This is a genomic window from Agromyces sp. NPDC004153 (assembly GCF_053603635.1).
In genome coordinates, this window is the sequence record NZ_JBSGFY010000002.1 from 1,074,890 (window position 1) to 1,129,935 (window position 55,046).

Here is a 55,046-nt window from a genome sequence, read left to right on the forward strand (position 1 = left end):
CTACCTCGAGGCGAGCCAGATCCCCTTCACGGCCACCGGCGACGAGGGCGCGCGGCGCAAGGAGCTCATCGCCCGGCACGTGCGGGCGGTGCGCAGCCACATCGACGCGCTCGCCAAGAAGACCTACTGGGAGGGCCTCGACGCGAGCCCCGAGTTCGTGATCGCATTCATCCCGAGCGAATCGCTGCTGTCATCCGCGCTCGAGGCCGATCCCGCACTGCTGGACTACGCGTTCGGCAAGCGCGTGGCGCTCGCCTCTCCTGTGAACCTCTGGGCCGTGCTCAAGACCGTGGCGTTCACCTGGCAACAGCAGGCCGTGTCCGACGAGGCCAAGAAGCTCTTCGATCTCGGCAACACCCTCTACCAGCGCATCGGCACGCTCGCCGGCCATGCCGAGGGCCTCCGCAAGGCGATCGAGCGCACGGTCGACAGCTACAACAAGTTCGCCAACTCGCTCGAGTCGCGCGTGCTGGTGACCGCTCGCCAATTCCCCGGCATCGACGAGACCAAGGTGTCGCTCCTCGCAGCGCCCGCTGCGGTGCACGAGCAGCCCCGCCGGCTCACCGCGCCCGAGGTCACCGAGGCGGTCGTCGTCGACGAGTTCGACGCACGCTCGTCCGACGGCCGGTCCCTCCTCGAGCTCGACCCCGAGATCCGGCGCCGGCTCGAGGTCGGCGACGGCGCGACCGACTAACCGTCGGCGTCGCGCCGCGCCGCCGACTCAGCTCCGACCAGCCGTTGCCGCCTGACGCCACCTTCGGCGGGTCAGTCCTCGATGACGCTGATGACGTTCGCGGCCGGGTCGCGGAACCACGCGATGTTCGGGCCCGGGTTGTCCTCCGAGCTGCGAGAGATCCCCCGCTCGTCGGTCCCGAAGTCCAGGTCACCCGAGTAGATCTTCGTCACGACCCCGGCCGCGTTCAGCTCGTCGACCGCGCGGTCGATGTCCTCGACCACGAGGTTCAGGATCGTGAACGTCGCCGGTTCGTGGTCGTCCTTCTGGTAGACGAACACCACCTGGCCCGACGGCAGGGTCACGTTCAACGAGCCCATCGGCGCGTCCTCGACCGACAACCCGAGCTTCGTCCCGTAGAACTCGCGCGCGGCGCCGAGGTCGTCGACGCTGAATCCCGGGAATGCATCCTTGATGCTGACCACGAAACGTCCTCCCCTTCGTATCCGTACCCGCCACGCTTCCACACGGGGGCCGCGGCGTCGAGGGTCCGCCCGCGTTCATATCTCGATGGTGCTCGGCACGTTCCCGCCGGATCGCGGAACCAGGCGATGCCCCAGGCGTCGGGGATCAGCCCGGTTCGGGATCGACGCGCTCCGTCGCCTCGGCGCGAGGATGACGTTCGTCTGCCGGCGGATCGAAGCCGGCCGCGGCTCCCGGCCCGGTCACGGCGGTTTCATCGGGATGACCGTCGAGCGGATGCGCGAGCTCGTCCTGCCCGAGTCTCGCCGAGGCGAGCGTGATCACCGCGAGGAGCGGCGGCACCAGGCCCGCGATGAGGAAGGCGGGCGCCAGCCCGAGCCATTCGCCGAGCGGACCGGCCACCGCCATCGAGATCGGCATGAGCGCCAGCGACACGAAGAAGTCGAGGCTCGACACGCGGCCGAGCATCGCCGGCGGCACGCGCCGCTGCAGGAGCGTGCCCCACACCACCGAGGCGCCGTCGAAGAGGAAGCCGACGATGAACGTCGCGACCACCATGACCCACAGCCACGGGGTCACGCCGATGAGCGCGAGCGGGATGCATCCGAAGCCCCACGCGATGATCATGAGCGTCAGGTAGCGCCGCGGCAGCGGGAACGACGCGACGAGCAGCGATCCGACGGCGCCGCCGATGCCGAAGGAGGCGAGCACGAGCGCGAACTCGCCGGCCCCGCCGCCCGCCTGGTCGCGGACCGCGAACGGGATGAGCACCTCGATGGGCCCGATCACCACGAGCACGAGCAGGATCGAGAACGCGAGCGTCGCGAAGAGCCACCGCGTGCGCAGCAGGTACCCGAAGCCGTCGCGGAAGTCCGTGAACATCTGTCGCAGCGGGTGCGCATCGACGTCGTCGAGCTCGCGGCGCACTGCCGTGGTGCGCATGATGGCGAGCCCCACGATGGCGACGAGCTGCAGCACCGCGACCGTCAGGAACGCCAACCACGGCGCCTGCACCGCGATGAGCGCGCTCGCGACCGCCGGACCCGCGGCGTTCTGCGCCACCGGGCGCAGCACGCCCTCGACCCCGTTCGCGGCGAGCAGCTGGTCGGCCGGCAGCAGGGCGGGCAGCCAGGCGGAGTACGCCGGGTAGAAGAAGCCGTCGGCGACGCCGAGCACGAACGACAGCACCGCCAGCTGCCACACCTCGATGACGCCCGACACGGCGAGGAGTCCGGCCACGGTGAAGACGACCGCGCGCGCGACCTCGACGACGAGCAGGATGCGCCGTTGCGGCACGCGGTCGGCCACGACCCCGCCGACCAGCACGGCGAGCACGAGGCCAAGGCTCGCCCCGACCGCGACGATCGAGAGGTCGACGGGCGAGCCGCCGAGCTCGATTACCTGCCACGCGGCCGCCACGATCCACGCCCCGGCCGAGAGTAGCGACGCGGCGAGCGCGACGACGAGCAGCCGGTACTGGCCCGAGGCGAACGGGCGCAGGGCGCGCGGCAGCTTCGTCGCGTCGGTCATTCCGCCATTCTGGCGGGTCCCGCCCACATCCGCCCGCGGAATCGGGTCAGCGGTCGGCTTCGTCGAGCCACTTCTCCACGAGGTGGTCGGCCACGACGCGGCGGATGGTGCCCGACTTGCCGCGCAGCACGATCGACTCGGTGCGGATGATCGGGCCCTTCTTGCGCACGCCGTCGACGAGCTCGCCGTCGGTCACGCCCGTGGCGACGAAGAACGTGTTGTCGCTGCGCACGAGGTCGTCGAGCTCGTAGACCTGGTCGCAGTCGAGACCCGCCGCCTCGCCGCGGGCGCGCTCGGCGTCGTCCTTCGGCGCGAGCCGGCCCTGCATGAATCCGCCGAGCGCCTTGATCGCGCACGCGGTGGTGATGCCCTCGGGGCTGCCGCCGATGCCGACGCACATGTCGATGCGCGACTCGTAGCGGGCCGCGTTGATGCCGCCGGCCACGTCGCCGTCGCTGATGAGGCGCGTGCCGGCGCCGGCCGCGCGGATGTCGGCGATGAGCTGCTCGTGCCGCGGGCGGTTGAGCACCGCGACCCGGAGCTCGCCGACCTCCTTGCCCTTGGCGGCCGCGAGCGCGCGGAGGTTCTCGCCGATCGGCTTGCGGATGTCGACGACGCCGATGCCCGCGGCATCCGTGACGATCTTGTCCATGTAGAAGACGGATGACGCGTCGAGCATCGTGCCGCGGTCGGCGACCGCGATCACCGACAGCGCGTTCTGGCGGCCCGCCGCCGTGAGCGAGGTGCCGTCGATCGGGTCGACGGCGATGTCGCAGGCCGGACCGCGGCCGTTGCCGACTCGCTCGCCGTTGAAGAGCATGGGCGCCTCGTCCTTCTCGCCCTCGCCGATGACCACGACGCCGTCGAAGTTGACCGTGCCGAGGAACGCCCGCATGGCGTCGACCGCCGCGCCGTCGGCCGCGAGCTTGTCGCCGCGCCCGATCCACGGGTACGAGCGGATGGCGGCGGCCTCGGTGGCCCGCACCAGCTCGAGCGCGATGTTGCGGTCGGGGTGCAGGTAGAGGCTGCTTTCGGTGTCGGTGCTCACGATCGGGGTCCTTCCCGGGGTCGTCGGTCGGAGGTCGCGGCCGGAATGGCATCCGCGAACCGGTGCCGAGCCTGCTTCGAGCTTAACGATTCCACCCGTGGGAAAACGTATTCCCGACCGCGGATGACGTGAAAGTTCGTGCGTTCTTAACGGTCGTGCCGATCGGGTCCAACGGTCGCGCGCGACGACGCTGAACGGTCGGGCCCGACCGCCCTCAACGACCGGCGCCGGCGACCGCGCCGTCGTCCCCGACGAGCAGCTCCGACCACTGCGGCGCGCGCCCCGGCCCGACGTGCCACGACGCGACTCGGATGCCGCGGGCCTCGCGCCGTGCCGCCTCGAGCACGCCGTCGGCCCCCGGCCGGCACGCCGTGACCGCGCTGAGGAACAGCCACGCGGGGCTCGGGCAGAGGTCGTCGATCGCGAGCCGCGTGGTCGCCGAGCGACCGGATGCCGCGAGCCGCTCCGCCTCGCCGGCGGACTGCGGCGCGTACGACGCGACCATGTCAGCGCCGAGCGCCCGCACGGCGGCGGCCGTCAGCAGTCCCTCGGGTGCTCCCCCGATGCCGGTCACCACGTCGAGGTCCGTGCCGGGCTGTGCGGCGCGCAGCGACCGCTCGATGTCGCCGTGCTCGAACGGCACTACGGTCGCCCCCGCCGCACGGGCGCTCGCGGCGACGTCGGCGTTCCGGGGCCGGTCCTGCACCGCGACGCGCACGTCGGCCGGCGCCACGCCGCGCACCTCGGCGAGGCGCGCGACCAGCCGGTCGATGGGCAGCCCCGCGGCATCCGGCAGCCACGTGACCTGCTTCGCGAGGTAGTGCGCCGGGCCGAGGTCGGCGAAGCCGCCGCGACCGGTGACGGCGAGCACGGCCATCGCCCCGTCGCGACCGGATGCCGCGAGCCGCGTGCCGTCGACCGGGTCCACCGCGAGGTCGAGGGCGAGACCGCCAGTGCCGAACCGCTCGCCCGGCGCGAGCATCGGCGCCGCGTCCTTCTCGCCCTCACCGGCGACGACGCGACCGTCGACGGCGAGGGTCGCGAGCGCGGCCCGCAGCGCATCCACCGCGGTGCCGTCCACGGCCATGCCGTCTCCCGAGCCGACGAGGGGCACGACGGATGCCGCGGCCGCCGCCGTCGCATCCCGCAGCCCACGCGCCACCGCGTCGTCGAGGTCGGCGATGGACTCGGCGCGTGGGGAGGTCATCCGTCCATCCTGCACGGCGCCGACCGACCCTGCCGCCCGTCACGGGCGACCTGAGCACTCCTCGCCACCTCGCTAGACTCGTCCCCGAACCCAACGTCACCTTCGAAGGAGCACCATGCCCATCGCAACCCCGGAGCAGTACGCCGAGATGCTCGACACCGCCAAGGCGAAGGGCTTCGCCTTCCCGGCGTTCAACGTCTCCTCCTCGCAGACGCTCAACGCGGTGCTGCAGGGTCTGGCCGAGTCGGGCTCCGACGGCATCATCCAGGTGACCACGGGCGGCGCCGACTACTTCGCCGGCCACACCGTGAAGGCCCGCTCCGCCGGCGCGCTGGCGTTCGCGCGGTTCGCGCACGAGGTCGCCAAGTCCTACCCGATCACGGTCGCGCTGCACACCGACCACTGCCCGAAGAACGCGCTCGACGACTTCGTGTTCCCGCTCATCGCCGCCTCCGAGGAGGAGGTCAAGGCCGGCCGCAACCCGATCTTCCAGTCCCACATGTGGGACGGCTCGGCGGTCCCGCTCGACGAGAACCTCGAGATCGCCAAGGAGATCCTCCCCCGCATGAAGGCCATCAACGCCGTGCTCGAGGTCGAGATCGGCGTGGTCGGCGGCGAGGAGGACGGCGTCAGCCACGAGATCAACGAGCACCTCTACACGACGCTCGACGACGCGATCAAGACGGTCGAGGCGCTCGGCCTCGGCGAGAACGGCCGCTACATGGCCGCGCTCACGTTCGGCAACGTGCACGGCGTGTACGCCCCCGGCAACGTGAAGCTCCGCCCCGAGCTCCTCAAGGAGATCCAGGACGGCCTCGCCGCGAAGTACAGCACCGGGCCGAAGCCGCTCGACCTCGTCTTCCACGGCGGATCGGGCTCGACCGACGAGGAGATCGCCGAGGCCGTGCGCAACGGCGTCGTGAAGATGAACATCGACACCGACACGCAGTACGCGTTCACGCGCTCGATCGCCGGCTACATGTTCGACAACTACGACGGCGTGCTGAAGGTCGACGGCTCGGTCGGCAACAAGAAGCTCTACGACCCGCGCGCCTGGGGCAAGGTCGCCGAGTCGGCGATGGCCGTCCGCGTCGGCGAGTCGACCCGCCAGCTCGGCTCGGCCGGCCAGTCGATCAGCGCGTAGGCACACGGATGTCGCAGGACGAGGCCGCTCGCACGCCCGACGCCCCCGGTCAGGGTGGCGCCGCCGACGAGCGGCCTCGTCCGCGCTACGGCGAGTATGCACCCGATGGGTGGACGTGGCAGCCGCCCGCCGACGAGTCGGCGCCACCCGTGCAGCCGGCCCCTCCGGCGCAGCCCACCGCGCCCCCGCCTCCGCCGGCTCCGGTCGCGCTGCCCGGCGAGCGCCCGCCCAGCGCCGTCGATCGCGTCGTGACCATCGCACTGCTCGCACTCGGCGCGTTCGGCGCGATCAACACCGCGGCGAGCCTGCAGGTGCTCCCGCAGCAGGTCTCCCTCGTCTACGAGCAGCAGGGCGTCGGCGACTTCACGCCGCCCGAGTGGCTGCCCACGCTCACCATGGTCGGCACGGTGCTGCAGCTCGCGCTCTACGCGGCGACGCTCGGCTGGTCCATCCTGCGCCTGCGCGCCCGCAGGACGGCGTTCTGGGTGCCGATCCTCGGCGGCGTGCTGTCGCTCGTGCTCATGATGGTGCTCGTGTCGATCGTGTTCCTCAACGATCCGACGTTCGTGGCCTACATCGAGCGCATGGGGGGCACCACCGCGCCGTAGCGCCGCTGCGCGGCCCGCATCGCGCGCCGGGACCTCGCCGGCGGCATCCGTCATGCCGCGCCGTCGCGCTCAGGCGTCGGCGTTCGCGCGCGAGCGCCCACCGAGGGCACGGGCGTCGCGGTTGCCGCTGAGGTCGCGGCGCAGCTCCTTCGGCAGCGAGAACATGAGGTCCTCCTCGGCCGTCTTCACCTCGGCGACGTCGGCGTAGCCGGCGTCCTCCAGTTCGAGGAGCACCTCCTTCACGAGCCCCTCGGGCACGGATGCCCCGCTCGTCACGCCGACCGTCGACACGCCGTCGAGCCACTCCTGCTTGATCTCGGTCGAGTAGTCCACCCGGTATGCGGCCTTCGCGCCGTTCTCGAGGGCCACCTCGACGAGGCGGACGCTGTTCGACGAGTTCGCCGAGCCGACCACGATCACGAGCTCGGCCTCCTGCGCGACCTTCTTGATCGCGACCTGGCGGTTCTGCGTGGCGTAGCAGATGTCGTCGGAGGGCGGGTCCTGCAAGGCCGGGAAGCGCTCGCGCAGTCGCCGCACGGTCTCCATGGTCTCGTCGACCGACAGGGTGGTCTGCGACAGCCAGACGACCTTCTCGGGGTCGCGCACCTCGATGTTCGGCACGTCGTCGGGGCTGTTCACGAGCGTGACGTGGTCGGGCGCCTCACCAGCGGTGCCCTCGACCTCCTCGTGCCCCTCGTGGCCGATGAGCAGGATCTCGTAGTCGTCGCGCGCGAAGCGCACGGCCTCGCGGTGCACCTTCGTGACGAGCGGGCAGGTCGCGTCGATCGCGTGCAGGCCGCGGTCGGCCGCCGAGTTCACGACGGCGGGCGAGACCCCGTGCGCGCTGAACACCACGTGGGCGCCCTCGGGCACCTCGTCGACCTCGTCGACGAAGATCGCGCCCTGCTTCTCGAGCTCGGTCACCACGTGGATGTTGTGCACGATCTGCTTGCGCACGTAGACGGGCGCGCCGTAGTGCTCGAGCGCCTTCTCGACGGCGATCACGGCGCGGTCGACGCCCGCGCAGTAGCCCCGCGGCGCCGCGAGCAGCACCCGCTTGGGTCGGGGGGCGGGGATATCCTTGAGCCGGCCGCGAACGCCCGGCATCCTGGGCATCCCGAGGCCGATTCGCGGGGCATCCGTCGTGCTCGTCACGGTGTCCATCCTACGCGGGCGATGCTGGGCGGGCGGCGGGAGGCCCCTATGACCGACGCACAGGCGACGCGCGAGCATCCGTGGCCCGTCGCGCTGCTCTCGGCGAAGCTCAAGGAGTACCTCGACCGGCTCGGCACCGTGTGGGTCGAGGGCGAGATCACGCAGTGGGGCGTCTCGGGCGGCAACGTCTACGGCAAGCTGAAGGACCTCGAGACCGACGCCACGATCTCGTTCACCATGTGGTCGTCGGTGCGCGCGCGCCTGTCCGAGCAGTTCAAGCAGGGCGACCACGCGGTGCTGCTCGCGAAGCCGAGCTGGTGGGTCAAGGGCGGCACGCTCTCGATGCAGGTCTACGACATGAAGCACGTCGGCCTCGGCGACCTGCTCGAGCGCCTCGAGCGCCTGCGCCGGCAGCTCGCCGCCGAGGGCCTGTTCGACGCCGACCGCAAGAAGCGCCTCCCCTTCCTGCCGGCGGTCGTCGGCCTCGTCACGGCGCGCGACAGCGACGCCGAGCAGGACGTGCTGCGCAACGCCCGCCTGCGTTGGCCCGCGGTCGAGTTCCGCACGGCGTACGCGTCGGTGCAGGGAGACCGCACCGCGCCCGAGGTCGTCGCGGCGATCCGGCGCCTCGACGCTGATCCCGCGGTCGAGGTCATCATCGTCGCGCGCGGCGGCGGCGACTTCCAGAACCTGCTGGGGTTCAGCGACGAGCGGGTGGTGCGGGCGGCGGCCGCGGCATCCACCCCCATCGTGTCGGCCATCGGCCACGAGGCCGACCGGCCGCTGCTCGACGACGTCGCCGACCTCCGAGCCTCCACGCCGACGGATGCCGCGAAGCGCGTCGTGCCCGACGTCGCCGAGGAGCTCCTGCGGGTCGAGCAGGCCCGCGCCCGCCTCGGCATGCGGCTCTCCGCGCTGCTGTCGCGCGAGATCGACCGGATCGGCCACCTCCGCGCCCGCCCGGCCCTCGCCGACGCCGGCTGGATCGTCGACCGACGCGCCGAGGACCTCACGCGCTGGGTCGCGCGCGGCACCGAGCTCGTCGAGCGCTGCATCGAGAAGCAGACGGCCCGAGTCGGCGAGCTCCGGGGCCACCTGCGCGCACTGTCGCCGCAGGCGACGCTCGACCGCGGCTACGCCATCGTGCAGGGACCCGACGGACACGTGCTGCGGGCGCCGGCCGGCGCGCCCGAGGGCGCGACCCTCACCCTCACGCTCGCCGAGGGCGTGCTCGGCGCGGTCTCCACCGGACCGGCGCCGCACGACCTCCGCGAGCCCGCGCCGTCCACCGGCGGTGCAGGGCGCCCCACGGGCGCGGACGGCGGCGACGGCGGGGTCGGCGCCGCCGAATAGAATGGGTGGCATGCCCCCCACCACCGATGTCGCCGAGTTGAGCTATGAGCAGGCGCGCGACGAACTCGTGCAGGTCGTCGCCGAGCTCGAGCAGGGCTCCGCGACCCTCGAGCAGTCGCTCGCGCTCTGGGAGCGCGGCGAGGCGCTCGCGGCGCGGTGCGAGGAGTGGCTCATCGGCGCGCGTGCGCGCCTCGACGCGGCGCGCGCCGGAGCCGGGCGCGGCACGCCCGCGGCATCCGACGACCCCGGCGCCCGCTGATGGCGCAGCGACCGCCGCGCGAGGTGGCCGAGCTCGGCCGCCCCGAGACCCCTGACGAGACAGCCGCCCGCAAGGCCGAGAACTCGCGACTGCACCGACAGCGGCAGACGGTGCTCAACCTCGTGCTCGCGCTCGGCGCGAGCCTGCTGGTCGTGCTCGTGATCGTGCTGATCGTGCCGCGCTCCGACACGGCCCTCGAGCGCGACGTCGACGTCGCCCCCATCGCCGAGCAGGCGCAGGTCGCGATCGACGACCCGCTCGCGGTGCCCGAGCTGCCCGAGGGGTGGCGCGCGAACGCCGCCGAGCTGCGCACGTCGCAGGTCGACGAGGTCACCGCCTGGTACGTGGGCTACCTCACGCCGAGCGACGAGTACATCGGCATGTACCAGGGCTTCGAGGCCAACCCCACGTGGGTGGCGGGCCTGCTCGCCCGCACGCTCGCCACCGGCACCACCACCATCGACGGCGTCGAGTGGACCGTGTACGACAACCGCGACACGGGCGACGACGTGGGCAACGCCGAGTACGGACTCGCCACCGAGGCGGGCGACAGCACGTTCGTCCTGCTCGGCACCGGCACGCCCGAGGAATTCGAGGCACTGGCGACCGCCCTCACCCCCACCATCGACGCACTGCGCTGATCCGAAGCCGAGCCCGACCCGCCCCGAGAGGAGCCGCTGTGAGCGAGCAGCCGACCGAACGCCGAACCGAGTCCCCCGCCGAGGCCTGGCGCGAGCTGCGAGCCGGCAACCAGCGGTTCATCGCGGGTGAGCCGCGGCATCCGCGTCAAGACGTCGATCGCCGGCGCGAGCTCGCCCAGGTGCAGCGGCCGCTGGTGGCGATCTTCGGATGCTCCGACTCGCGCCTTTCCGCCGAGATCATCTTCGACATCGGGCTCGGCGACGCCTTCGTGGTGCGCAACGCGGGGCAGGTCGTCTCGGACTCGGCGCTCGGCTCGCTCGAGTACGCCGTCGGCGTGCTGGGCGTGCCCCTCATCCTGGTGCTCGGCCACGACCACTGCGGCGCGGTGCGTGCGGCGATCGAGTCGCAGGGCGCCGACGCCGCGCCGCTGCCGCCGCACATCGCGTCGCTCGTCGGCAAGATCGTCCCCGCGGTGCGACGCGTCGCCGGGGTCGAGCCGGGCGCGTCGATCGAGGTCGACCACATCGACGCGGCGTTCGTCGGTCGCGAGCACCTGCGCGACACCGTCGCCGAGATGCTCGAGCGATCCGAGGTGATCGGCGACGCGGTGGCAGCGGGTACGCTGGCTGTCGTGGGCGCGAACTACCGGCTCGTCGAGGGCCGCGCCGAGACCGACGTCGTCCTCGGCCGCATCTGACGCCGCCCAGCCGCGCGAGCGGCTTCCGGCCGGGGCATCCGGCACGCAACCGAAGGGGAACACACCGTGGTGGACAACGCCGCCGAGTACCGCATCGAGCACGACACCATGGGCGAGGTGAGGGTGCCGGCCTCGGCGCTCTATCGGGCGCAGACGCAGCGCGCCGTCGAGAACTTCCCCATCTCGGGCTCGGGCCTCGAGGTCCAGCAGGTCCAGGCCCTCGCCCGCATCAAGAAGGCCGCTGCGCAGGCGAACGCCCGCCTCGGCGTGCTCGACCCGGCGATCGCCCGCGCGATCGAGGACGCCGCCGACGAGGTCATCTCCGGCCGCCACGACGTCGTCGCGCACTTCCCGGTCGACGTCTACCAGACCGGCTCCGGCACCTCCTCGAACATGAACATGAACGAGGTGCTCGCCACGATCGCGACCGAGAAGCTCGGCTCGCCGGTGCACCCGAACGACCACGTGAACGCGTCGCAGTCGTCGAACGACGTCTTCCCGACGTCGGTGCACATCGCCGTGACCGCGGCCCTCATCGACGACCTCGTCCCCGCGCTCGACCACCTCGCGGTCGCGCTCGAGGCGAAGGCCGAGCTGTGGGCCGACGTCGTCAAGGCCGGCCGCACGCACCTCATGGACGCGACGCCCGTCACCCTCGGCCAGGAGTTCGGCGGCTATGCCCGCCAGGTGCGCCTCGGCATCGAGCGCGTGCGCACGGCCCTCCCCCGGGTCGCCGAGGTCCCGCTCGGCGGCACCGCGGTCGGCACCGGCATCAACACGCCAGCGGGCTTCCCGCAGCTCGTCATCGAGCTGCTCCAGCAGGAGACCGAGCTGCCGATCACCGAGGCGGTCGACCACTTCGAGGCGCAGGCCAACCGCGACGGCCTCGTCGACGCATCCGGCGCCCTGCGCACCATCGCCGTCAGCCTCACGAAGATCTGCAACGACCTGCGCTGGATGGGCTCGGGCCCGAACACCGGCCTCGGCGAGCTGAGCATCCCCGATCTGCAGCCCGGCTCGTCGATCATGCCCGGCAAGGTGAACCCCGTCATCCCCGAGGCGGTGCTCATGGTCTGCTCGCGGGTCATCGGCAACGACGCCACGATCGCGTGGGCCGGGGCATCCGGCTCGTTCGAGCTCAACGTGCAGATCCCCGTCATGGGCACCGCGCTGCTCGAGTCGATCCGCCTGCTCGCGAACTCGACGCGCGCGCTCGCCGACAAGACCGTCGACGGCCTCGAGGCGAACCTCGAGCGCACCAACGCGCTCGCCGGCATGTCGCCGTCGATTGTCACGCCGCTCAACAAGCACATCGGCTACGAGAACGCCGCGAAGATCGCGAAGCACTCGGTCAAGAACGGCATCACCGTGCGCGACGCCGTCGTCGACCTCGGCTTCGTCGAGCGCGGCGAGCTCACCGAGGAGCAGCTCGACGCGGCCCTCGACCTGCTGTCGATGACGCGGCCGCCGAAGGCGTAGCGCAGCACGAGACTCATGAGGAGGTCGGATCCACGGATCCGGCCTCCTCTCGCGTCGGTGCCTCCTCACGCCCGGGCGTAGCGTGGGAGCCATGGATCACGGAGGAACCCCGGTCACGTCGGTCGCCGAGCTCGAGGAGCTCGTCGGGCAGCCGCTGCCCACGGCGCGGAACAAGGTGCGCGGCCGGCTGCACGAGCTCGACCGCGCCTGGCTCGCCGCCTCCCCGCTGTGCTTCATCGCGACCGCCGACGCGGAGGGCAACGCCGACGTCTCACCGAAGGGCGATCCGCCCGGGTTCGCGCTCGTGCTCGACGACGCGACGATCGCGCTGCCCGAGCGGCCGGGCAACCGCCGCGCCGACGGCTTCCACAACGTCCTCGCGAACCCGCACGTCGGGCTCGACTTCGTGATCCCGGGCCGCGGCGACACGCTGCGGGTCAACGGCCGTGCCCGGCTCCTGCGCGACGTGCCGTACGCCGAGCGGATGCGCGTCCGCACCCACGTGCCGACGCTCGTGCTCGAGGTCGCGATCGACGAGGTGTTCTTCCACTGCTCGAAGGCGTTCCTGCGCTCGAAGACGTGGGATCCGACCACCTGGGCCCCCGATGCCGCACCCCGTCGCCCCGTCATCGCCCGCACGCTCGAACGCCCCGACGACTCGCTCGAGGTCCTCGAGGAGTACTACGGGCCGTCGTACGGGGAGCGGATCTACGGCTGACTCCTCCGCTCGCGGGGCGGCCCCCACCGCCCCGCGAGCTTCAGGAGAAGTCAGGTGAGCTCGGCCCCGTCGAGCATCTCCGAGACGAGCGCGGCGATCGCCGAGCGCTCCGAGCGGGTGAGCGTGACGTGGGCGAACAGCGGATGCCCCTTCAGCGTCTCGATGACGCTCGCGACGCCGTCGTGGCGGCCGACGCGCAGGTTGTCGCGCTGGGCGACGTCGTGGGTGAGCACGACCCGCGAGTTCTGGCCGATGCGGCTCAGGACCGTGAGGAGCACGTTGCGCTCGAGCGACTGGGCCTCGTCGACGATCACGAACGCGTCGTGCAGCGAGCGGCCGCGGATGTGCGTGAGCGGCAGCACTTCGAGGATGCCCCGGTCGACGACCTCGTCGAGCGCGTTGTCGGAGACCACCGAGCCGAGCGTGTCGAACACGGCCTGGCCCCAAGGGTTCATCTTCTCGCCCTGGTCGCCCGGCAGGTAGCCGAGCTCCTGCCCGCCGACCGCGTACAGCGGGCGGAACACCATGATCTTCTTGTGCTGCTGCCGCTCGAGCACCATCTCGAGGCCGGCGCACAGCGCGAGCGCCGACTTGCCGGTGCCGGCGCGGCCGCCGAGCGAGAGGATGCCGATCTCGGGGTCGAGCAGCAGGTCGATCGCGAGCCGCTGCTCGGCCGAGCGACCGTGCACGCCGAAGATGTCGCGGTCGCCGCGTACGAGGCGCACCTCGTGGTCGCCGACGACGCGGCCGAGGGCCGACCCGCGCTCCGAGTGGATCACGAGGCCCGTGTTGACGGGCAGCGCCTCGACCTCGGTCGTCTCGAGCCGCTCGTGCTCGTAGAGCTTCGCCATGTCGTTCGAGCCGAGCGAGAGCTCGGCCATGCCGGTCCAGCCGGAGTCGGGGGCGAGCTCGGCGCGGTACTCCTGGGCGTCGAGGCCGATTGACGCGGCCTTCACGCGCAGCGGCAGGTCCTTCGAGACCACCGTGACGGCGACGCCGTCGTTCGCGAGGTTGGCGGCGCAGGCGAGGATGCGCGAGTCGTTGTCGCCGAGCTGCAGTCCGCTCGGCAGCACCGAGGGGCTCGAGTGGTTGAGCTCCACGCGCAGCGAGCCGCCCTCCCCGACCGGGATCGGGAAGTCGAGCCGCTCGTGCTCGACGCGCAGCTCGTCGAGGATGCGCAGCGACTGGCGCGCGAAGTACCCGATCTCGGGGTCGTTGCGCTTCGCCTCGAGCTCCGTGATGACGACGACAGGAAGGACCACCGCGTGCTCGGCGAAGCGGAACAGCGCCCGGGGATCCGACAGGAGCACCGAGGTGTCGAGCACGTACGTCCGCACGGATTGCGCGGCACCCGTGGGTGCCGCGCCTTCGGGCCGCGATGCGCGACCGGTGTTCCGACCGACGGACTTGGAGGTATCGAGTGAGGCCACAATCGCTCCCGCCCCGAGCTTCCGCTCGGCTTTCGCGCCGGCCGGCGAATCCCTCCACGAGCGCTTCACGAAGCCGACTCGATCAGGCACCTTGCCCGATGGGTTGAGCGTACGTCGGCGCACCGACACCGATGGTTCCGACACGCGAAACGTTCACACCGTGTTCACAAAGCGTCGACCGGATCGCATCCGCGACCCTGCCGCTCGAATCCCGTTCGTGCGCTGGAATCCCGATGGAACGGGATTCCACGGCGTGAGCGGGATTCCGCCGTGCCACGCCACTTCGTGACGAACGAGAGCACGGATGCCGCGGCATCCGACGGCGCGAGCGAGCGGGCGGATGCCGCGGCATCCGCTGGGCTCGGTGGCGACGCTCAGTACGACGCGGCCGTGCCGTACGACACGAACGCCGCACGCAGCATGTCGAGGGTCTCCTCGGTGGTCGCCGCGTGCATGCTGAGGCGCACCTGCCCGTTGCGGGTCGTGGCGGTCACGCCGTGGTTGTGCAGCGACGCCGTGAGGTAGGTGACCTGGCCGGCGGGGGGCTCGAGCACCACGATGCCCGCGCGCTCCTGCTCGTCGCGCGAGCTGACGACGGCGAGCGCGAACTCGTCGGCGAGCTCGATGACGCGGCTCACCCAGCCGGTGATGGCCGCGTTGATCGCGGGTACGCCCGCGGCGGCGATGTCCTCGAGCGCGGCCGCGAACCGCGCCTCGGCGATGGGATCGGGGTTGGACACGCGGTAGGCGCGCGCGTCGGGCGCGGGCGGCGGAACGTGCCCCCAGGGCTCGTCCTCCTCGGTGCCCGTGAAGCCCGAGAACACGGGCGTGAGGCGCTCGAGCGCGCGCTCCGACAGCGCCATGATGCCCGTGCCCCAGCCTGCGCGGCACCACTTCTGGCCGCCCGTCAGCACGACGTCGGCCGCGGCCCACGGCGCGTCGACGACGCCGAAGCCCTGGATCGCGTCGACGACGAGCAGCCGGTCGCCGATGACCTGGCGGATCCCCTCGATGTCGCAGAGGTAACCCGTGCGCGAGTCGACCAGGCTGACCGCGACGGCCGCGACGTTGGTCTCGAGCTGCTCGCGGATCTGCCCGGGCGTGACCTTGCCGTGGTCGGTCTCGAGCCACACGGGCTGCACCGAGTGCAGCGCTTCCTGCGCACGCACGGCGGCGATCGGCAGGCTCGGGAACTCTCCCGGCGACAGCAGCACGCTGCCGGTGAGCCCGAACATCGCGTGCATGATGCCCTGCGACGTGTTCGGCTGGAACACGACCTGGTCGGCCGGGAACCCGGTCAGGGCGGATGCCGCGGCGCGCACCCGGGCGTCCTGCTCGGCGAACACGTCGACGCTGCCGTGGCGCGCGCGCTCGAGCACCTGGGTGAGCGCGAACGCCTCCTCGGCGGCCGGGGTCGCGAGCGGACCGAACCGGCCGTAGTCGAGGTAGCCGGGCTCCTCGGTGAAGCCCGCGATGAATGCGTCGATCGTCACGTACGCCCCCTTCTCCGAGCCTCATCATGGCAGAACGGGAGCCCGGGAAAGAACGGGGTCAGCCGCCGAATCTGCGGTGGCGCTTCTCGTAGTCGCGCAGCGCGCGCAGGAAGTCGACCTGGCGCAGGTCGGGGCCGAGGGCTTCGACGAAGTAGAACTCGCTGTGCGCGGCCTGCCACAGCATGAAGTCGCTGAGCCGCTGCTCGCCCGACGTGCGGATGACGAGGTCGGGATCGGGCTGCCCGCCGGTGTAGAGGTGCTCGCCGATCAGGTCGGGCGTGAGGCGCTCGGCCAGGTCTTCGAGGCTGCGGCCCTCGGCGTGGTGGGAGGCCACGATCGAGCGCATCGCGTCGGTGATCTCCTTGCGCCCGCCGTACCCGACGGCCAGGTTCACGTGCAGGCCGCGCTTGTCGGCGGTGCGGTGCTCGGCCGCGTCGAGCGCGGCGACGAGCGGCTCGGGCAGGCCGGCATCCGACCCGACGTGCTGCACCCGCCAGTCGCGGTAGTGCGAGAGCTCCTCGGCGAGCTCGGCGATGATCTCGAACAGGTCGGAGAGCTCGGCGCTCGGCCGGTTGCCGAGGTTGTCGCTCGAGAGCAGGTAGAGCGTCACGACCCTGATGCCGAGGTCGTCGCACCACTCGAGGAACTCGCGCATCTTCGCGGCGCCCGCCCGATGCCCGTGCGCCGCGGAGTCGTAGCCGAGCTGCTTCGCCCAGCGCCGATTGCCGTCGATGATCATCGCGACGTGCTGCGGAAGGGCCGCGGGATCGAGGCCGCGGCGGAGCCGGTTCTGGTAGAGGCGGTAGAGGATGCCGCGACCGAGGGGCTGATCGCTCGTCTGCACGGCACTACGCTACCCCGCCGCGACTGCCGGGCTCACAGCGGATCGTGATCGGGGACGCCCTACGCTGTCTCCATGACCCCGAAGCGCCACCGCGATGCCGGCACCCTCGCGGACGACCTCAACGGCCCGGTCGCGCCCGACGACACGGCGGATGTCGCGATCAGTCGCGAGGCGCACGGGCCCGACCTGCCCAACATCCCGCTCCTCGACGACTCCATCACCTACACCGCGGAGGTCAAGCCGAAGTGGCGCGGCTGGATCCACGCCGGCACCTTCCCGGTGACGATCGCGGCGGGCATCGTGCTCATCGTGCTCGCCGAGGGACCGTGGGCGAAGTGGGCGAGCGCGGTGTTCATGCTCACGTCGATGCTGCTGTTCGGCAACTCGGCGCTCTACCACCGCTTCAACTGGAAGCCGCGCACCAAGGTCGTGCTGAAGCGCATCGACCACGCCAACATCTTCCTGCTCATCGCGGGAACGTACACGCCGCTCGCGCTCCTCGCACTGCCGCCCGACAAGGGCTTCGTGCTGCTCGCCATCGTGTGGGGCGGAGCGCTGCTCGGCATCGGCTTCCGGGTGTTCTGGATCACCGCGCCGCGCTGGCTCTACGTGCCGATCTACCTGCTGCTCGGCTGGGCCGCGGTCATGTACCTCGGCGACCTGCTCGCGGCGAGCGTCGCGATGATGGTGCTCGTCATCGTGGGCGGCGTGCTCTACACGATCGGCGCCGTCGTCTACGGGCTGAAGAAGCCCAACCCCTGGCCCGGCACGTTCGGGTTCCACGAGATCTTCCACACCTGCACGGTGCTGGCGTTCATGTGCCACTGGACGGCCACGCTGCTCATCGCCATCGCACCCGCGTACCACGCGGCCTGACGGGCCGCGGCACGTTCCGGCCCGGCCCTCGGCCCGGTGACCCGGGGCTGCCGAGCTAGCGTGTGGGCGGCTCGTCGTCGTCGGAACCCGCCGGGCGCCCGTCGCGCGGGCGGCGGCCCGTGGCATCCGTGCCGTCGACGTCGTCGAGGTCGTCGAGCGGGTCGCGCTCGAGCCCGCTCTCGAGGAACTCCCGCTCGAGGCGCTCGGCCTCGAGCTGCTCGCGCACCTCGGCACGGTAGTTCACGCGACGGATGCGACGCACCATGTCGAGCACGAGCAGCACGACGACCACCATGATGACGAACGTGAGCACGAAGCCCCAGACGCCGGGGGTGACGGTGTTCGGGTCGAACTCCTCATCGGGCTGCTCCGTCGCGGCGCGGACGAGGGCGGGCAGGACGGCAGCGATCACGAGCGTGCTCCGACGATGGAACAGGCGGGCACGGCGAGCATCGGACTCACTTTCACCGAGGATCTCGGCTTCGCGGGGCGGGGTTAGGCTTGATCCAAGCCTAGACGATCGAGGGTGGAAGGAGCCGGGCGGTGGCCGAGCAGCAGACCGACGCGCTCGCCGCGCGCTACGGCCGCAACCCGCGCAACCGCACCCGCGATCGGTGGCTCATCGTCGGCGCGGCCATCGCGTTCGCGGTGGTGCTCGTCGCGTGGGTGGTCTGGGCAGGGCTCGACGGCCAGAAGCCGACGGTGCAGGCCACCGACACGGGCCACCGGCTGCTCAACGACGAGCGCGCCGTCGAGGTCAGCTGGACCCTCTCGGTGCCCCCGGGCAACGCGACGGCGTGCGTCGTGCAGGCGCTCGACGAGGACTTCACGGTCGTCGGCTGGCGGGTCGTCGAGATCCCGGCATCCGACCGGCACCTGCGCACGTTCACCGAGCGCGTCCGGGTCGCCCGGGAGGCGAACACGGGTTTGATTTCGAGCTGCTGGCTCACCTAATATGGGGCATTCGCCCCGGCAGACGTCGGGGCGTCACGTCTATTTCAGGAGTGCACCATGGCGCAGGACGCCACCGTCACCTGGCTCACGCAGGAGGCCTTCGACCGACTCGCCGGCGAGCTCGAGCAGCTCTCGACGCACGGCCGCGAGGAGATCGCCAAGCGCATCGAGGCCGCGCGTGAGGAGGGTGACCTCAAGGAGAACGGCGGGTACCACGCCGCGAAGGACGAGCAGGGCAAGCAGGAGGCCCGCATCCGCCAGCTGACGCAGCTGCTCCGCACCGCGCAGGTCGGCGAGGCGCCCGAGTCGTCGGGCGTCGTCGAGCCCGGCACGGTCATCACCGCGGTCATCGCGGGCGACGAGGAGCGGTTCCTCATCGGCAGCCGCGAGATCGCCGGCGACTCCGAGCTCGACGTCTTCAGCGAGTCGTCGCCGCTCGGCGCGGCGATCCTCGGCCTGAAGGTCGGCGACTCGACGAGCTACACCGCGCCCAACGGTCGCGAGATCTCGGTGCAGGTCACCGGCGTCGAGACCTGGGGCGGCCAGTAGGCTCCCCTCACACGGAACGTCCGACGGCCCCTGCGCAGTGCGCGGGGGCCGTCGTCGTCGGCCAGGCGCGATCGGATGCCGCGGCGCGACGCGGCGGCATCCGTGCGCCGTCGTTCTGCTGTCGCGCCCGTGCTCAGTCGACCTCGACGCGCGGCTCGTAGCCGGCCCGGCGCAGCACGTCGACGACCGCGGCTCGGTGCTCGGGACCACGGGTCTCGACCGACAGGCGCAGCTCGACCTCGGTGATCTGCATGCCCGATCCGTGCCGCGTGTGCAGCACCTCGACGACGTTGGCGTTCGCCTCGGCGAGGAGTGCCGCGACCCGGGCGAGCTGGCCGGGGCGGTCGGGCAGCCCGACGCTGATGGTGAGGTACCGGTCGGATGCCGCGAGCCCGTGCGCGACCACGCGCTGCATGAGCAGCGGATCGATGTTCCCGCCCGAGAGCACCGCGACCACGGGCCCGTCGGACTGCACGGCGCCCGTCATCATCGCGGCCACGGCGACCGCACCCGCCGGCTCGACCACGAGCTTGGCGCGCTCGAGCAGCACGAGCAGGGCGCGGGCGATGTCGTCTTCGGTGACGGTCACGACCTCGTCGATCGTGTCGCGGATGATCGCGAAGTTCAGCTCGCCCGGGCGGTAGACGGCGATGCCGTCGGCGATGGTCGGCACGACCGGCACCTGGCGCGGCTCCCCCGCCGCGAGCGAGGCGATGTAGGGCGCCGCGTTCTCGGCCTGCACGCCGACGATGCGCAGCGGACGGCCCTCCTTCGCGGCCTGCTGCTTCGCCGCGCTGGCGATGCCGGCCGCGAGGCCGCCGCCGCCGATGGGCACGACGATGGTCGTGGCGGCGGGCGCCTGCTCGAGGATCTCGAGGCCGAGCGTGCCCTGGCCCGCGATGACGTCGGGGTGGTCGAAGGGCGGGATCATGACGGCGCCCGACTCGGCGGCGAACGCCTCGGCCGCCTCGATGGTCTCGCCGATGGAGTCGCCGACGAGCATGACGTCGGCGCCGTAGGCACGGGTCGCGTCGAGCTTCGGCAGCGCGACGCCGACGGGCATGAAGATCGTCGCGCGGATGCCGAGCTCGCGGGCCGCGTACGCGACGCCCTGGGCGTGGTTGCCGGCCGACGCCGCCACGACGCCGCGCTCGCGCTCGGCGTCGCTCAGGGCCGCGATGCGGTTGGAGGCGCCGCGGAGCTTGTAGGAGCCCGTGCGCTGCAGGTTCTCGCACTTGAGGTGCACGGGCACGCCGAGCCGCTCGGCGAGGAACTGCGAGGACTCCATGGGCGTGCGCCGGGCGACGCGCGACACGACCTCGCGCGCGCGCTCGAACTCGGCGAGACCCGGACCCGGGATGGTCGTGATCACTCGTTCATTCTCCTCGCTGGTAGCCGGGTCGTTGCGGCACGGTGCGCCAGAGCGGCGAACGCGCCTCGGTCGCGGGAGGGCCGGGCTCTCCCTTCCAACTGCCGCCGGCGATGTAGATGATCATCACGTTGACGACCGCGGCGACGGGCACGGCGAACAGCGCACCGGGGATGCCGGCGAGGAGCGACCCGGTGGCCACCGCGACGACGACCCCGAGCGGATGCACCTTGACGGCCGTGCCCATGATGAGCGGCTGCAGGATGTGCCCCTCGACCTGCTGCACGAGCAGCACGACGCCGAGCATGATGAGCGCGATGACCCAGCCGTTGTAGATGAGCGCGACGAAGACCGCGAGCGCACCGGTGACGACCGCGCCGACGATCGGGATGAACGAGCCCAGGAAGACGAGGATCGCGATCGGCACGGCCAGCGGCACACCGAGCAGGAACGCGCCGAGGCCGATGCCGATGGCGTCGATCGTGGCGACGAGGATCTGCACCTTGACGAAGTTCTGCAGCGTCGCCCAGCCCGCCTGGCCGGCCCCGTCGACGGCCGCTCGGGCGCGCTTCGGGAAGACGCCGACGATCCAGCGCCAGATGTGCTTGCCGTCGATCAGGATGAAGAGGGTCGCGAAGAGCGCCAGCAGCATGCCCGCGAGGAAGTGCCCGAGCGTCGAGCCGAGCGAGAGCGCGCCGGTCACGAGGACGCTGCTGTCCTGCTGGATCGACTCGAAGATCTGCCCCGCCCAGTCGTTGAGCTGCTGCTCGGTGATGTGGAACGGGCCCTCGAGGAGCCACGCGCGGAACTCGTCCCACGCGGTGATGCTCTGCGCGACGAGCTCGTCGCGATCGCGCGCGATGAACGAGATCCCGACGGCGAGCAGTCCGCCGACGACGATCAGCGTGGAGAGCATCGCGACCGTGACCGCGAGCCACTTCGGCCACCGGTGGCGCTGGAGGAACTGGGAGAAGGGCACCAGCAGGGCGCCGAGCAGCACCGCGACGAGCAGCGGGATGACGATGAGGCGCAGCTGGATGATGAGGAAGATCACGACCGCGAGCACGCCGCCGATGAGCAGGAGCCGCCACGACCAGGCCGCGGCGATGCGCATGCCGAACGGGATGGAGTCGGTGGCGTCCCGGTGCGGCGGCGCGGGCGGCGACGCGCGCTCGGCGGCTCGCCGTCGCTTGACGAACCTGCCCCGCCCCTGGTCGCTCGACCCCGTCATCGCTCCAGTCTAGGCGGGCCGCATTCCGGGCAGGGCATGCGCCGGACGCTGTCGGTGGCCCCCGATAGGGTCGGAGGATCATGGTCGACACCGTCAGTCCCGCCCTCGCGCGGCGCATCGCCCTGGCTGCCCAGGGCTTCGGACGCCCGGCCGCCGCCGAGCCGGGCCTGCGCCAGGTCGCCGGCCTCGTCGACCGGCTCGGCGTGCTGCAGATCGACTCGGTCAACGTGTTCGAGCGCAGCCACTACCTGCCGGCGTTCAGCCGCCTCGGCGCCTACGACCGAGGCCTGCTCGACCGGCTCACCACGGGCCGCCGCGGGCGCATGGTCGAGGCCTGGGCCCACCAGGCCGCCTTCATCCCGCGCGAGCTGTGGCCGCTGTTCGAGTTCCGCCGCGAGGAGTACCGGCAGAAGGGCAGCGAGTGGAACGGATGGCTCGTCGAGAACCGCACGCTCGCCGACTGGCTCCGCGGCGAGCTCGCGGCCAACGGCCCCATGCGGGCGAGCGAGATCGAGCACGACGCCAACGAGCGGCGCGGCCCGTGGTGGGGCTGGTCCGACGTCAAGCGCACGCTCGAGTGGATGTTCCGCGTCGGCGAGGTGGTGTGCGTCGAGCGCGTGCGGTTCGAGCGCGTGTACGCGCTCCCCGAGCAGGCGCTCGCCGCTGAGCTGCTCGAGTCGGCGCCGCCCGAGGCCGACGCCGTGCGCGAGCTCGTGCGCCGTGCGTCGATCGCACTCGGCATCGCGACCGAGGCCGACCTCGCCGACTACTGGCGCATGCTGCGCGCGCCCGTGCGCGTCGCCGTGGGCGAGCTCGTCGAGGCCGGCGAGCTGATGCCCGTCGAGGTCCCCGGGTGGACCACGGGCAGCCGCGCCACGCCCGCGTGGGTGCATCGCGACGCCCGCCGGCCGCGCCGTATGGAGGCGGCCGCCGTGCTCTCGCCGTTCGACCCGGTGGTGTGGTTCCGGCCGCGCACCGAGCGGTTGTTCGACTTCCACTACCGCATCGAGATCTACACGCCCGAGCCCGAGCGCAAGTTCGGCTACTACTCGCTGCCGGTGCTCATCGATGACGACGTGGTCGGCCGCGTCGACCTCAAGAGCGATCGCAAGGCCAAGGTGCTGCGCGTGCAGTCCGCCTGGATCGAGCACGGAGCCCCCGCCGAGACGGCGGCGCGGCTGCTGCCCGTGTTGTGGCAGGCGGCCGCATGGCAGGGCCTCGACGAGGTGCAGGTCGTGGGCCGCGGCGACCTCGCGCCGGCGCTCATGGCCGAGCTCGCAGCGGCATAGGGCCTAGAACGCGCCGCCCATCTGCTCGAGCCGCTTGACGCGCTCGGCGATGGGCGGGTGCGTGGCGAACAGGCGGTCGATGACACCGGGCTTCAGCGGGTCCGCGATCCACAGGTGGGCCATCGACGAGTTCTGGCGCTGCATCGGCCGACCGTAGGCCTCGAGCTTCTCGAGGGCGCGCGCCAGGGCATCGGGGTGACGCGTGGTCATCGCGCCCGTGGCATCCGCCAGGTACTCGCGCTGCCGCGAGACGGCCAGCTGCACGAGGCTCGCGACGAGCGGGGCGATGATCAACGCGATGAGGCCGAAGACGAGCAGGATCGGGTTCTGGTTGTTGCCGCGCCCGAAGAACGTCAGGCGCACGAGCATGTCGGAGATGAAGCCGACCGCCACGACGAGGCCGAACACGATCATCGAGAGGCGGATGTCGTAGTTGCGCACGTGCCCGAGCTCGTGCGCCATGACGCCCTCGAGCTCGGCGTCGTCCATGAGCTCGAGCAGCCCGGTGGTCGCCGCGACGACGGCGTGCTCGGGATCGCGGCCGGTGGCGAACGCGTTGGGTGCCGGGTCGGAGATGACGAACACGCGCGGCATGGGCGTGCCGGTCGTGATGGAGAGGTTCTCGACCGTGCGCCAGAGTCGCGGGTGGTCGGCCTTGCTGCGCAGCTCGACAGCGCCCGACATGGCGAGCGCCTGCCGGTCGGCCGTGAAGTACTGGAACAGCGCGTACGCCGTGGCGATGACCAGCGTGACGATCACGATCGTGAGGTCGTTGTAGACCCACGCGGCCAGCCAGCCCAGCCCGCCGATGATGGCGAGGAAGAACAGGATGATGAAGACGGTGTTGCGCTTGTTCTTGGCGATCGCCCGGTACAACGACGGCCCTTAGAACTGCACGCGCGGGGGCTCGGCGATGGCCGCCGGCTCCGTGACCTCGAAGAACTCGCGCTCGTGGAAGCCCAGGCCGCGCACGAACAGCGTGTTCGGGAAGACCTTGATCTTGGTGTTGAGCTCGCGCACGCCGCCGTTGTAGAAGCGCCGCGAGGCCTGGATCTTGTCTTCCGTGTCGACCAGCTCGGCCTGCAGCTGCAGGAAGTTCTGGCTCGCCTGCAGCTGCGGGTACGCCTCGGCGACCGCGAAGATCGACTTCAGCGCCTGCTGCATGTGGTTCTCGGCGGCACCCGCCTCGGCCGGCCCTTGCGCCTGCAGCGTCTCGGCGCGCGCCTTGGTGACGTTCTCGAAGACCGCCTTCTCGTGCGCCGCGTAGCCCTTGACCGCCTCGATGAGGTTGGGGATCAGGTCGGCTCGCCGCTTGAGCTGCACCGTGATGTCGCTCCACGCCTCGTCGACGCGCACGTTCAGCGTCACGAGGGAGTTGTAGGTGGCCCACAGGTAGATGCCGATGATGAGGAGGAGTACGACGACGATGATGACGGGAATGAGCCATTCCATGGCACGGACTCCTAGCGCTGCGGCGACTTTCGGGGTGTGGAAATCATCCTACCGATCGGTCAGGCGGCGGCAGTGAGCTTCCCATGAGACTCGAAGGGAAGCGGCGGCCGGCTCCGGGCGTAGGCTCAGCCTGTGGAGCAGCGTGAAGCGCCACGCCGACGCGGGCGGCCGCGCGGCGCCAACCCCGACGACACGAAGGCGCGCATCCTCGCGGCCGCGGCGGCCGAGTTCGGCGAGCGCGGCTACGAGGCGGCGTCGATCCGCTCCATCGCCCGCCGCGCGCACGTCGACCCGCGGCTCGTGCACCACTACTTCGACGACAAGTCCGCGCTCGTGGCCGAGGTCGTCGCCGTGCCGCTGCGTCCCGATCGCATCGTGCAGGGCGCGCTCGACGGACCCATCGACGAGCTCGGGGCACGCCTCCTGCGCGCGGTGCTCGCGGCCTGGGGCAACCCGAACGTGCGTCCGGCGGCGACCGCCGCGATGCGCTCGGTCATCGGCCAGGGTCCGGTCGCGCGGATGCTGCGCGAGTTCCTCCGCCGCGAGATCATGCTGCGGCTGGCCGCCCGGCTCGGCGACGCCGCGGACGCCGAGCTGCGCGCGGAGCTCGCCGCATCGCAGGTCGTCGGCATCATCATGGTGCGCCACATCCTGGCCTTCGAGCCCGTCGCCTCGATGAGCGACGAGGAGATCGTCTCGCGCGTCGCGCCGGCCATCCAGTTCCACCTCACGGGCGACCCTCGGATGCTTGACAGCACCCCGGCACCGGCGAAGAATTCGGCGCATGATGAATAATGCGGATGCCGCGACCGGCGGGGCCGCGATCGTCGTGCACGACCTGCATGTGAAGCGAGCGAAGACGCCCGTGCTGCAGGGCCTCTCCCTCGCGGTGCCGCGCGGGCTCATCGTGGGCCTCCTCGGGCCGAGCGGCAGCGGCAAGACCACGCTCATGCGCTCGATCGTGGGCGTCCAGGTCGTGCAGTCGGGCACGATCGAGGTGCTCGGTCTCGCCGCCGGCTCACGAGGACTCCGGCGGCGGGTCGCGTACTACACGCAGCAGGCGAGCGTGTACGACGACCTCACGGTGCGCCAGAACCTCTCGTACTTCCGCAAGGTGCTCGGCGCTCCGGCATCCGACATCGATCGCGTCATCGAGCGCACCGACCTCGGCTCGGTCGCCGGCCGGCTCGCCGGCTCGCTCTCGGGCGGGCAGCGCGGCCGGGTCTCGCTTGCTGCCGCCCTGCTCGGCGATCCCGAGGTGCTCGTGCTCGACGAGCCCACGGTGGGGCTCGACCCGGTGCTGCGCGTCGAGCTGTGGCAGCTCTTCCACGAGCTCGCCGCCGAGGGCGCCACCCTCCTGGTCTCGAGCCACGTGATGGACGAGGCCAAGCGCTGCGACCGGCTCCTGCTCATGCGCGACGGCGAACTGCTCGCCGACGACACCGTGCAGGGCGTGCTCGCGTTCACCGGCACCGACGACGTCGAGGAGGCGTTCCTGCGCCTCATCGGTCGCGGCGAACCCGACCTGCAGCCGCACGACGGGGCACCGACGGATGCGCCCGTGCACGTCGCGAAGCATGCCCGCACGACCGACGCCGACTCCGACGCCGACTCCGGAAGCGAGGCGACGCGATGACCCTCGTCCGCACCTTCTCGACCGCGGGTCGCGTGCTCGGCCAGATCCGCCACGACCCGCGCACCGTCGGCCTGCTGCTCGTGGTGCCGAGCCTGCTGATCGGGCTCGTCGCGTGGATCTTCACCGACACCGACGTGTTCCAGACCATCGGTCCTGCGATGATCGCCCTCTTCCCGTTCATCGTCATGTTCCTGGTCACGAGCATCTCGACCCTTCGCGAGCGGCGCAGCGGCACGCTCGAGCGGCTCTTCTCGATGCCGCTCGGCAAGGGCGACTTCATCCTCGGCTACGCGCTCGCGTTCGGGTTCCTCGCGGTCTTCCAGACGGCGATCGCGGTGTCGTTCGCGGTGTTCGTGTGCGGCCTCGAGATCGAGGGCTCGATCTGGCTGCTGTTCGCCGTGACCGTCGCCGACGCACTGCTCGGCACGGCGTTCGGCCTCCTCGCGAGCGCGTTCGCCCGCACCGAGTTCCAGGTCGTGCAGTTCATGCCGCTGCTGGTGTTCCCGCAGATCCTGCTCGGCGGCATCTTCATCCCGCGCGACCAGCTGCCCGAGGTGCTCGAGGCGATCAGCGACTGGCTTCCGCTGAGCTACGCGATCGACGCGCTGACGGCCGTGGCCGACGGATCGGAGGACGCCGAGTGGATCTGGGCGCGCATCCTTGCGATCGCCGCCTGGATCGTGGGGTCGATCGTGGTCGGCTCGATCACGCTGCGTCGGCGGACGCCGTAGCATCGGCGCCGGCCGCGGCATCCGCTCGCCGTGTGCCGAGCACGCGGTCGAGGTAGGGGTTCGCGAAGCGGCGCTCGGGGTCGAGCTCGTCGCGCACGCGCAGGAAGTCGTCGAACCGCGGGTACACCTCGCGCAGGGTCTCGGCGGACTGCGTGTGCATCTTGCCCCAGTGCGGGCGACCGCCGAAGCCGCGCATGAGCTGTTCGACCGCGGCGAAGTACTCGGTCGGGTCCTCGCGGTAGTACCGGTGCACGGCGATGTAGCCGGTCTCGCGACCGTACGCCGTCGAGAGCCAGTTCTCGTCGGATGCCGCGGCGCGCACCTCGATCGGGAACGTGATCCGCCATCCCCTGCGCTCGATGAGGGCGCGCACCTCACGGACCGCCTCGGGGATCGCCTCGAGTGGGATCGCGTACTCCATCTCGCGGAAGCGCACCGTGCGGTTCGTGGTGAAGACGGCCGGCGAGAAGTCGGTGAAGTCGCGATGTCCCGAGAGCTTGTCGGTGAGCCACGCGAGGTGCGGGATCGCACCCGGCGCAGCCCGAAGGAGGTAGCAGCCGGCGTTGAAGAGCCCGTTCGCCAGGAACTCGTCGTCGACCCAACGCCGCACACGACCCAGGGGCATGCGCGGCGCGTCGCCCGGCAGGCGCGTGTTCGTCTTCGTGAGGGCGGTGTCGGTGTGCGGGAACCAGTAGAACTCGAAATGGTCGTCGCCGCGCACGCGGTCCATCCACTCGTCGAGCACCAGCCCGAACGGCTCGGGCCGCTCGACGGCCTGCAGCACGAACCGCGGCACGAGCTGCAGCGTCACCTCCACGAGCACGCCGAGCGCGCCGAGGCCGAGGCGCACGGCCGGGAGCAGCTCGGGGCGCTCGGCCTCGCTCACGGTCAGCAGCTCCCCGGTGCCGGTCACGAGTTTCGCGGCGACGATCTGCGTCGCGAGGCCGCCGAACCCGAGTCCCGTGCCGTGGGTGCCGGTCGACGTCGCACCCGAGATGGTCTGCCGGTCGACATCGCCCATGTTCGGCATCGCGAGGCCGTAGGGCGCGAGCAGCTCGGGCAGCTGGTGCAGTCGGGTGCCGGCGGCGAGCGTCACCCGGCCGGTCGCGACATCCGCGTCGACGACGCCCGAGAGGTCGGTGAGGTCGAGCTGCACGTCGGGCGCGACCGCGATGCCCGTGAAGCTGTGGCCCGACCCGACCGGCTTGACGCGCAGGCCGGATGCCGCGGCGGCGGTCACCGCCCGCTGCACCGCGCCGGCCGTGGCCGGCCGCTCCACCCGCAGGGGCCGCACCGACTCGGTGCGCGCCCAGTTCCGCCACGTCGCTCCACTCGCCGTCACAGGAACGCCTTCCCCTCGCCTCGATAGGTGGGCACGGTGTCGACCACCTCGTCGCCGTCGACGACGGCGAACTCGTTCAGGTGCTCCGACAGCTCGCCCGACTTCGTGTGCCGGAACCACACCCGGTCGCCCGCACGCAGCGCACGCGCCGCGGCGCCCGTCACGGGCGTCTGCACCTCGCCGGCCGACTCGCGCCCGAGCAGCGCGAGGCCTTCGGGCCAGACGATCCTCGGCACGCGGTCGGCGGCGGGCGGGCCCGACGCGATCCAGCCGCCGCCGAGGATGGTCGCGTGCTCAGGGCTCGGCGAGCGCACCACGTCCACCGCGAACGCCGCGGCCGGTGCAGGAGTGAAGTGCGCGTAGCCGTCGAAGAGGTGGCCGCCGAAGAGTCCGGAGCCGGCGGCGATCTCGGTGACCGAGGGGTCGGCCGAGGTCGCCTCGAGCGAGCCCGTGCCACCGCCGTTCACGAACTTGAGGTCGGCGTGCTCGCGCACCGCGGCCACGGCGCGGGCGCGGCGCTCGACCAGCTCGGGCATCGAGCGGGACTGCATCCAGCGGTTGATCGCGCCGTCGAGCGGCTTGCCCTTCGGTCGGTTGGTGACGCCGGCGATCTGGGCCTCGTACGACATGACGCCGACGAGGCGGAAGCCCGGTCGCTCGGCGATGTACGCCGCGAGTGCGCCGGCATCGGACGGATCGTGCACGGGCGACCGGCGCACGCCGAGGTGGCCGAGCAGGGGCGCGTTCCACGACGCGTCGAGCTCGAGGCACACGCGCAGCTCCTCGCGGCGGGCGGGCGGCAGCACTGCGTCGACGAGGTCGAGCTGCTGCGGCGAGTCGACCATGAGCGTGATCCGGCTCGCGAGGTCGGCGTCGGTCGCGAGCCGGCGGATGCTCCCCCGCTCGGCCGTGGGGTAGCCGACGACGAGGTCGTCGACCGTGTCGGCGAGCCAGATCGCCTCGGCGAGCGTGTAGGCCAGCACGCCGTGGTAGCCGGGCTGGGCGAGGAGGGACTCGATCACGCTGCGCACGCGCACCGACTTCGTGGCGATGCGGATGGGCGTGCCCGCGGCGCGGCGGGTCATGTCCTGCGCGTTGTGCCGCAGCGCGCCGAGGTGGATCGCGCCGACGGGCGCGTCGAGTCGCCGGGTGGCGGCGGTGAGTGCGGGCCAGTACTGGGACGGGTCCGTCCAGGGCGCGGCATCCGTCGTCGCGGGGTCGAGGCGCAGGTCGAGCGACGCGGTCATCGCACGCTCCTGACCCGCGCCACGGCGAGCGCGCCGCCGAACGCGAACACGGCCGAGAGCACGAAGACGAGCACGAACGAGCCCGTCATCACGACCGCCGCTGCGCCGATGAGCGGCGCGATCGCCTGCGGCACCGCCGAGGCGATGTTCATGATGCCGAGGTCCTTGCCGCGCGTCGCGGCGTCGGGCAGCACCTGCGTGGCGAGCGCCTGGTCGACCGAGAGGAAGCACCCGTAGCCGAGCCCGAGGAGCCCGGCGGCGACCATGGCGACCGAGAGGTCGGGCACGATCGCGAGCAGCAGCGCGGCGACGCCCTGCAGCCCCGAGGCGATGAACACGAACGCCTTGCGCCGCCCGAGCCGGTCGGAGAGCTTGCCGAGGCCGAGCGAGGCGAGGATCACGAACACCATGTAGATGAGCGTGAGGAGGATGAGGTCCTCCTCGGCGTGCTCGTCGTCGAGCTGGAACATCAGGAAGTAGAGCAGCAGGCTCGTGCCGAGCGCGTTGCCGATCGAGACGAGCACGCGGCTCAGCAGGGTCCACCCGAAGTCGGGGTGCTTGCGGGGGCTGATCCAGAAGCCCGCGATGATGTGCTTCGCCGTGACGCGGGTGCGCTCGGTCGCCGTGAGCGGCTCGTCGTGGCGGAACAGGAACGGCACGGCGAGCACGACGAGGATCGCCGCGAGCAGCGCGTAGCCCGTGACCCGGTCGGTGACGAGCTCCGTCACGAGCAGCAGGCCCACGATGATGCCGACGGCCTGCGGCGCCGACATCCAGCCCGACACGAACCCGCGCTGGTTCACGGGCACCTGGTCCGAGATCGTCGCCGTGAGCGCGGCCGTCATGATGCAGAAGCCGACGGATGCCGCGACCCACGCGGCCCCGATCGCCCACATCTCGGACTGGAACCCGAGCAGGACGAGGGAGACCGCGAACACGAGCGCGCCGATGAGGATCCACGGCCGCCGGCGGCCGAAGCGCGAGGTGGTGCGGTCGGAGAGCGCGCCCGTGAGCGGGTAGGCGATGATCGTCGCCAGTGCGGCGACGCCCGAGATCGCGCCGAACGCGACGACGCTGTCGACCCAGTCCTCGGGGTGCAGGCGCTCGTCGACCTGCGCGGGGAGCAGCAGCTGCACGGGCGTGAGCTGCGCCATCCAGATGCCGAACCAGGCCGTCGCGAACGCGGCGATCCAGCCGGCGCCGACCCGGCGGGTGGGCTCGCCGAGGGCGGCGGGGGCGGCGGGCACGGTGCCGGATGCCGCGTCGAGATGGGTCATCGGGGGTCGGCCATCCTCGAGAGGGCGTCGGCGGCCGCTGCGGCGACCGCCCGGGCGGCGGCGTCGTCGCGCTCGACGAGCCAGGTGAGCGTGAGTCCGTCGGTGAACGCCACGAGCACGCGGGCCGCCTGGGCCACGGGCACGCGCCACGCGGCATCCGCCACGTTCGCGGCGAGCTCGAGCGAGCGCTCGGCGAGCTCGACGTAGCGCGCGTACTGGGCGAGCGCGAGCGGATGCCGCTCGGGCGACCGCAGCGCGTACTGGGTGAGCTCGAGCATCGCTTGCTCGTGCTCGGGATCGGCCCTGAGGTGCTCGAAGTAGCGCAGGATGCCCGCCTCGAGGATCTCGCGGAGGCCCTGGCCGGGCACCACCTCGGGCATGACCGCGGCCTGCTCGCGGGCGACCACGGTGGCGATGAGCTCGTCGATGAGCTCGTCGCGCGAGTCGAACGCGTAGTGGAAGCTCGCGAGCGACATGTCGGCCTCGGCCACGATCGCGCGCGTGGTGGCCTGCGCGATGCCGTGCTGGGAGACGACGCGCAGGGCCGCCTCGATGAGCGCCGCGCGGCGCTCTGGTGCGGGGATGCGGGCCACGCGGCTCCTCTCGACTCCATCGCCGACCGAAGTGGGACGATCGTCCCAGTCGGTCCAGTATGCACGAAAGCCGGGCGCAGCGCACGCGGTCGCCGCTACGCTCGGGGCATGCGCCTCGGTGTCCTCGATGTCGGATCCAACACCGTCCACCTGCTGGTCGTCGACGCCCATCCCGGTGCCCGCCCCATCCCCACGGCCTCGCACAAGGCGGTCCTGCGCCTCATGCGGTACCTCGAACCCGACGGCGCGATCAGCGACGAGGGCGTCGCAGCCATCCTCGACGCGGTCGGCGGTGCGGCGGATGCCGCGCGCGAGGCCGGCATCGAGGAGCTGCTGCCGTTCGCGACCTCCGCCATCCGCGAGGCGGCGAACGGCGAGGAGGTGCTCGCCCGCGTCGCGCGCGAGACCGGCGTCGAGCTGCAGGTGCTGTCGGGCGACGACGAGGCACGGCTCACGTTCCTCGCGGTGCGGCGCTGGTACGGCTGGTCGGCCGAGCGGATCCTGCTCTTCGACATCGGCGGCGGCTCGCTCGAGATCGCGAACGGCGCCGACGAGGTGCCCGACGTCGCCGAGTCGCTGCCCCTGGGCGCCGGTCGGTCGACCGTCGCGTTCCTGCCCGACGATCCGCCCAGAACCGAGCAGGTGCAGGCGCTGCGCGAGCACGCGGCGAGCGTGCTCCGGGCGGCCCTGCCCGACTTCGGGCACCTGCCCTCCCCCGACCACGTCGTCGGCTCGTCGAAGACCATCCGGTCGCTCGCGCGGCTCGCCGGATGGACGGAGGAGGGCGTCGGCTCGGAGGAGCGGAGCATCCTGCGCCGGAAGGGCCTCGACGACTGGATCCCGCGGCTCGCTCGCATCCCCGCCGATGCGCGGCCGGCGCTGCCCGGCATCACGGCCGACCGCACGTTCCAGATCGTCGCGGGCGCGGTCGTGCTCTCCGAGGCCATGAAGGCGTTCGACGTGCCCGAGCTCGACGTGTCGCCGTGGGCGCTGCGCGAGGGGCTCATCCTGCGCCGGCTCGACCGGATGAACTGAGGCCCGCGCGTCGGGTGCGGGTGCGCGCCGGCCGGGCGCTACGCGTCGAGCCGCGGCGGTCGCGCGAGCACCGGCGGATGGTCGCCGTGGCGGTGCACGATCCGCCACTCGTCGTCGAGGCGACGGTAGACGTGCGTCACGCGGATCGTGATCCCGCCAGGCTCTCCGCCGTCGACGCGCACGACGCCGCGCTCGAACCCGACGGTGTGCGCCGTGTCCGCTCCGACGTGCACGAGGTCGTACTCGGGCACCAGTGCGCCGTCGCTGAACCGGCTCGCGACCCAGTCCAGCGTCGCCATGACGTCGTCGTAGCCGCGCTCGATCGTACCGAAGGCGCCGAACAGCGTGACGTCGTCGATGTTCGCCCAGCACGAGCGGTACGGCGCGGGGTCGCCGCGACCCATCCCCCGAAGGCCCTCCGCCGTCCGCGCGAGCGCATGCTCGAAGCCGCTCTCCCCCACGTCGCCTCCCCCGTTCCGGCGCAGCGCTCCGCCCGCCGCGATGGATCCGAGGCGATTATCGACGCTCGCCCCGGCATCCGCCACCGTCGGCACGTGGCGCGCTGCGGGTGCTCGGAGCGGACTACGCCGTGGCGGTCACGGTCGTAGGATGGCGGCGGAGGGGAGGCGGGGATGGCCGATCCGGTCGGCGACATCATCGGCGACTACCGCGCGTTCACCGCGCAGCAGCGCGACCGCCTGCTCGCCCGAGGCATCGACATCGCACCCTACGAGCTCGGCCATCTCGCCTACCGCGTGCCCGAGTGGGACCAGTACGTGCACGTGCGGACCCTGCTCGAGCGCCACGCCGTCGCCAACACCGAGGGCGTCTGGAACGGCCGGCCGATGTCCATGATCCTGCTCGCCGAGCCGCTCCGCGTCCTCGACGGCCAGGTGATCCCGCTCATCGAGCTCATCCCGCCCGTGCACCAGCGCGTCTACAAGATGGGCATGGAGCACTTCGGCGTGGTCGTCGGCGAGGAGGTCGACGAGTTCTCCCGCCGGCACCGGGAGGCCCTGACCGGCCAGCAGTTCCAGAACCGGTGGAACGAGCCCTACTACATCCTGTTCGAGGACTTCACTCACGTGAAGTTCCACCGCCGTCCGCTGCGCGAGGTGATCGAGCTGCAGGGCGGGACGTTCGACGGCATCCAGCACGTCGACGGCTGGGTCCCGCAGCGGCTCGTCACGGCGACCGGCCCGAATCCGCTGCCGCGCTGAGCGCCCGCTGCGCGACGGGCGGCACGACCCACGCCGCGAGGAGCGCGAGCGCGACCCCGAGGAGCGTCAGCGCAACCCGCTCGAGGAACCAGTGCGCGGCGGATTCGGACTCGTCGAGGAGCAGCATCGAGAGCACGAGCACCGTCGAGAAGAACGGGAACACGTACCAGCGGCTCCCCGACGTGCCCGATCCGACGGCGAGGGCGGCGAGCACCAGCACGGCGATCGCGAGGTTCGACGGCGACAGCGCGGCGATGGTGCACGCGACCACGGCGCCGAGCACGACGGATGCCGCGCGCCCCCAGCCGCGCGCATCGAGCTGGCGCCGGTCGGGGCGGCTCACGAGCAGCGCGGCCGTGCACGCCCAGCCGGGGTGGTCGACGCCGAAGGCGAATCCGAGCGCGGCGCCGGCGGCGCCCGCCAGCCCGATCTGCACGCCGTAGGCGAGCATCATCGTCCGCGATGCGGGGACCCGCGCGGGACGGGGCGCGCGCTCCACCTCCGGCCACGCCAGCGAGACGAGCCAGCCGTACACGGATCCGCCCACCATGAGGAGCCCCGCTGCGAGTCCGGCCGCCCACGAGGACTCGGACAGTCCGGCGCCGTACAGCGGCAGCCCGAGCATCAGCATCAGCTGCGCGAGCCGCCGCGACGGATCGGCGGTCATCACGGCCACGGCGACGCAGAGCAGGAAGACCATGGCCACGGCGAGCACCGGCCGCTGCGCGACGAGCGACCCGAGGAAGATGGCCGCGCCCGCGACGACGCCGACGAGGTTGACGAGGGCGCGCTGCCGTCGTGTGCTGCGCAGGCCCAGGGCCGCCGCGGGCAGCACGCCGACCGCCAGCGGCAGTCCGAGCGACGGATCGAACACGGACGCCACGACCGCGGGGAGGGCGAGCATGACGCCGTGGGCGACGTTCCGCCACGACCACGCGATCGCACGCCGGGACTCCATGCGACCACCCTGCCGCATCCGCTCCGCGATCTCCGCCGCGACATCCCTGCCGGATCCCCAGAAGGTCACTCACAGCAGAACGCACCAAACGTCCCACAAAAGGGGGAGTCCGCCAGTACGTGTGTAGCGTCAGGGGTGGGGACGGACTATCCGAGATCCGCAGCAGGTCGCTGCGTCACGCGGGTTCGCGTTTCTGGAAAGCCGGACGTCCACCATGGGAGCACTGCACCTCGACGGTGTGGGGCCGATCGTCATCGATGACGACCTCCTCGACCACGTCTTCACCGTCATCACCACGAAACTCCGTCGCCAGGAGCCCGTCCTGCTCAGCTGGACCGACGAGGCCGGGCAGGAGCAGCGGGTGTTCATCACCCACATCACCTTCATCCGCGCCGAGTTCGACACCGCGACGCGTTCCGCGCGCGACAAGCACTGGCTCGACCGGCTGATGGTCGCGGTCAACAGCAATGCCGGCCTGTCGCTCAGCGCCGCCATCGCCGACCGCGACACGAACCGGATCCCGACGGAGGCGCTGCCGTCGCGTCCGCGGACGCCCGGCGTTGCGACCTCGCCGGCCGCCTGAACCGGCGCCGCGAGTCTCGAGACCGTCCCCGGTCGGATCGGCGACCGGGCCTTCGGGGTGTCCGGATCCCCCGCGCGACCGGCCACGGAGGCTAGCGAGCGCCTCCGGCGCGGTCAATCCCCTGACATCCCGCCCGCCGGATTCGTAGCGTGGAACGCGGTCGGCCCGGCGGCTCGATGACCTGTGGGCTCGCATGGGATCCGGCCGCGAAGGGCGGTGATGATGACCGGTTGGAACATGGACACGCTCGCGAACACGGCAGGGCCGGGCGCGGTGACGATCGTGGAGGGGACGTCCTTCTGCGTCTCCGGCCCCAACGGCGACATGGCGCCCGAGCTCCCGCACGGGGCCTTCTACCGCGACACGCGCGTGGTCTCGAAGCTGACGCTGCTCGTCGACGACACGCCGGTGGAGCCGCTCTCCTCGATCACGCCGCATCCGTATCGCGTCGTCATGGTCGGACGGGCCGGTCACGTGCCGGGTCGCGCCGACACCCCGTTGATCGTCGAGCGTGACCGCCGGATCGGCGCGGGGCTCCTCGAGACCATCACCCTGCGCAGCTTCTCGCGCGACCCGATGGCCTTCCGCGTCGAGGTCGTCATCGAAGCGGACTTCGCCGACATCTTCGAGGTGAAGGAGGGTCGCGGCGCTCGGCGGCCGAAGCGCATCGAGCCCGAAGGACCGGGTCGCTCTCGCATCCGCTCGGCGCACACAGAGGACCACGGCCTCCTGGTAATGGCGGAGGGCGCCGAACTCGTCGGCGACCGTCTCTCCTTCGACGTCGTGCTCGACGCGCGCGGCGAGTGGTCGCGCACCCTGCGGGTCGTGCCCGCCGACGAGCTGCCCGACCTCGTCGCAGCACCCGACACCGAGGAGGATGCGCTGACCGAACCGGCGCGCCGGTTCCTGGCGTGGCAGTCGGGGTCCCCGGTCTCGACGCTCGAGGACGACGCGATGGAGCGGGTCATCCGCCGGAGCCAGGAGGACCTCGGGGCGCTCCGGATCTTCGATCCCGACCATCCCGGCCGACCGGTCGTCGCCGCGGGCGTGCCGTGGTTCATGGCGCTGTTCGGACGAGACTCGCTGCTCACCTCGCTCATGGCCCTCCCTCTCGATCCGGCGCTCGCGCTCGGCACGCTGCAGACGCTCGCCGGCCTGCAGGGCGAACGGGAGGATGCCTCGTCGGAGGAGCAGCCCGGACGCATCCTGCACGAGGTGCGACTCGGCGCCACGACGAACCTCGCGCTCGGCGGGCGGTCGGTCTACTACGGCACGATCGACGCCACTCCCCTGTTTGTCGTGGTGCTCGGCGAGCTCGCCCGCTGGGGCGGACTCCCCGATGACGCCGACGATCTGCTCGCGGCCGCGGATCGCGCACTCGAGTGGGTGGACCGGTTCGGCGACCGCGACGGCGACGGCTTCGTCGAGTACGCGCGCCTCAACGAGCACGGCCTGGTGAACCAGGGCTGGAAGGACTCGTGGGACGGCATCAACTTCGCCGACGGCTCGCTCGCCGAGGCGCCGATCGCGCTGTGCGAGGTGCAGGGCTATGTCTACGACGCGTTCCTCGCCCGCGGGATGCTGGCGAAGCTCCGCGGCGACGACGAGGCCGCCGAGCGATGGACGGAGCGCGCGACCGAGCTGAAGCGCGCATTCAACGACGCGTTCTGGCTCCCCGACCGCGGCTGGTTCGCCGTCGCGCTCGATCGCGACAAGCGACCCGTCGACGCCGCCACGTCGAACATGGGGCACTGCCTGTGGAGCGGCATCGTCGACGACGACAAGGCCGCGGCCGTGGCCGAGCGCCTGCTCTCGCCCGAGATGTTCAGCGGGTGGGGCGTGCGCACGCTCGCCACCGACATGGGCGCGTACAACCCGGCGAGCTACCACAACGGCTCGGTCTGGCCGCACGACAACGCGATCGTCGCCGCCGGACTCATGCGGTACGGGTTCGTCGAGGAGGCCAATCGCATCGTCTCGGGCCTGTTCGAGGCGGCGTCGTACTTCGGCGGACGACTGCCCGAGCTGTTCTGCGGATTCGACCGGGAGCGCTATCCCGAGCCCGTCGCCTACCCCGCCTCGTGCTCGCCGCAGGCGTGGGCGGCGGCGACCCCGCTCTCGCTCCTGCGCACCACGCTCCGGTTCGACCCGTCGCTCCCGACGGGCGAGGTCTGGGTCGCCCCGACCTCGGCGGAGACGTTCGGCGACATCCACCTGCGCAACGTCCCGTTCGCCGGGCGCCGTATCTCGCTGGACACCTCGCGGTCCGGCACGTCCGTCGCCGGTCTGCCGCCCGGCGTCACCCTGCACCGCGAGCCGATCCCATCGGCCCCGGTGACCACCCGAAGGGAGCACACATGAGAATCGGCATCATCGCGCCGCCCTGGATCCCGATCCCGCCTCCGGCGTACGGCGGGATCGAATCCTTCATCGACACGCTGGCGCGCGCCCTCGACGAGGCCGGCCACGAGGTGGTGCTCGCGGCATCCGCCGACAGCACCTCGCCTGTGCCGAGGCTCGACGGCTTCGAGCCCTCGGACCCCGAGACGATGGGCGTGACCGCGCACGAGCTGCGCCATCTGCTGCGCTCGTTCGCCGGCCTCGCCGACGTGGACGTGATCCTCGACAACACGCTCGCAGGGCCGATCATCGCGAAGTCCGCGACCGACGTGCCGGTCGCGACCGTGGCGCACGGACCGCTCATCCCGCTCGAGCAGGAGCTGTACCTGGCCGCGGCCTCCGAGGTCTCGTTCGTGGCCATCTCGCACAACCAGGCGTCGCTCGCAGCTCCGGTGCCGATCGCGCGCGTCATCCACCACGGCATCCGCGTCGAGGACGTGCCGGTCGGGCCCGGTGGCGACACCGCCTGCTTCGTGGGCCGCATGCACGCGTCGAAGGGCATCCCCGAGGCGATCGAGGCCGCGGCCATCGCCGGGATCCCCCTGCGGATCGCCGCGAAGATGCAGGAGCCGGCCGAGGAGGAGTACTTCGAGGAGGTCGTGCGGCCCGCGCTCGGGTCGAACGCGGAGTACCTCGGCGAGCTGTCGGCCGACGAGAAGTACGCGCTCATGGGCGAGTCATGCGCGCTCCTCAACCCCATCCAGTGGGACGAGCCCTTCGGCCTCGTCATGATCGAGTCGCTCGCCACGGGCAGTCCCGTGGTCGCGACGCCGCGCGGATCCGTCCAGGAGATCGTGGAGGAGGGCCGCACGGGGTTCGTGCGCGGAACCCCGCGGGATCTCGCGGATGCGCTCCAGAGCGTGGGCGAACTCGATCGCGCGGCGTGCCGCGAATCCGCCGAGACCCGCTTCTCAGCGGCCCGGATGGCGGCCGACTACGTCGCCCTGTTCGAAGATCTCGTGCATCGCCCGCATCCGGTCGACCGCGCCGGAGCCGCCCGACCGGCCGCGGTGACCCTTGACGGGCCGAACTCCGCGGGATAGGGCCGCGAGGGGCAGGGTCAGACCGACCCGCCGCCGGGGTCGCCGAACAGGAATCCCGCCCGCTGCTCGCGGGCCTTCCGCTCGACCTCGAGCGGGTCGAGGTCCGACCCGTCGTCCTGCAGGACCGGGCCGCCCGGATCCTCGGCCGCGAGGTCGACGGGGTCTCCCTCCAGCCGGAGCCGCTCGTCGGCGGCGTGCTCGACGAGGGCGGGGATGTATTCGCGCACCGTGCCGTCGGCGAGCCGTGCCGCCTCCTCGTCGACGACCGCCTCGACTCGATCACGGCCCAGCGTCGGGAACCGCTGGGCGAGTCGCTCGACGACGTTCCGGATGGCTGCCTGCTCGACGGGATCGTCCATTCGTGCATTGTCGGCCCCGCGGCATCCGCGGCCAACCCTGCCGAGGTGAACGGCACGTGAACGTCGGGACCCGACCACTGCGAGTCCGTGACGACCTGAGGGGCATCCTTGAGGCCCGGAAGCGCCGACCGTAGGATGCGAACGTGGTCGACGAGAACCGGGGGGGGGGCTGTCTCCGCTTCGCCTGCGCTCGACCGCGAACTGCTGGACGCGAAGTTCAGCCCGCCGCCGCGACGACCCGGGCTCGCGAGCCGGCGCCCGCTCATCGAGCGCGCGGCGGGCAGCGGCGCACGGGTCGTCGCCGTCACAGCCCCGGCGGGCTACGGCAAGACCACGCTGCTCGCCGAGTGGGCCTCGACCGATGCCCGCGCGGTGGGCTGGGTGTCGCTCGACCGCTTCGACGACGATCCGGCCGCGCTGCTCACCCTCCTGGCGATGGCCTTCGCGCGGATCTTCCCCGGTCAGGCCGAGGTGGTCGCCGAGATGCGCGGCCAGGGCGCCGCCTCGCTGGGCCGCTCGGCGCCGCTGCTCGCCGCGGCGATGTCCCACGCCGCGGCCCCGTTCCTCCTCGTCGTCGACGATCTCCACGAGGCCGACTCGCCGGCCTGCCAGGACGTACTCGAGGTGGCGCTCGCGGGCGTCCCCGACGGCTCCCAATTGGTGCTGGCCGGCCGACACGAGCAGTCCCACCTCGCCCGACGACGGGTGGAGGGCCGGGCGTTCGAGATCGGCGCCGACGAACTCCGGGCGGATGCCGCGGCGGCACGAGTGATCTTCGACGGCGCCGGCGTCGACATCGCGGAGCCCGAGCTCGACGCGCTCGTGGCTCGGAGCGAGGGGTGGCCGACCGGCCTGTTCCTCGCAGCCCTGCTCGCACGGGACGGCGGGGACCCGTCGTCGGTGACGGGTGACGACCGGTTCGTGGCGGACTACCTCTATCGCGAATGCGTGCGGAGCCTGCCCGAGGAGTCGCAGCGGTTCCTCCGTCGCACGGCGATCCTCGAGCAGCTGTCCGGTCCGGTGTGCGACGCGGTGCTCGATCGGGCCGACTCGAGCACCCTCCTGCGGGAGCTCGAGGCTCACGGGCTGTTCCTCGTGCCCCTCGACCGTCGGCGCGGCTGGTACCGGTATCACGCGCTGTTCCGGGAGTTCCTCCTCGGGGAGCTCGGGGCGTCGGAGAACGGCTCGGTCCTGCGACTGCATCTCGCCGCCGCGGCGTGGTACGAGGAGCACGGCCTGCCGGCCCAGGCGATCGAGCACCTGCTGGCCGCCGGAGATCGGCCCCGTGCGGCCCACCTGGTGGCCGCCCTGGCCCGGCCGACCTACCTAGTCGGCCAGGTGAGTGTCGTCACCCGATGGCTCACCGAGCTCGGCGATGCGGCCATCAGCGCATACCCGCCACTCGCGATCCTCGCGGGCTGGGCGGCGGTGCTCACCGGCGCGTCCGCCGAGGCGGAGCGCTGGGCGGCGATGATCGAGCGCATCCGCTTCGACGGCGACGCGGTCGACGACCTTCCGGCGTTCGAGTCCGCACGCGCCATGCTGCGAACCGCCATGTACGCGCACGGCCGGGAGCGCGCGCTCGCCGACGCGGCGCTGGCCGTCGCGAGCGAACCGCCGTGGAGCCCGTGGCGCGACCTCGCGCTCTACCTCTCGGCCGAGGTCTCCCTGTTGAACGGCGACCTCGACACTGCGAGATCCTCGTTCGAGGGGGCTGCGGCGCTGGCGCCGCAGGTCGGGACCACCGACGCGGTGCTGCTGAGCGAGGCGGAGCTCGCGATCCTCGCCGCTCGGGAGCAGCGCTGGTCGGACGCTGAACGTCACGCCGGAGTGGCGCTCGACGCCATCGATGCGTTCCACATGGAGGGGTACCCGACGACCGCGCTGGCGCTCGCCGTCGGCGCCTCGGTCGCCGTCCATCGTGGCGATCGGCCCGCGGCCGAGCGCCTGCTCGCCAGGGGCATGCGGGCGCGGGTGGGCTGCACGTACGCCATGCCGTTCGTGTCCTTGCGGGTCCGGCTGCAGCTCGCGGTCGCATCCACGGCGCTGGGCGACGGCGTCACCACGAACCACCTGCTGCGGGAGATCGACGACCTCCTCGACCGGTGCCACGACCTCGGCGCGCTCGCCGACGAGATCGCCGCGTTCAAGCGAGAGGTGCACGGGCGACCCGCAGCCGCCGGCAGCACCCCGCTGACCCCCGCGGAACTGCGACTCCTGCCCTACCTGCAGACCCACCTCACGCTGAGCGAGATCGGGCGACGCCTGTTCATCTCCCGCAACACCGTCAGCTCCGAGGTCGGGTCGATCTACCGCAAGCTGCAGGTGACCACGCGGAACGAAGCAGTCGAACGGGCCATCGTGATCGGACTGCTCGGCGCCTGACACCCCCGCCTCGACGCCGATCGCTGCCGACCGATCAGAATGTGTCGTCGGGGGCGAGCCCCACATCGCAGCCGAGGGCCAGCGCGAGCTTCGGCGCGGCGGCCACCACGAGCGGGAGGCCGATCACGGGAACGACTCCCGCCAGCACATCCACGATCTCGCTCGGCGTCGCCCCGGCGCTCACCGCGGCATCCGCCTCGGCGCCGAACGAAGGCTCGGCACCGCCGACGGCCACGAGCGCGGCGATGCGGATGAGCGCGAGCGTCTTGCGGTCGAGCTCATCCGCCTCTCCGGCCTCCCCGAGACGATGGTCGTTGATCGTCAGCCGACGCAGCCGTTCGGTGTAGTCCACCAGCGTCCCTCCCCCCGTCGACGTCCGGCAACCATGAGGACGCCCACATTCCATTCGACGGATGTCCCGCCCGCATCACGCGAATCGTATGATCCCGCCCGCTCGACGGCTTCACGCGATTCGCATGATGTGGCCCCGGCGAGCGCGGCAGTACGGTTCCCGCGACGGCGTGTCCGGCTTGGGCCACGACCGCACGACGAAAGGCAGGACGATGAACTTCTGGGAATTCCTGGTCTGGCTCTTCTGGGTGTACATCCTCTTCGCGTGCATCTGGATCTTCATCTCGATCGTGATCGACATCTTCCGCGACCACACCCTCAACGGGTGGGGCAAGGCGCTGTGGCTGATCTTCCTCGTGTTCCTGCCGTTCCTGGCGGCGCTGGTCTACCTGATCGCGCGCGGCCGCGGGATGGCCGAGCGCAACATGGCACGCGTCCGAGACGCACAGCAAGCCAACGCGGACTACATCCGCAGCGTCAGCGGCTCCGGCTCCTCGCCGAGCGCCGAGATCGAGAAGGCGCAGCAGCTGCTGACCGCCGGGACCATCACGCAGGCCGAGTTCGACGCCCTCAAGGCGAAGGCACTGGCCGGCTGACGGCCGCCGGGGCAGCAGGAATTCGGGTTCGTGGGGAAGGGCGGACGTGAGATGACGGATGAGACGCGCGATTCGGTGATCGGTTCGCCCCTGCCGCCGGCGAGGACCCTGCCGTTCCCGCCGGCGGCATCGGGCAGCATCGCCGGACGCACCATGCAGGAGTCCACGTACAGCCCGAACCCGCCCGAGCATCACCTGCCGGCCGACGCCCCGAACGTGCTCGTCATCCTGATCGACGATGTGGGGCCGGCGCTGCCGACGACGCTCGGCGGTGCCGTGCGCACGCCGACGCTCGACCGGGTGCGCGCGCGGGGCGTCGGCTACAACCGGTTCCACACGACGGCCATGTGCTCGCCGACGCGTGCGTCGCTCCTCACCGGCCGCAACCACCACCGAGTCGGCAACGGTCAGATCGCCGAGCTCGCCAACGACTGGGACGGCTACTCCGGCCACATCCCGAAGAGCAGCGCGACCGTGGCGGAGGTGCTCAGGCAGTACGGCTACGCCACGGGCGCCTGGGGAAAGTGGCACAACACTCCGGCCGAGGAGACCACGGTCGCCGGGCCGTTCGATCGCTGGCCGACCGGCTACGGGTTCGAGTACTTCTACGGGTTCCTCGCCGGCGAGGCATCCCAGTACGAGCCCAACCTCGTGCGCAACACCACGTCGGTGCTGCCGCCGAAGACGCCCGAGGAGGGCTACCACCTCAGTGAGGACATCGCCGACGACGCGATGGCCTGGCTGCGCAACCACAAGGCACTGAAGCCCGACCAGCCGTTCTTCATGTACTGGGCGACGGGCGCGCTGCACGGCCCGCACCACATCATGAAGGAATGGGCCGACCGGTACTCGGGTGCGTTCGACGACGGCTGGGACGCCTACCGCGAGCGCGCCCACGAGGGCGCCAAGGCCGCCGGGTGGATCCCCGCCGACGCGGAGCTCACCCCGCGGCCCGAGAGCCTCGCGGCGTGGGACGACATCCCCGAGCACCAGAAGCCGTTCCAGCGCCGCCTCATGGAGGTCGCTGCGGGCTTCGGCGAGCACGCCGACGTGCAGGCCGGCCGGCTCATCGACGAGCTCGAACGACTCGGCTACGGCGACGACACGATCATCGTCTACATCTGGGGCGACAACGGGTCGTCGGGCGAGGGCCAGAACGGCACCATCAGCGAACTGCTCGCGCAGAACATGATCCCGTCGACGGTCGACCAGCACATCGCGGCGCTCGAGGAGCTCGGCGGGCTCGACGCGCTCGGAACGCCGGCCACCGACAACCAGTACCACGCCGCCTGGGCATGGGCGGGCTCGTCGCCGTACCAGGGGATGAAGCTGCTCGCGTCGCACCTCGGGGGCACGCGCAACCCGATGTTCGTGCAGTGGAACGGTCGCATCGAGCCCGACCCGGTGCCGAGGACGCAGTTCCACCACGTCGTCGACGTCGTGCCGACGATCTACGAGATCATCGGCATCTCCCACCCTGACTCCGTCAACGGCATCCCGCAGGACCCGATCGACGGCATCAGCCTCGCGTACTCGATCGACGACGCGGATGCCGCGGGCCGCCGTCGCACGCAGTACTTCGAGATCATGGGCAGCCGTGCCGTCTACTCCGATGGGTGGATGGCGTCGGCGCTCGGCCCGCGCCTGCCGTGGGTGCCCGGCGCACCCCCCGGCATCGCGACGTGGACGCCCGACCAGGACCCGTGGGAGCTCTACGACCTCGACCACGACTGGAGCCAGGCCCGAGACCTCGCCGCTGAGCAACCCGAGAAGCTCGCCGAGCTGAAGGAGCTGTTCGCCATCGAGGCGGCACGGAATGACGCACTGCCCATCGGCGGCGGGCTCTGGGTGCCGGCGCTGCACCCCGAGGATCGGATCAGCCCGCCCTACACCGAGTGGGAACTGAGCGGTGACACCGTGCGCGTGCCCGAGTTCTGCGCGCCGGCGCTCGGCAACCGCCCGAACACCGTCACGATGCAGCTGCACCTCGGCGATCGCGCGAACGGCGTGCTCTACAAGCTCGGCGGCGCGGGCGGCGGGCTCACCTGCTTCCTCGCCGACGGCGTGCTCACCTACGAGTACAACCTCTTCCTCATCCAGCGAACGATCATCGCGTCGACGTCGCCGATCCCCGCGGGCGACGTCGCGATCGAGGTCGAGACGACGTACCTCGAACCCCGGCCGGGCGGTCCGTTGCGGGTCGTGCTCCGGGTGGACGGCACCGAGGTCGGCTCGGGCACGGTGCCCGTGAGCGCACCGCTGCTGTTCTCGGCGAACGACTGCCTCGACATCGGCCGCGCGTACGGCGGCGCCGTGTCGCGCCACTACGCCGAGCGCATGCCCTTCGCGTTCGACGGCCGCATCGACCGAGTGCACATCGCATACGCGGTGCCGCGGGCGGCGGGCTGAGGGCCTCCGCGCACGCCGAACCTGGGGACCGAGGCGGAATGCGGTTGCCCCACCGCACCGGCGCGGTTCGCCGGGTGTTCTTCACCCGGCCGGGTCCCGTTCAACCGCCTCGGCGAGCATCGGCGTGCCACGAAGGAGCCCGATGTCCCCCACCCCCGGCATTCGCCGTCATGCCGCCGCGTTCGCTCTCGCCGTCACGTCCCTCATCGCCGCATCGCTGATCTCGCTCTCCGCCTCCCCCGCCGACGCGCACGGCTTCTCGACCGTCGTCTACGCGAACGCCTCCTCGACGGGGAACGACGCGGTGCGCACCGAACTCGAACTCGAGTACGACCTGCTCGTCGTCTCGGTCGCGGATTACGAGGACGCACCGCAGGTCTTCGAGGACGGCATGGACGTGTTCCAGACGGGCGACGAGAAGTCGGCCCTCGACGCGCACGCCGACGAGATCGTCGACTACGTGACCGACCGCTTCGAGGTGAGCGCCGCCGGGCAGCCGTGCGTGCCCACCCGGGTCGGCGACCTCGACGTCGTCGAACGCCAGGGCGTGCCGTACGCGGTGCTCACGCTCGACCACGCCTGCGAGCCGGCCGCGGCGCACGAGTTCCGGAGCGCGCTGTTCCCCGACGAGGAGGCGTACGTGCAGGGCACCGTCGCGATCCTCGAGTACGACCTCGACGGACGCACGGGCAACGCCACGCTCGACCGCGAGTCGCCGGTCTTCAGCACCGAGCAGGCGCTCGCCGAGCGCCTGTCGCACTTCTTCGTGCTCGGCGCCGAGCACCTGCTCTACGGCATCGACCACATCCTCTTCCTGCTCGCCCTCATCGTGGGCTCGCGACGCCTCCGCGACGTGGTGCTGGCGGCGACGGCGTTCACGGCCGCGCACTCGGTGACGTTCATCCTCGCCGCCCTGGGCGTCGTCTCGGCGCCCGGCGAGATCGTCGAGCCGCTCATCGCGCTCTCGATCGCGGTCGTCGCCGTGTGGTACCTCTGGCGGGTCCGGCGCGAGCGCCGCGACCCGGCCGCGGGCCTGACGCCCGCGAGCCGGCGCGGCTTCGACCGGGCCGATTGGGCACGACTCGGGGTCGTGTTCGGCTTCGGGCTCATGCACGGACTCGGCTTCGCCGGCGCCCTGGGCATCGACGAGCCGTTCTCGTGGCCGCTGCTCCTGTCGCTGCTCGTCTTCAACGTCGGCATCGAGGCGGTGCAGGTCTCGATCGTCCTCGCCGTGTTCCCGCTGCTGCTCCTCCTGCGCGGACGCACGCCGCGGACCGGCCTCGCGGTGGGCGTGGCGATCGCCGCCGGCGTCGCCATCATGGGCCTCGTCTGGTTCGTGCAGCGCGTGCTCGGCATCGGGTGACGGATGCCGCGGGCGCAGGCCGTGCAGCTCCGCCGCGTCCCGCGGTGAGCAGGCCCCGTCAGCCGAGCTGCAGGACGACGCCCGTGACGTCGTGCAGCACGCTCGCGACCCCGAGTCGCACCGCGGCATCCGCCCGCTCGCTGGAGTAGGCCGTCTCGTCGTGCGTGTCGGCGGTGTCGGCGACCTCGCTGCCGCGTGATGCCGCTCCCGGCCAGATCGCGGCCGTGACGTTGCCCGTGGGCTCGGGCACCTGGGCGCCGACCACGAGGAACTGCCGGTCGAGGTGGCTCGCCGTGACGAGCGCGAGCGCATCGACGAGCGCCGGGCCCGTCGCGACGATGAGGTCGGGGTCGAGGTCCATCGCCTCGGTGATGCCGCCGACGGCGCCGTCGGGAGCGGAGACCTCGACCCGCTTGAGGCTGACGCGCTCCGCGGAGGCCCACTCGGACACGCCGCTCGCGAGCTGCGCGGTCGCCGGGTCGTACTCCGCCGTGAGCAGCACGACGCGATAGCCGGCCGGCGGATGCACCGCGTCCCAGGATCCGGGCTCGGGCGCGACCGTCGCCTCGGGCGACGGCGGCGCGGCGGGGTCGGTGAAGCCCGGTCCGAGCGCGCCGACCGGATCGACATCGGCTCGCGGCGCGGACCAGTCGTCGGATGTCGCGCACCCGCCAAGCGCGAGCGCGAGCACAGCGGATGCCGCGAACGCGACGACGACGGGACGGGAACGGGCACGACGGACGTCGCTCCTGCGGCTTGGCACACGACGTTTCTACCGCACGGAAATCGCTCTCCCTCGAGTGTTCGACATCACGCGCGACGTTGTTCCACCGCGGTTCACCGAGTCGTCAGGAGCCGGGACAAACGTGACCGTCGGCCGGTTGCGGCCACCACAACCCCCGAAAAGGAGTCATCTCCGATGAAGGCATTCCCGCGCACCGTCGGTGCGCAATTCCACCCCCTGCGGCGCCGCGCCGCGCTGGGAGCCGCCGCGGCGGCCGCGTGCACCGCGATGGTGCTCGGCGGCTTCGCCGTGGGCGCCGCCCAGGCCGCGGAGCCCGCCGCGATCGACGACATCATCCTCCTCACGGGGGCTGACGAGTCGCAGCGCGTCGTCAACTGGTACGCCTCGGCGTCGACGGCGCAGGTCGTGCAGGTCGCACCGACCAACGCGATCAAGAAGGGCGAGTTCCCGGCCGACGCCGCGGTCTTCCCGGCGGTCGTGAGCGCCAACACGGTCAACGGCGGCTTCAACGGCCACTCCGTGATCACCGGCCTCAGCGAGAACGTGAAGTACTCCTACCGCGTCGGCGGCGACGGCGGCTGGTCGGAGGCGTACGAGTTCGCGACCCGGAAGTTCGACGGCAACTTCGACTTCCTGTTCTTCGGCGACCCGCAGATCGGCTCGTCGGGCAACGTGCCGAAGGACCAGGCGGGCTGGGAGGACACCCTCGACGTCGCCGTGGGCGCGAACCCCGAGGCCGAGCTCCTCGTCTCGGGCGGCGACCAGGTCGAGACCGCGAACGTCGAGTCGCAGTGGACGGCGTTCCTCGCCCCCGAGCAGCTCCGCTCGGTGCCGTGGGTCGCGACGATCGGCAACCACGACGTCGGCGGCAAGGCCTACGAGCAGCACCTCTGGACGCCGAACACCGACCGCTCGCCCAAGCACTACCGCGGCAACCCGGCCGCGCAGTCGGGTGGCGACTACTGGTTCACCTACAAGGACGTGCTCTTCATCGACCTCAACAGCAACGCGTACACCACGAGCGCCGAGCCCGGGGTCGACGCTGACGAGGCGCACATCGGCTACATCAGCGACGTGATCGCGGAGCACGGCGACGAGGCGAAGTACACCGTGCTCGTGTACCACCACTCGATCTACTCGCCGGCCTCGCACGCGAACGACTCCGACAACCAGGAGCGTCGTCGGGACTTCCCGACCGCGTTCTCCGAGCTCGGCGTCGACCTCGTGCTCCAGGGACACGACCACTCGTACTCGCGCAGCTACCTGATCCGCAACGGCGAGAAGGCGAACCCCGACGAGCAGCCGGGTGCCGACAGCGTGTTCCAGGGCCCGGGCGGCGTCGTCTACGTCACGGCGAACTCCGCCTCGGGTTCGAAGTACTACGACCTCACCGCGCCGCGCGTCGGCTCGGACTTCGGTCCCGACCCGCTCAACCCCGAGAGCCACTGGGCCAACTCGGTCGAGAACCAGGAGCACGTGCGCAGCTACGTGAAGGTGTCGGTGCGCGACGAGCACCTCCAGGTAGAGAACATCCGCAGCGGCACGTGCGAGGCGCCCAACGCGGCCGTCGAGCTCGGCCAGGAGAGCTGGTGCGGTCCTGACGAGGGTGCGAGCCCGGCGCAGCCGGTCGGCTCGATCGTCGATCAGGTCGTCATCCACGCGTACGACGAGGCCGACGCGCAGCGCGGTGGCTCCACGGCCCCGGCCGTCACCACGCAGCAGGACGACGTGACGGTCACCACGATCGACTGACCGTCCCGACGCAACCGGGTGGGTGGGTGCCGCGGCGCCCACCCACCCGCACGGTTCATCCGGACCCCGACTCGCACCGCCACGCACACGACAGGACCTCCGACACCATGACCGACTCCGCACCTCGAGCCCGGCACCCGCGACCCGCCCGCCTCGGCCTTCGCACCGCGCGCGTCGCCGCACGCACTGCCGCGGCCGGGCTCGCCGCCGCGATCGCGGCCGGCGCGCTCGTCGTCACGTCCACCACCGGACCCGCGACGGCCGGTCCGGCTGCCGCCGAGTCCGGACCCGCGGTCGCCGCACTCGGCGCCGAGTCCGACGCGGCCTGGGACGTCTCGACCGTCGACGGACCGTACGGAGCGGGTCGCCCGAACTACGACTACTCGATCGAGCCAGGCGATCGCATCGACGACCGGCTGCTCGTCACGAACACGGGCGACGCCCGCATCGACGTCCGGCTCTACGCGGCCGACGCGTTCACGACCGACGCCGGACAGCTCGACCTGCGAACGAGCGGCCACGAGCCGATCGGCGTGGGGGCCTGGCTCTCGCTGCCCGCCACCGAGGTGGCCCTCGAGGCCGGCGAGTCCGCCGAGGTCCCCTTCGCGATCACGGTGCCCGAGGACGCTCGCGGGGAGTACATCGGCGGCATCGTCACGACCGTCCCCGAGGCATCCGCCGACCCGGGCGTCGAGCATCGAGCGGCCGTCCGCGTCCGCCTCCACGTGGGCGGCACCTTCCATCCCCGCATGTCCGTCGAGGACGTGCGCGTCGACTACGCCCCCGCGCTCCTCGGCCCGGGGCGGGCGACGGTGACCTACACGGTCCGGAACACCGGCGACACGGTGCTTTCCGCCGAGCAATCGGTCGCGCTCAGCGGGCCCTTCGGTCTCAGCCCTCGCACGGCGAACGACGTCGGCAACACCCCCGAGCTGCTTCCCGGCGAGTCGTGGAGCATGTCGGTGCCCGTCGACGACGTCGCCCAGGTGGGCACGCTGTCGGTCGCCGTGACGGCGGTCCCGCTCTACACCGATCCCGCCGGATCGACCGGTCCACTCGACGCCGTCGGCTCGAGCGGGCTCGGCTGGGCCATCCCGTGGATCCCGCTGCTCGTCGCGCTCGCCCTCGCGGCCGGCGCGGTCGTGCTCGTCCTGCGGTGGCGTCGCGCCAGCCGATCCGCCTCGCCCGAGGATCAGCCCGCGGCCTCCGAGTAGTCGCCACACGCGGATCGGCGGCGGTCGAGCATGTCGACCGCCGCCGCCGCCCCGTCAGCTCAGCTGCTCAGCGCCTTGGCCTTGAGCTGTTCGTACTCGGCCTGCGAGATCGCGCCCGAGTCGAGCAGCTGCTTGGCGTTCGCGATCTCGGATGCCGCGGAGGTTCCGCCGCTGCCGGCGACGCTCCGGATGTAGTCGTCGTTCGCCGCCTGCATCTGACGCATCTCTCCCGCTCGCCGCTCGGCCATGGAGCCGCCGCGGGCGATGAGGTACACCAGCGCGGCCAGGAACGGCAGGAACACGAGGAAGATCACCCAGCCGGCCTTGGCCCAGCCGTTCAGCGACTTGTCGCGGAAGATGTCGATGAAGATCGTGATGAAGATCCAGATGCACGCGATCGCGATGTAGATCCAGAAGAGCCAGACGAGGAAATCCCAGAGACTGTTCATCGTCGTACCTTTCGTCCCTCGGCGTCATCCGTCACGCCGAACCTGCCCCGACGCTAGACCCCGCCCGAATTGCTTCGCAACACCCCCGAACGGATGACCTCCACCGCACCTTCCTGCGGTCGCATCCGTGCCCACTCCACCGCTCGTCACTGCCCCTGCCACCACGGCAGCATGGGCCCGAACTGCTCGGGCACGTACACGAAGACGCGTGAGACGGCGCTCGTGAGGATCCAGAGCCCGAAACCGGCCGCGGTGATGATCCAGGCGACCATCCTGTGCTGCTCGAAGTCCGGCAGGAGGCGGCCCTCCTTGTCGCGCTGCACGCCGGCGAGCGTCAGGATCAGGTCGATCAGCCACCAGACCCCGAACCCTCCGAGCGTCAGGAGCTTCACGATCCCGGTGCCGACCTTCCCGAGGTAGAAGCGATCGACCCCGAGGAATCCGAGCAGCCAGGAGAACATCCAGGTCGCGATGAACGATCGGTCGGACACCGCGGCCTGCTGCTGGACCGGTTCGCTCGGCGTCGTAGCGGGATACGTGGACATGGTTGCCTCCTCGTCGCCCACAGTCTCCGGTCGCCCGTCGTCCGTCCGTCGGGTCGAAGGTCCCGCGGGCACGGCGAGGAGCTCATCGCGCACGTCGCGGGACCTTCGCCCCGGCGTCGCCGACCCGATGCCGGAAGGCTGAGTCGTGGAAGGGAGATCACCATGACCGCGCTCGTCATCTACGAGTCGATGTTCGGGAACACGCATCGCATCGCCGAGGCGATCGGCGAGGGCCTGTCGGACTTCACCCAGGTCCGGGTCGCGCCCGCGGCATCCGCTTCGCATCAGTCCGTCGACCTGGTCGTCGTCGGCGCCCCCACGCACGCCCATTCGCTGCCTCGGGCAGCCTCGAGGGCGGATGCCGCGAAGTGGGCCGCCGACCCCGAGAAGCACCTCACGCTCGAGCCGGGCGCGGCCGAGGCGGGCGTGCGCGAGTGGGTCGATGCGGTCGAGGACGCCCCAGGCGCGTGGGCCGCCTACGGGACTCGCGTCGACATCCCCCGGATCTTCTCCGGCGATGCCGCCGCGGGGATCGAGCGCCGGCTGCGGCGCCAGTGGCCGCGCCCTGCGGTCGAGGCCGAGTGCTTCCTCGTCACGACCGACAACACCCTCGTCGAGGGCGAACTCGAGCGCGCCCGCGAATGGGGCGGGAGCCTGGGCAGGACCGTCTTCGCCATGCAGGCCTCCACGTCGGGCTGAACAGGCGCCGCCGTGGTCGCGATGCGTGCGTGGCGGACGGGCACGTCGTCGGGCGAACTCCGACTGGTGGAGACGCCCGTGCCCGAACCCGGGCCCGGCGAGGTCCTGGTCCGGGTCATCGCCTGCGGCATATGCCGGACCGACCTGCACGTGGTCGACCAGGAGATCCCCGTGCATCGGCGCCAGGTCATCCCCGGGCACCAGGTGGTCGGCAGGGTCGATCAGCTCGGCACAGGCGTCGATGATCTCGCGATCGGGGCGCTCGTCGGCGTCGCCTGGCTGCACCGCACCTGCGGCGAATGCGAGTGGTGCCGCTCGGGAGCCGAGAACCTGTGCCCGCGATCGGAGTACACGGGCTGGGATGTCGACGGCGGATTCGCGGAGTACCTCACCGCACCCGCCGCGTACGCCTACCGCCTGGCCGACGATGCCGATCCGGTCTCGACCGCGCCGCTGCTGTGCGCCGGGATCATCGGGTTCCGCGCGCTGAGCCGGGCGAACCTGCCACCCGGAGGCCGCCTCGGACTCTACGGATTCGGCTCCAGCGCCCACCTCGTCGCGCAGATCGCCCGTGCGGCCGGCGCGCGGGTGTTCGTGATGACCCGCGGCGAGCAGAACCGCGCACTCGCCCGGGAGTTGGGGGCCGAGTTCGTCGGCGACGCGACGGCGACGCCCCCTCAGCCGCTCGACGCCGCGATCGTCTTCGCCCCGGCGGGTGAACTCGTGCCGGTCGCGCTCGGCGCGACGCGCAGCGGCGGCACGGTGGTGCTGGCGGGCATCGAGATGACCGATGTCCCCTCGATGTCCTACGAGGCCTCGCTCTTCCGGGAGCGCGACCTCCGCACGGTCACGGCCAACACCCGTGACGACGGTCGGCGGCTCCTGGACCTCGCGAGGAACCTCGGGCTCCGCCCGACCACCACGCCTGTGCCGTTCGACTCGCTCGCGACGGCGATCGACGCGATCAGGGAGGGGCGGTCCAGCGGCTCCCTCGTCCTGCTCGTCGACGACTCGGGAGGGCGCACATGACCCGTGCGCTCACGCCCCCGGCGTGATGATCATGATGGGCGCGGGCGGTTCCACGAGGAGGTCGTGGCTGACCGAACCGAGGAAGAACCGCGTGAACGCCCCGGCGCCGTGGCTCGCCACGACCACGAGCTGCGCCGTGCGGCCGACCTCGCGCAGCACCTCGGACGCGCGGCCGACCTCGAGCCGGCCGGTGGGCTTCGCGCCGAGGCCGCGGGCGTATTCCACGGCCTCGTCGAGCAGGTCGCGATGGATCCCCTCGAGCGTGTCGACGTCCGAGCCGTATCCCGACAGGGCCGTGTCCCATTGGGCCGGCACCTGCCACGCATGCACGATCTCGAGCGGCGCGCCGAGACGTTCGGCCTCGCCCGCCGCGGCCTCCACGGCGGCGAGCGACGCCTGCGAGCCGTCGACCCCCGCGACCATGGCCACCCGCCGCTCGGTCGCCGGGGACTCGGGGATCACCGCCACGGCTCCCCCGTCGTGGCGGCCCGCCAGGCGGGACCCGACGGTCCACCTGGTCGTCCGGCGGTGGTCCGGGCCGCCGACCACGACGAGCGCGTCGGGGGCGAGTCGCTCCCCGAGCGCGTCGATCGCCGAGCCGTGCACGGTCTCCGTCTCCACGCGGAGGCCCGGATGCGACGTGCTGAGGCGCTCCGCGGCATCCATCAACCTCGACCGTTCCGCCGAACGCTCACCGGAGGCCCGGAGGTACTCGTTGCCGGTCGGCTTGCCCCCGATGGCGTGGATGAGCGTGAGCGTCGCGTCTCCGGAGTGCTCGGCGGCCCAGTCCGCCGCCCGCTCCGACCCCGTCGTGCCGTCCCAGCCTGCGATGACCTTGGTGAACATGTGATCAGGATGGCGTCGAGCGTGGCCCCGACGTGGGTCCAAAGTCACACGGCCGTCGCCCGTCACCCCGGTGGTTCGCGGCGCTCGAGCTCGTAGACCGCCGCCTGCGTGCGCCGCTCGAGGCCCAGCTTCCTGAGCAACCCCGAGACGTAGTTCTTCACGGTCTTCTCCGCGAGTCCGAGGCGCTCGCCGATCTGCCGGTTGGTGAGCCCCTCGGCGATGAGCGCCAGCACCTGCCGCTCCCTGAGCTGCAGGGAGCCGAACCGGGGATCGTCGCGATCGTCCGACTCCGCCCGCTCCGCGAGGTGACGGGTGGCCGCGGGGTGCAGCAGCGAGCGACCGGATGCCACGGCCCGGATGTCCTCGAGCAGGCGCGAGCCCGAGACGTTCTTCAGCACGTATCCCGACGCTCCCGCGAGCACGGCGGACATGGTCGCCTCGTCGTCGTCGTACGCCGTGAGCATGAGGCAGCGCACCTCGGGATGCCGCGAGCGGACCTCGCGGCAGAGCTCCACGCCGTCGCCGTCGGGCAGTCGCACGTCGAGCACGGCGACGTCGGGGCGCGTCGCCGCGATGCGGGGCAGCGCGTGCATGACGTCGCCCGCCTCGCCGACGACCTCGAGGTCGGGCTCGCGATCGAGGAGCTCGGCGATGCCGCGACGGACGATCTCGTGGTCGTCGACGAGGAAGATGCGCGTCACAGGGGTCCTCCGATGGCATCGGGGTCGGTCTCGGAGCGAGCGCCGGGCGAGGGGACGCGCCATTCGACCTCGGTCATCCCGGGGGCGGAGTCGATGCGCAGGGTGCCCCCGCGACGCTCCGCTCGGATCCGGAGGTTGTCCAACCCGCTCCGCCTGCCCTGCTCGGGGATGCCGACGCCGTCGTCGTCGACCACGACTCGAACCCAGGTGGGGTCGACCGTCACGGAGATGCGGATCTGGTCGGCGTCGGAGTGACGGGCCGCGTTCGTCAGGAGCTCCCGGACGACCGCTGCGACGTCGTCGCCGAGGGATCCGTCGATGACGAGGTCGACCGGGCCCGAGAAACTCACCGGCACGGGATGCGGGAATCCCGACGACCCCTCCGCCACCAGGTCGAGGATCCGGTGCCGCACCGATCGCTTCGGCCCGCGCGGTCGCAGGGCGAAGATGATCGTGCGGATCTGCGCGATCGCATCGTCGAGCGTCGAGATGGCTCCCTGCAGGCGAGCCGCGGCATCCGGTTGCGCATCGCCGGCGAGCGACTGCAGTTCGAGCCCCGCGCCGAACAGCTGCTGGATGACGTGGTCGTGGAGATCGCGGGCGATCCGGGACCGGTCCTCGCTGAGCTCTTCGCGCTGCCGCTGCTCACGGGCCTCGGCGAGCTCGATGGCGAGGCCGACGCGGATCGCGAGGTCGCCGGCGATTTCGAGCTCGGCCGGGGTGAACGACGCTCGGCCAGGTTCGCGGGCGAGCGCGACCACGGCCCAGACGTTGTTCGCGTGGGTGAGCGGCACCGTCATGACCGGGCCCGCGGCCCCGTCGCGGACGATCGCGAGCACGTCGACGGCGGAGGCGTCGCGGCTGCCGGGGACGACGCGCGCATCGCCCGACTCGAAACTCAGCCCGGCGGCGGTGTCCATCGACGACAGGGCACGACCGGCCAGGTCGTCGGCGCCCCAGCCCCGCGCCTCCGCGACCCGCAGCGTCAGCGGCTCGGCGCCCGCGAGGAGGATGCACAGGCGGTCGGTCGTCGACCTGGCGGCGAGCTCATCGGC

Annotated in this window: 56 protein-coding genes (2 of these 56 running past the window's edge); 29 read left to right on the forward strand and 27 right to left on the reverse strand. The window is 71.8% G+C overall.

Going from position 1 to position 55,046, the window contains the following annotated elements; genetic code table 11:
- On the forward strand, positions 1–694 hold the final stretch of the coding sequence (gene rmuC, locus ACWEOH_RS18945) for a DNA recombination protein RmuC (protein WP_452033608.1). 737 nt of this gene lie to the left of the window's left edge; only the last 694 of its 1,431 coding nucleotides appear in the window; its start codon lies off the left edge, out of view; it ends in the stop codon at positions 692–694.
- Between the two features lie 71 nt (positions 695–765).
- Here rmuC and ACWEOH_RS18950 read toward each other — a convergent pair whose 3' ends face one another.
- From ACWEOH_RS18950 to ACWEOH_RS18965, 4 genes are all read right to left on the reverse strand, one after another.
- On the reverse strand, positions 766–1,158 hold the full coding sequence (locus tag ACWEOH_RS18950; RefSeq protein ID WP_452033610.1) for a VOC family protein: 393 nt from the start codon (positions 1,156–1,158) through the stop codon (positions 766–768).
- A 145-nt stretch (positions 1,159–1,303) separates the two neighbouring features.
- Positions 1,304–2,686: an MFS transporter gene (locus tag ACWEOH_RS18955; RefSeq protein ID WP_452033612.1), complete on the reverse strand. Its 1,383-nt coding sequence runs from the start codon at positions 2,684–2,686 to the stop codon at positions 1,304–1,306.
- 46 nt (positions 2,687–2,732) lie between these two features.
- Positions 2,733–3,737 (reverse strand): class II fructose-bisphosphatase, encoded by a 1,005-nt coding sequence (glpX, locus tag ACWEOH_RS18960; RefSeq protein ID WP_187432735.1) that lies wholly within the window; start codon positions 3,735–3,737, stop codon positions 2,733–2,735.
- Between the two features lie 211 nt (positions 3,738–3,948).
- Positions 3,949–4,941: a fructose-bisphosphatase class II gene (locus ACWEOH_RS18965; RefSeq protein WP_452033614.1), complete on the reverse strand. Its 993-nt coding sequence runs from the start codon at positions 4,939–4,941 to the stop codon at positions 3,949–3,951.
- Between the two features lie 115 nt (positions 4,942–5,056).
- Here ACWEOH_RS18965 and fbaA point away from each other — a divergent pair, with 115 nt between their 5' ends.
- Together fbaA and ACWEOH_RS18975 are read left to right on the forward strand one after the other, a co-directional pair.
- The gene (fbaA, locus tag ACWEOH_RS18970) at positions 5,057–6,085 is read left to right on the forward strand and encodes a class II fructose-bisphosphate aldolase (protein WP_452033616.1); all 1,029 of its coding nucleotides are present in this window, start codon (positions 5,057–5,059) and stop codon (positions 6,083–6,085) included.
- Between the two features lie 8 nt (positions 6,086–6,093).
- Complete coding sequence (locus tag ACWEOH_RS18975) at positions 6,094–6,693, forward strand: DUF6264 family protein (protein WP_452033617.1); 600 nt, start codon at positions 6,094–6,096, stop codon at positions 6,691–6,693.
- Between the two features lie 69 nt (positions 6,694–6,762).
- Here the strand turns inward: ACWEOH_RS18975 and ACWEOH_RS18980 are convergent, their stop codons facing one another.
- Complete coding sequence (locus tag ACWEOH_RS18980; protein WP_452033921.1) at positions 6,763–7,809, reverse strand: 4-hydroxy-3-methylbut-2-enyl diphosphate reductase; 1,047 nt, start codon at positions 7,807–7,809, stop codon at positions 6,763–6,765.
- 87 nt (positions 7,810–7,896) lie between these two features.
- Here ACWEOH_RS18980 and xseA point away from each other — a divergent pair, with 87 nt between their 5' ends.
- The 6 genes from xseA to ACWEOH_RS19010 all read left to right on the forward strand — a co-directional run bounded on the left by xseA (position 7,897) and on the right by ACWEOH_RS19010 (position 12,996).
- A complete protein-coding gene (xseA, locus tag ACWEOH_RS18985; protein WP_452033619.1) occupies positions 7,897–9,201 on the forward strand; it encodes an exodeoxyribonuclease VII large subunit in 1,305 nt (434 codons plus the stop codon).
- A gap of 10 nt (positions 9,202–9,211) precedes the next feature.
- Positions 9,212–9,460 (forward strand): exodeoxyribonuclease VII small subunit, encoded by a 249-nt coding sequence (locus ACWEOH_RS18990; RefSeq protein ID WP_148734415.1) that lies wholly within the window; start codon positions 9,212–9,214, stop codon positions 9,458–9,460.
- Positions 9,460–10,101, forward strand: a complete 642-nt coding sequence (locus tag ACWEOH_RS18995; protein WP_452033621.1) for a DUF4245 domain-containing protein — start codon at positions 9,460–9,462, stop codon at positions 10,099–10,101. Before ACWEOH_RS18990 ends, ACWEOH_RS18995 begins: the two co-directional genes overlap by 1 nt.
- 38 nt (positions 10,102–10,139) lie before the next feature.
- Positions 10,140–10,799: a carbonic anhydrase gene (locus ACWEOH_RS19000; RefSeq protein WP_452033623.1), complete on the forward strand. Its 660-nt coding sequence runs from the start codon at positions 10,140–10,142 to the stop codon at positions 10,797–10,799.
- A 66-nt stretch (positions 10,800–10,865) separates the two neighbouring features.
- Positions 10,866–12,278 carry a class II fumarate hydratase gene (locus tag ACWEOH_RS19005; RefSeq protein WP_452033625.1) on the forward strand — a complete coding sequence of 471 codons (1,413 nt, stop codon included), beginning with the start codon at positions 10,866–10,868 and terminating at the stop codon, positions 12,276–12,278.
- 91 nt (positions 12,279–12,369) lie between these two features.
- Entirely contained in the window at positions 12,370–12,996 is a 627-nt protein-coding gene (locus ACWEOH_RS19010) for an MSMEG_1061 family FMN-dependent PPOX-type flavoprotein (protein WP_452033627.1), read from the forward strand.
- A 50-nt stretch (positions 12,997–13,046) separates the two neighbouring features.
- Here the strand turns inward: ACWEOH_RS19010 and ACWEOH_RS19015 are convergent, their stop codons facing one another.
- The 3 genes from ACWEOH_RS19015 to ACWEOH_RS19025 form a co-directional block, all read right to left on the reverse strand.
- Complete coding sequence (locus ACWEOH_RS19015; protein WP_452033629.1) at positions 13,047–14,426, reverse strand: PhoH family protein; 1,380 nt, start codon at positions 14,424–14,426, stop codon at positions 13,047–13,049.
- 374 nt (positions 14,427–14,800) lie between these two features.
- Positions 14,801–15,919: an aminotransferase class V-fold PLP-dependent enzyme gene (locus tag ACWEOH_RS19020; protein ID WP_452033631.1), complete on the reverse strand. Its 1,119-nt coding sequence runs from the start codon at positions 15,917–15,919 to the stop codon at positions 14,801–14,803.
- 58 nt (positions 15,920–15,977) lie between these two features.
- Positions 15,978–16,763: an isoprenyl transferase gene (locus tag ACWEOH_RS19025; RefSeq protein WP_452033633.1), complete on the reverse strand. Its 786-nt coding sequence runs from the start codon at positions 16,761–16,763 to the stop codon at positions 15,978–15,980.
- A 72-nt stretch (positions 16,764–16,835) separates the two neighbouring features.
- Here ACWEOH_RS19025 and trhA point away from each other — a divergent pair, with 72 nt between their 5' ends.
- On the forward strand, positions 16,836–17,639 hold the full coding sequence (gene trhA, locus ACWEOH_RS19030) for a PAQR family membrane homeostasis protein TrhA (protein WP_452033635.1): 804 nt from the start codon (positions 16,836–16,838) through the stop codon (positions 17,637–17,639).
- A gap of 55 nt (positions 17,640–17,694) precedes the next feature.
- Here the strand turns inward: trhA and ACWEOH_RS19035 are convergent, their stop codons facing one another.
- Positions 17,695–18,051, reverse strand: coding sequence for a hypothetical protein (locus ACWEOH_RS19035; RefSeq protein ID WP_452033637.1), 357 nt, complete (start codon positions 18,049–18,051; stop codon positions 17,695–17,697).
- Positions 18,052–18,182: 131 nt separating this feature from the next.
- Here ACWEOH_RS19035 and ACWEOH_RS19040 point away from each other — a divergent pair, with 131 nt between their 5' ends.
- Both ACWEOH_RS19040 and greA read left to right on the forward strand, forming a co-directional pair.
- A complete protein-coding gene (locus ACWEOH_RS19040; protein ID WP_452033639.1) occupies positions 18,183–18,593 on the forward strand; it encodes a DUF4307 domain-containing protein in 411 nt (136 codons plus the stop codon).
- A 57-nt stretch (positions 18,594–18,650) separates the two neighbouring features.
- Positions 18,651–19,142: a transcription elongation factor GreA gene (gene greA, locus ACWEOH_RS19045; RefSeq protein ID WP_452033641.1), complete on the forward strand. Its 492-nt coding sequence runs from the start codon at positions 18,651–18,653 to the stop codon at positions 19,140–19,142.
- Positions 19,143–19,275: 133 nt separating this feature from the next.
- On the opposite strand, the gene ilvA is transcribed toward greA, so the two are convergent.
- On the reverse strand, positions 19,276–20,514 hold the full coding sequence (gene ilvA, locus ACWEOH_RS19050; RefSeq protein WP_452033643.1) for a threonine ammonia-lyase: 1,239 nt from the start codon (positions 20,512–20,514) through the stop codon (positions 19,276–19,278).
- A gap of 4 nt (positions 20,515–20,518) precedes the next feature.
- Positions 20,519–21,742: an AI-2E family transporter gene (locus ACWEOH_RS19055; protein WP_452033645.1), complete on the reverse strand. Its 1,224-nt coding sequence runs from the start codon at positions 21,740–21,742 to the stop codon at positions 20,519–20,521.
- 80 nt (positions 21,743–21,822) lie between these two features.
- On the opposite strand from ACWEOH_RS19055, the gene ACWEOH_RS19060 reads away from it, so the two are divergent.
- Entirely contained in the window at positions 21,823–23,031 is a 1,209-nt protein-coding gene (locus ACWEOH_RS19060; protein WP_452033647.1) for a winged helix-turn-helix domain-containing protein, read from the forward strand.
- A 3-nt stretch (positions 23,032–23,034) separates the two neighbouring features.
- On the opposite strand, the gene ACWEOH_RS19065 is transcribed toward ACWEOH_RS19060, so the two are convergent.
- Complete coding sequence (locus tag ACWEOH_RS19065; protein ID WP_452033649.1) at positions 23,035–23,907, reverse strand: M48 family metalloprotease; 873 nt, start codon at positions 23,905–23,907, stop codon at positions 23,035–23,037.
- A 9-nt stretch (positions 23,908–23,916) separates the two neighbouring features.
- The gene (locus ACWEOH_RS19070; protein WP_452033651.1) at positions 23,917–24,483 is read right to left on the reverse strand and encodes a LemA family protein; all 567 of its coding nucleotides are present in this window, start codon (positions 24,481–24,483) and stop codon (positions 23,917–23,919) included.
- Between the two features lie 132 nt (positions 24,484–24,615).
- On the opposite strand from ACWEOH_RS19070, the gene ACWEOH_RS19075 reads away from it, so the two are divergent.
- The 3 genes from ACWEOH_RS19075 to ACWEOH_RS19085 are packed head-to-tail and all read left to right on the forward strand — an operon-like array spanning position 24,616 to position 26,850.
- A complete protein-coding gene (locus tag ACWEOH_RS19075; protein ID WP_452033653.1) occupies positions 24,616–25,278 on the forward strand; it encodes a TetR/AcrR family transcriptional regulator in 663 nt (220 codons plus the stop codon).
- Positions 25,268–26,119, forward strand: a complete 852-nt coding sequence (locus ACWEOH_RS19080; protein ID WP_452033655.1) for an ABC transporter ATP-binding protein — start codon at positions 25,268–25,270, stop codon at positions 26,117–26,119. Before ACWEOH_RS19075 ends, ACWEOH_RS19080 begins: the two co-directional genes overlap by 11 nt.
- Complete coding sequence (locus ACWEOH_RS19085; protein ID WP_148734400.1) at positions 26,116–26,850, forward strand: ABC transporter permease; 735 nt, start codon at positions 26,116–26,118, stop codon at positions 26,848–26,850. Before ACWEOH_RS19080 ends, ACWEOH_RS19085 begins: the two co-directional genes overlap by 4 nt.
- Here ACWEOH_RS19085 and ACWEOH_RS19090 read toward each other — a convergent pair.
- From ACWEOH_RS19090 to ACWEOH_RS19105, 4 genes are read right to left on the reverse strand one after another with little or no spacing between them, the layout of a single operon-like run.
- Positions 26,825–28,192 carry a D-arabinono-1,4-lactone oxidase gene (locus tag ACWEOH_RS19090; RefSeq protein WP_452033657.1) on the reverse strand — a complete coding sequence of 456 codons (1,368 nt, stop codon included), beginning with the start codon at positions 28,190–28,192 and terminating at the stop codon, positions 26,825–26,827. The two genes, ACWEOH_RS19085 and ACWEOH_RS19090, sit on opposite strands and share 26 nt — an antisense overlap.
- Positions 28,189–29,439, reverse strand: coding sequence for an alanine racemase (locus tag ACWEOH_RS19095; RefSeq protein WP_452033658.1), 1,251 nt, complete (start codon positions 29,437–29,439; stop codon positions 28,189–28,191). Before ACWEOH_RS19095 ends, ACWEOH_RS19090 begins: the two co-directional genes overlap by 4 nt.
- Entirely contained in the window at positions 29,436–30,716 is a 1,281-nt protein-coding gene (locus tag ACWEOH_RS19100) for an MFS transporter (protein ID WP_452033660.1), read from the reverse strand. The genes ACWEOH_RS19095 and ACWEOH_RS19100 overlap by 4 nt, the downstream gene beginning before the upstream one ends.
- The gene (locus ACWEOH_RS19105) at positions 30,713–31,309 is read right to left on the reverse strand and encodes a TetR/AcrR family transcriptional regulator (RefSeq protein ID WP_452033662.1); all 597 of its coding nucleotides are present in this window, start codon (positions 31,307–31,309) and stop codon (positions 30,713–30,715) included. The genes ACWEOH_RS19100 and ACWEOH_RS19105 overlap by 4 nt, the downstream gene beginning before the upstream one ends.
- 108 nt (positions 31,310–31,417) lie before the next feature.
- Between ACWEOH_RS19105 and ACWEOH_RS19110 the strand changes: the two genes are divergently transcribed.
- Entirely contained in the window at positions 31,418–32,344 is a 927-nt protein-coding gene (locus ACWEOH_RS19110) for a Ppx/GppA phosphatase family protein (protein ID WP_452033664.1), read from the forward strand.
- Between the two features lie 38 nt (positions 32,345–32,382).
- Here the strand turns inward: ACWEOH_RS19110 and ACWEOH_RS19115 are convergent, their stop codons facing one another.
- On the reverse strand, positions 32,383–32,805 hold the full coding sequence (locus ACWEOH_RS19115) for a YybH family protein (protein WP_452033666.1): 423 nt from the start codon (positions 32,803–32,805) through the stop codon (positions 32,383–32,385).
- Positions 32,806–32,976: 171 nt separating this feature from the next.
- Between ACWEOH_RS19115 and ACWEOH_RS19120 the strand changes: the two genes are divergently transcribed.
- Complete coding sequence (locus ACWEOH_RS19120) at positions 32,977–33,564, forward strand: VOC family protein (RefSeq protein WP_452033668.1); 588 nt, start codon at positions 32,977–32,979, stop codon at positions 33,562–33,564.
- Here the strand turns inward: ACWEOH_RS19120 and ACWEOH_RS19125 are convergent.
- Positions 33,530–34,522, reverse strand: coding sequence for an FUSC family protein (locus ACWEOH_RS19125; protein WP_452033669.1), 993 nt, complete (start codon positions 34,520–34,522; stop codon positions 33,530–33,532). The genes ACWEOH_RS19120 and ACWEOH_RS19125 overlap by 35 nt on opposite strands.
- Positions 34,523–34,736: 214 nt before the next feature.
- On the opposite strand from ACWEOH_RS19125, the gene ACWEOH_RS19130 reads away from it, so the two are divergent.
- From ACWEOH_RS19130 to ACWEOH_RS19140, 3 genes are all read left to right on the forward strand, one after another.
- Positions 34,737–35,105 (forward strand): DUF7882 family protein, encoded by a 369-nt coding sequence (locus ACWEOH_RS19130; protein WP_452033671.1) that lies wholly within the window; start codon positions 34,737–34,739, stop codon positions 35,103–35,105.
- A 222-nt stretch (positions 35,106–35,327) separates the two neighbouring features.
- Positions 35,328–37,466, forward strand: coding sequence for an amylo-alpha-1,6-glucosidase (locus ACWEOH_RS19135; RefSeq protein WP_452033673.1), 2,139 nt, complete (start codon positions 35,328–35,330; stop codon positions 37,464–37,466).
- Complete coding sequence (locus ACWEOH_RS19140) at positions 37,463–38,548, forward strand: glycosyltransferase (RefSeq protein ID WP_452033675.1); 1,086 nt, start codon at positions 37,463–37,465, stop codon at positions 38,546–38,548. Before ACWEOH_RS19135 ends, ACWEOH_RS19140 begins: the two co-directional genes overlap by 4 nt.
- 17 nt (positions 38,549–38,565) lie before the next feature.
- Here the strand turns inward: ACWEOH_RS19140 and ACWEOH_RS19145 are convergent, their stop codons facing one another.
- On the reverse strand, positions 38,566–38,907 hold the full coding sequence (locus tag ACWEOH_RS19145; protein ID WP_452033677.1) for a three-helix bundle dimerization domain-containing protein: 342 nt from the start codon (positions 38,905–38,907) through the stop codon (positions 38,566–38,568).
- Between the two features lie 135 nt (positions 38,908–39,042).
- Between ACWEOH_RS19145 and ACWEOH_RS19150 the strand changes: the two genes are divergently transcribed.
- Positions 39,043–41,292, forward strand: coding sequence for an AAA family ATPase (locus tag ACWEOH_RS19150; protein ID WP_452033679.1), 2,250 nt, complete (start codon positions 39,043–39,045; stop codon positions 41,290–41,292).
- A gap of 34 nt (positions 41,293–41,326) precedes the next feature.
- On the opposite strand, the gene ACWEOH_RS19155 is transcribed toward ACWEOH_RS19150, so the two are convergent.
- Positions 41,327–41,644, reverse strand: coding sequence for a carboxymuconolactone decarboxylase family protein (locus ACWEOH_RS19155; protein WP_452033681.1), 318 nt, complete (start codon positions 41,642–41,644; stop codon positions 41,327–41,329).
- A 211-nt stretch (positions 41,645–41,855) separates the two neighbouring features.
- On the opposite strand from ACWEOH_RS19155, the gene ACWEOH_RS19160 reads away from it, so the two are divergent.
- The 3 genes from ACWEOH_RS19160 to ACWEOH_RS19170 all read left to right on the forward strand — a co-directional run bounded on the left by ACWEOH_RS19160 (position 41,856) and on the right by ACWEOH_RS19170 (position 46,011).
- Positions 41,856–42,239, forward strand: coding sequence for an SHOCT domain-containing protein (locus ACWEOH_RS19160; protein ID WP_452033683.1), 384 nt, complete (start codon positions 41,856–41,858; stop codon positions 42,237–42,239).
- A 51-nt stretch (positions 42,240–42,290) separates the two neighbouring features.
- Positions 42,291–44,648: an arylsulfatase gene (locus ACWEOH_RS19165; protein WP_452033685.1), complete on the forward strand. Its 2,358-nt coding sequence runs from the start codon at positions 42,291–42,293 to the stop codon at positions 44,646–44,648.
- Between the two features lie 142 nt (positions 44,649–44,790).
- Positions 44,791–46,011: a HupE/UreJ family protein gene (locus tag ACWEOH_RS19170; RefSeq protein ID WP_452033687.1), complete on the forward strand. Its 1,221-nt coding sequence runs from the start codon at positions 44,791–44,793 to the stop codon at positions 46,009–46,011.
- 58 nt (positions 46,012–46,069) lie between these two features.
- Here the strand turns inward: ACWEOH_RS19170 and ACWEOH_RS19175 are convergent, their stop codons facing one another.
- Positions 46,070–46,774: a hypothetical protein gene (locus ACWEOH_RS19175; protein ID WP_452033689.1), complete on the reverse strand. Its 705-nt coding sequence runs from the start codon at positions 46,772–46,774 to the stop codon at positions 46,070–46,072.
- 156 nt (positions 46,775–46,930) lie between these two features.
- Here ACWEOH_RS19175 and ACWEOH_RS19180 point away from each other — a divergent pair, with 156 nt between their 5' ends.
- Positions 46,931–48,508, forward strand: a complete 1,578-nt coding sequence (locus tag ACWEOH_RS19180) for a metallophosphoesterase (RefSeq protein ID WP_452033691.1) — start codon at positions 46,931–46,933, stop codon at positions 48,506–48,508.
- A 107-nt stretch (positions 48,509–48,615) separates the two neighbouring features.
- Complete coding sequence (locus ACWEOH_RS19185) at positions 48,616–49,722, forward strand: WxL protein peptidoglycan domain-containing protein (protein WP_452033693.1); 1,107 nt, start codon at positions 48,616–48,618, stop codon at positions 49,720–49,722.
- Positions 49,723–49,781: 59 nt separating this feature from the next.
- On the opposite strand, the gene ACWEOH_RS19190 is transcribed toward ACWEOH_RS19185, so the two are convergent.
- Together ACWEOH_RS19190 and ACWEOH_RS19195 are read right to left on the reverse strand one after the other, a co-directional pair.
- A complete protein-coding gene (locus tag ACWEOH_RS19190) occupies positions 49,782–50,171 on the reverse strand; it encodes an SHOCT domain-containing protein (protein ID WP_452033695.1) in 390 nt (129 codons plus the stop codon).
- A gap of 146 nt (positions 50,172–50,317) precedes the next feature.
- Positions 50,318–50,716 (reverse strand): TM2 domain-containing protein, encoded by a 399-nt coding sequence (locus tag ACWEOH_RS19195; RefSeq protein WP_452033697.1) that lies wholly within the window; start codon positions 50,714–50,716, stop codon positions 50,318–50,320.
- Positions 50,717–50,878: 162 nt separating this feature from the next.
- Here ACWEOH_RS19195 and ACWEOH_RS19200 point away from each other — a divergent pair, with 162 nt between their 5' ends.
- Complete coding sequence (locus tag ACWEOH_RS19200; RefSeq protein WP_452033699.1) at positions 50,879–51,415, forward strand: flavodoxin family protein; 537 nt, start codon at positions 50,879–50,881, stop codon at positions 51,413–51,415.
- Positions 51,416–51,436: 21 nt separating this feature from the next.
- Positions 51,437–52,444 (forward strand): zinc-dependent alcohol dehydrogenase family protein, encoded by a 1,008-nt coding sequence (locus ACWEOH_RS19205; protein WP_452033922.1) that lies wholly within the window; start codon positions 51,437–51,439, stop codon positions 52,442–52,444.
- Between the two features lie 9 nt (positions 52,445–52,453).
- Here the strand turns inward: ACWEOH_RS19205 and ACWEOH_RS19210 are convergent, their stop codons facing one another.
- The 3 genes from ACWEOH_RS19210 to ACWEOH_RS19220 all read right to left on the reverse strand — a co-directional run.
- Positions 52,454–53,290: a universal stress protein gene (locus tag ACWEOH_RS19210; RefSeq protein ID WP_452033700.1), complete on the reverse strand. Its 837-nt coding sequence runs from the start codon at positions 53,288–53,290 to the stop codon at positions 52,454–52,456.
- A 62-nt stretch (positions 53,291–53,352) separates the two neighbouring features.
- Positions 53,353–53,991 carry a response regulator gene (locus ACWEOH_RS19215; RefSeq protein WP_452033702.1) on the reverse strand — a complete coding sequence of 213 codons (639 nt, stop codon included), beginning with the start codon at positions 53,989–53,991 and terminating at the stop codon, positions 53,353–53,355.
- Positions 53,988–55,046, reverse strand: partial view of a sensor histidine kinase gene (locus tag ACWEOH_RS19220; protein ID WP_452033704.1) — the 3' portion only. The gene runs 684 nt beyond the window's last position; 1,059 of the gene's 1,743 nt are visible here — the last part of the coding sequence; the start codon falls outside the window, past its right edge; the stop codon is at positions 53,988–53,990. The genes ACWEOH_RS19215 and ACWEOH_RS19220 overlap by 4 nt, the downstream gene beginning before the upstream one ends.

What these genes read in the sequence shown, in the direction of transcription:
- ACWEOH_RS18955 (WP_452033612.1), bottom strand. Translation starts at nt 2,686, where the DNA reads ATGACCGACGCGACGAAGCTGCCGCGCGCCCTGCGCCCGTTCGCCTCG.
- ACWEOH_RS18965 (WP_452033614.1), bottom strand. Translation starts at nt 4,941, where the DNA reads ATGACCTCCCCACGCGCCGAGTCCATCGCCGACCTCGACGACGCGGTG.
- fbaA (WP_452033616.1), top strand. Translation starts at nt 5,057, where the DNA reads ATGCCCATCGCAACCCCGGAGCAGTACGCCGAGATGCTCGACACCGCC.
- ACWEOH_RS18975 (WP_452033617.1), top strand. Translation starts at nt 6,094, where the DNA reads ATGTCGCAGGACGAGGCCGCTCGCACGCCCGACGCCCCCGGTCAGGGT.
- ACWEOH_RS18980 (WP_452033921.1), bottom strand. Translation starts at nt 7,809, where the DNA reads ATGCCCAGGATGCCGGGCGTTCGCGGCCGGCTCAAGGATATCCCCGCC.
- xseA (WP_452033619.1), top strand. Translation starts at nt 7,897, where the DNA reads ATGACCGACGCACAGGCGACGCGCGAGCATCCGTGGCCCGTCGCGCTG.
- ACWEOH_RS18990 (WP_148734415.1), top strand. Translation starts at nt 9,212, where the DNA reads ATGCCCCCCACCACCGATGTCGCCGAGTTGAGCTATGAGCAGGCGCGC.
- ACWEOH_RS18995 (WP_452033621.1), top strand. Translation starts at nt 9,460, where the DNA reads ATGGCGCAGCGACCGCCGCGCGAGGTGGCCGAGCTCGGCCGCCCCGAG.
- ACWEOH_RS19010 (WP_452033627.1), top strand. Translation starts at nt 12,370, where the DNA reads ATGGATCACGGAGGAACCCCGGTCACGTCGGTCGCCGAGCTCGAGGAG.
- trhA (WP_452033635.1), top strand. Translation starts at nt 16,836, where the DNA reads ATGACCCCGAAGCGCCACCGCGATGCCGGCACCCTCGCGGACGACCTC.
- greA (WP_452033641.1), top strand. Translation starts at nt 18,651, where the DNA reads ATGGCGCAGGACGCCACCGTCACCTGGCTCACGCAGGAGGCCTTCGAC.
- ACWEOH_RS19055 (WP_452033645.1), bottom strand. Translation starts at nt 21,742, where the DNA reads ATGACGGGGTCGAGCGACCAGGGGCGGGGCAGGTTCGTCAAGCGACGG.
- ACWEOH_RS19060 (WP_452033647.1), top strand. Translation starts at nt 21,823, where the DNA reads ATGGTCGACACCGTCAGTCCCGCCCTCGCGCGGCGCATCGCCCTGGCT.
- ACWEOH_RS19070 (WP_452033651.1), bottom strand. Translation starts at nt 24,483, where the DNA reads ATGGAATGGCTCATTCCCGTCATCATCGTCGTCGTACTCCTCCTCATC.
- ACWEOH_RS19080 (WP_452033655.1), top strand. Translation starts at nt 25,268, where the DNA reads ATGATGAATAATGCGGATGCCGCGACCGGCGGGGCCGCGATCGTCGTG.
- ACWEOH_RS19085 (WP_148734400.1), top strand. Translation starts at nt 26,116, where the DNA reads ATGACCCTCGTCCGCACCTTCTCGACCGCGGGTCGCGTGCTCGGCCAG.
- ACWEOH_RS19095 (WP_452033658.1), bottom strand. Translation starts at nt 29,439, where the DNA reads ATGACCGCGTCGCTCGACCTGCGCCTCGACCCCGCGACGACGGATGCC.
- ACWEOH_RS19100 (WP_452033660.1), bottom strand. Translation starts at nt 30,716, where the DNA reads ATGACCCATCTCGACGCGGCATCCGGCACCGTGCCCGCCGCCCCCGCC.
- ACWEOH_RS19110 (WP_452033664.1), top strand. Translation starts at nt 31,418, where the DNA reads ATGCGCCTCGGTGTCCTCGATGTCGGATCCAACACCGTCCACCTGCTG.
- ACWEOH_RS19120 (WP_452033668.1), top strand. Translation starts at nt 32,977, where the DNA reads ATGGCCGATCCGGTCGGCGACATCATCGGCGACTACCGCGCGTTCACC.
- ACWEOH_RS19125 (WP_452033669.1), bottom strand. Translation starts at nt 34,522, where the DNA reads ATGGAGTCCCGGCGTGCGATCGCGTGGTCGTGGCGGAACGTCGCCCAC.
- ACWEOH_RS19130 (WP_452033671.1), top strand. Translation starts at nt 34,737, where the DNA reads ATGGGAGCACTGCACCTCGACGGTGTGGGGCCGATCGTCATCGATGAC.
- ACWEOH_RS19135 (WP_452033673.1), top strand. Translation starts at nt 35,328, where the DNA reads ATGACCGGTTGGAACATGGACACGCTCGCGAACACGGCAGGGCCGGGC.
- ACWEOH_RS19140 (WP_452033675.1), top strand. Translation starts at nt 37,463, where the DNA reads ATGAGAATCGGCATCATCGCGCCGCCCTGGATCCCGATCCCGCCTCCG.
- ACWEOH_RS19145 (WP_452033677.1), bottom strand. Translation starts at nt 38,907, where the DNA reads ATGGACGATCCCGTCGAGCAGGCAGCCATCCGGAACGTCGTCGAGCGA.
- ACWEOH_RS19150 (WP_452033679.1), top strand. Translation starts at nt 39,043, where the DNA reads ATGCGAACGTGGTCGACGAGAACCGGGGGGGGGGCTGTCTCCGCTTCG.
- ACWEOH_RS19160 (WP_452033683.1), top strand. Translation starts at nt 41,856, where the DNA reads ATGAACTTCTGGGAATTCCTGGTCTGGCTCTTCTGGGTGTACATCCTC.
- ACWEOH_RS19165 (WP_452033685.1), top strand. Translation starts at nt 42,291, where the DNA reads ATGACGGATGAGACGCGCGATTCGGTGATCGGTTCGCCCCTGCCGCCG.
- ACWEOH_RS19170 (WP_452033687.1), top strand. Translation starts at nt 44,791, where the DNA reads ATGTCCCCCACCCCCGGCATTCGCCGTCATGCCGCCGCGTTCGCTCTC.
- ACWEOH_RS19180 (WP_452033691.1), top strand. Translation starts at nt 46,931, where the DNA reads ATGAAGGCATTCCCGCGCACCGTCGGTGCGCAATTCCACCCCCTGCGG.
- ACWEOH_RS19185 (WP_452033693.1), top strand. Translation starts at nt 48,616, where the DNA reads ATGACCGACTCCGCACCTCGAGCCCGGCACCCGCGACCCGCCCGCCTC.
- ACWEOH_RS19190 (WP_452033695.1), bottom strand. Translation starts at nt 50,171, where the DNA reads ATGAACAGTCTCTGGGATTTCCTCGTCTGGCTCTTCTGGATCTACATC.
- ACWEOH_RS19195 (WP_452033697.1), bottom strand. Translation starts at nt 50,716, where the DNA reads ATGTCCACGTATCCCGCTACGACGCCGAGCGAACCGGTCCAGCAGCAG.
- ACWEOH_RS19200 (WP_452033699.1), top strand. Translation starts at nt 50,879, where the DNA reads ATGACCGCGCTCGTCATCTACGAGTCGATGTTCGGGAACACGCATCGC.
- ACWEOH_RS19205 (WP_452033922.1), top strand. Translation starts at nt 51,437, where the DNA reads ATGCGTGCGTGGCGGACGGGCACGTCGTCGGGCGAACTCCGACTGGTG.
- ACWEOH_RS19210 (WP_452033700.1), bottom strand. Translation starts at nt 53,290, where the DNA reads ATGTTCACCAAGGTCATCGCAGGCTGGGACGGCACGACGGGGTCGGAG.